The 57671-nt window shown below is 48.7% G+C and carries 42 protein-coding genes (1 of these 42 running past the window's edge); 23 read left to right on the forward strand and 19 right to left on the reverse strand.

Going from position 1 to position 57671, the window contains the following annotated elements; all coding sequences use genetic code 11:
• Positions 1–54: 54 nt before the first annotated feature.
• From AC5SLM_RS07810 to AC5SLM_RS07840, 7 genes are all read left to right on the forward strand, one after another.
• The gene (locus tag AC5SLM_RS07810) at positions 55–1356 is read left to right on the forward strand and encodes an anaerobic C4-dicarboxylate transporter (protein WP_495250384.1); all 1302 of its coding nucleotides are present in this window, start codon (positions 55–57) and stop codon (positions 1354–1356) included.
• Positions 1357–1374: 18 nt separating this feature from the next.
• Entirely contained in the window at positions 1375–2421 is a 1047-nt protein-coding gene (locus AC5SLM_RS07815; protein WP_495250385.1) for a type II asparaginase, read from the forward strand.
• A gap of 55 nt (positions 2422–2476) precedes the next feature.
• Positions 2477–4369 (forward strand): methyl-accepting chemotaxis protein, encoded by a 1893-nt coding sequence (locus AC5SLM_RS07820; RefSeq protein WP_495250386.1) that lies wholly within the window; start codon positions 2477–2479, stop codon positions 4367–4369.
• A 24-nt stretch (positions 4370–4393) separates the two neighbouring features.
• A complete protein-coding gene (locus tag AC5SLM_RS07825; protein ID WP_495250387.1) occupies positions 4394–6250 on the forward strand; it encodes a sensor histidine kinase in 1857 nt (618 codons plus the stop codon).
• Positions 6247–6894, forward strand: coding sequence for a response regulator transcription factor (locus AC5SLM_RS07830; protein WP_495250388.1), 648 nt, complete (start codon positions 6247–6249; stop codon positions 6892–6894). The genes AC5SLM_RS07825 and AC5SLM_RS07830 overlap by 4 nt, the downstream gene beginning before the upstream one ends.
• Before the next feature lie 90 nt (positions 6895–6984).
• Entirely contained in the window at positions 6985–8844 is a 1860-nt protein-coding gene (locus tag AC5SLM_RS07835) for a sensor histidine kinase (protein WP_495250389.1), read from the forward strand.
• The gene (locus tag AC5SLM_RS07840; protein ID WP_495250390.1) at positions 8841–9488 is read left to right on the forward strand and encodes a response regulator transcription factor; all 648 of its coding nucleotides are present in this window, start codon (positions 8841–8843) and stop codon (positions 9486–9488) included. The genes AC5SLM_RS07835 and AC5SLM_RS07840 overlap by 4 nt, the downstream gene beginning before the upstream one ends.
• Positions 9489–9503: 15 nt before the next feature.
• Here the strand turns inward: AC5SLM_RS07840 and AC5SLM_RS07845 are convergent, their stop codons facing one another.
• On the reverse strand, positions 9504–10826 hold the full coding sequence (locus AC5SLM_RS07845; protein WP_495250391.1) for a Na+/H+ antiporter family protein: 1323 nt from the start codon (positions 10824–10826) through the stop codon (positions 9504–9506).
• Between the two features lie 208 nt (positions 10827–11034).
• On the opposite strand from AC5SLM_RS07845, the gene AC5SLM_RS07850 reads away from it, so the two are divergent.
• Entirely contained in the window at positions 11035–13122 is a 2088-nt protein-coding gene (locus AC5SLM_RS07850; protein WP_495250392.1) for a cation:proton antiporter, read from the forward strand.
• 56 nt (positions 13123–13178) lie between these two features.
• Here AC5SLM_RS07850 and AC5SLM_RS07855 read toward each other — a convergent pair whose 3' ends face one another.
• From AC5SLM_RS07855 to phnD, 13 genes are all read right to left on the reverse strand, one after another.
• Positions 13179–14807, reverse strand: a complete 1629-nt coding sequence (locus tag AC5SLM_RS07855; protein ID WP_495250393.1) for a YcaO-like family protein — start codon at positions 14805–14807, stop codon at positions 13179–13181.
• A 136-nt stretch (positions 14808–14943) separates the two neighbouring features.
• Positions 14944–16554: a methyl-accepting chemotaxis protein gene (locus tag AC5SLM_RS07860; RefSeq protein ID WP_495250394.1), complete on the reverse strand. Its 1611-nt coding sequence runs from the start codon at positions 16552–16554 to the stop codon at positions 14944–14946.
• Between the two features lie 137 nt (positions 16555–16691).
• Positions 16692–17333, reverse strand: coding sequence for a dethiobiotin synthase (bioD, locus tag AC5SLM_RS07865; RefSeq protein ID WP_495250395.1), 642 nt, complete (start codon positions 17331–17333; stop codon positions 16692–16694).
• A 31-nt stretch (positions 17334–17364) separates the two neighbouring features.
• Positions 17365–17718, reverse strand: a complete 354-nt coding sequence (locus AC5SLM_RS07870; RefSeq protein ID WP_495250396.1) for a type II toxin-antitoxin system PemK/MazF family toxin — start codon at positions 17716–17718, stop codon at positions 17365–17367.
• Positions 17712–17957: an AbrB/MazE/SpoVT family DNA-binding domain-containing protein gene (locus AC5SLM_RS07875; protein WP_495250397.1), complete on the reverse strand. Its 246-nt coding sequence runs from the start codon at positions 17955–17957 to the stop codon at positions 17712–17714. The genes AC5SLM_RS07870 and AC5SLM_RS07875 overlap by 7 nt, the downstream gene beginning before the upstream one ends.
• Before the next feature lie 94 nt (positions 17958–18051).
• Positions 18052–18801 (reverse strand): malonyl-ACP O-methyltransferase BioC, encoded by a 750-nt coding sequence (gene bioC, locus AC5SLM_RS07880; RefSeq protein ID WP_495250398.1) that lies wholly within the window; start codon positions 18799–18801, stop codon positions 18052–18054.
• Positions 18794–19426: a pimeloyl-ACP methyl esterase BioG family protein gene (locus tag AC5SLM_RS07885; RefSeq protein ID WP_495250399.1), complete on the reverse strand. Its 633-nt coding sequence runs from the start codon at positions 19424–19426 to the stop codon at positions 18794–18796. Before AC5SLM_RS07885 ends, bioC begins: the two co-directional genes overlap by 8 nt.
• Complete coding sequence (locus AC5SLM_RS07890; protein WP_495250400.1) at positions 19426–20547, reverse strand: aminotransferase class I/II-fold pyridoxal phosphate-dependent enzyme; 1122 nt, start codon at positions 20545–20547, stop codon at positions 19426–19428. The genes AC5SLM_RS07885 and AC5SLM_RS07890 overlap by 1 nt, the downstream gene beginning before the upstream one ends.
• 2 nt (positions 20548–20549) lie before the next feature.
• The gene (bioA, locus tag AC5SLM_RS07895; RefSeq protein WP_495250401.1) at positions 20550–21857 is read right to left on the reverse strand and encodes an adenosylmethionine--8-amino-7-oxononanoate transaminase; all 1308 of its coding nucleotides are present in this window, start codon (positions 21855–21857) and stop codon (positions 20550–20552) included.
• 234 nt (positions 21858–22091) lie between these two features.
• The gene (locus tag AC5SLM_RS07900) at positions 22092–23411 is read right to left on the reverse strand and encodes a saccharopine dehydrogenase NADP-binding domain-containing protein (protein ID WP_495250402.1); all 1320 of its coding nucleotides are present in this window, start codon (positions 23409–23411) and stop codon (positions 22092–22094) included.
• Positions 23401–24762 carry a sigma-54-dependent transcriptional regulator gene (locus AC5SLM_RS07905; protein WP_495250403.1) on the reverse strand — a complete coding sequence of 454 codons (1362 nt, stop codon included), beginning with the start codon at positions 24760–24762 and terminating at the stop codon, positions 23401–23403. Before AC5SLM_RS07905 ends, AC5SLM_RS07900 begins: the two co-directional genes overlap by 11 nt.
• Positions 24753–26435 (reverse strand): sensor histidine kinase, encoded by a 1683-nt coding sequence (locus tag AC5SLM_RS07910; protein WP_495250404.1) that lies wholly within the window; start codon positions 26433–26435, stop codon positions 24753–24755. The genes AC5SLM_RS07905 and AC5SLM_RS07910 overlap by 10 nt, the downstream gene beginning before the upstream one ends.
• Positions 26436–26438: 3 nt before the next feature.
• Positions 26439–27305: a phosphate/phosphite/phosphonate ABC transporter substrate-binding protein gene (gene phnD, locus AC5SLM_RS07915; protein WP_495250405.1), complete on the reverse strand. Its 867-nt coding sequence runs from the start codon at positions 27303–27305 to the stop codon at positions 26439–26441.
• A gap of 122 nt (positions 27306–27427) precedes the next feature.
• Between phnD and nrfD the strand changes: the two genes are divergently transcribed.
• From nrfD to AC5SLM_RS07950, 7 genes are all read left to right on the forward strand, one after another.
• Positions 27428–28264 carry an NrfD/PsrC family molybdoenzyme membrane anchor subunit gene (nrfD, locus tag AC5SLM_RS07920; protein ID WP_495250406.1) on the forward strand — a complete coding sequence of 279 codons (837 nt, stop codon included), beginning with the start codon at positions 27428–27430 and terminating at the stop codon, positions 28262–28264.
• Positions 28265–28274: 10 nt separating this feature from the next.
• A complete protein-coding gene (locus AC5SLM_RS07925; protein ID WP_495250407.1) occupies positions 28275–30824 on the forward strand; it encodes a molybdopterin-dependent oxidoreductase in 2550 nt (849 codons plus the stop codon).
• Positions 30825–30837: 13 nt separating this feature from the next.
• A complete protein-coding gene (locus AC5SLM_RS07930) occupies positions 30838–31554 on the forward strand; it encodes a 4Fe-4S dicluster domain-containing protein (protein ID WP_495250408.1) in 717 nt (238 codons plus the stop codon).
• A 98-nt stretch (positions 31555–31652) separates the two neighbouring features.
• The gene (locus AC5SLM_RS07935) at positions 31653–32459 is read left to right on the forward strand and encodes a phosphate ABC transporter substrate-binding protein (RefSeq protein WP_495250409.1); all 807 of its coding nucleotides are present in this window, start codon (positions 31653–31655) and stop codon (positions 32457–32459) included.
• Between the two features lies 1 nt (position 32460).
• Positions 32461–34137 carry a methyl-accepting chemotaxis protein gene (locus tag AC5SLM_RS07940; RefSeq protein WP_495250410.1) on the forward strand — a complete coding sequence of 559 codons (1677 nt, stop codon included), beginning with the start codon at positions 32461–32463 and terminating at the stop codon, positions 34135–34137.
• Between the two features lie 85 nt (positions 34138–34222).
• The gene (locus AC5SLM_RS07945; protein WP_495250411.1) at positions 34223–36217 is read left to right on the forward strand and encodes a BCCT family transporter; all 1995 of its coding nucleotides are present in this window, start codon (positions 34223–34225) and stop codon (positions 36215–36217) included.
• A gap of 73 nt (positions 36218–36290) precedes the next feature.
• Positions 36291–37442, forward strand: coding sequence for a glycosyltransferase (locus AC5SLM_RS07950; protein WP_495250412.1), 1152 nt, complete (start codon positions 36291–36293; stop codon positions 37440–37442).
• On the opposite strand, the gene AC5SLM_RS07955 is transcribed toward AC5SLM_RS07950, so the two are convergent.
• The 3 genes from AC5SLM_RS07955 to AC5SLM_RS07965 all read right to left on the reverse strand — a co-directional run bounded on the left by AC5SLM_RS07955 (position 37439) and on the right by AC5SLM_RS07965 (position 41195).
• The gene (locus AC5SLM_RS07955; RefSeq protein ID WP_495250413.1) at positions 37439–38851 is read right to left on the reverse strand and encodes a DASS family sodium-coupled anion symporter; all 1413 of its coding nucleotides are present in this window, start codon (positions 38849–38851) and stop codon (positions 37439–37441) included. The genes AC5SLM_RS07950 and AC5SLM_RS07955 overlap by 4 nt on opposite strands.
• 133 nt (positions 38852–38984) lie before the next feature.
• Positions 38985–40856 carry a putative bifunctional diguanylate cyclase/phosphodiesterase gene (locus tag AC5SLM_RS07960; protein WP_495250414.1) on the reverse strand — a complete coding sequence of 624 codons (1872 nt, stop codon included), beginning with the start codon at positions 40854–40856 and terminating at the stop codon, positions 38985–38987.
• A gap of 123 nt (positions 40857–40979) precedes the next feature.
• The gene (locus AC5SLM_RS07965; protein WP_495250415.1) at positions 40980–41195 is read right to left on the reverse strand and encodes a hypothetical protein; all 216 of its coding nucleotides are present in this window, start codon (positions 41193–41195) and stop codon (positions 40980–40982) included.
• A gap of 87 nt (positions 41196–41282) precedes the next feature.
• On the opposite strand from AC5SLM_RS07965, the gene AC5SLM_RS07970 reads away from it, so the two are divergent.
• From AC5SLM_RS07970 to AC5SLM_RS07985, 4 genes are all read left to right on the forward strand, one after another.
• The gene (locus AC5SLM_RS07970) at positions 41283–41996 is read left to right on the forward strand and encodes a thioredoxin domain-containing protein (RefSeq protein ID WP_495250416.1); all 714 of its coding nucleotides are present in this window, start codon (positions 41283–41285) and stop codon (positions 41994–41996) included.
• A 560-nt stretch (positions 41997–42556) separates the two neighbouring features.
• Positions 42557–44692, forward strand: a complete 2136-nt coding sequence (locus AC5SLM_RS07975; RefSeq protein ID WP_495250417.1) for a diguanylate cyclase domain-containing protein — start codon at positions 42557–42559, stop codon at positions 44690–44692.
• Between the two features lie 53 nt (positions 44693–44745).
• Positions 44746–45417 (forward strand): response regulator transcription factor, encoded by a 672-nt coding sequence (locus AC5SLM_RS07980; protein WP_495250418.1) that lies wholly within the window; start codon positions 44746–44748, stop codon positions 45415–45417.
• The gene (locus AC5SLM_RS07985) at positions 45414–46652 is read left to right on the forward strand and encodes an ArsS family sensor histidine kinase (protein WP_495250419.1); all 1239 of its coding nucleotides are present in this window, start codon (positions 45414–45416) and stop codon (positions 46650–46652) included. Before AC5SLM_RS07980 ends, AC5SLM_RS07985 begins: the two co-directional genes overlap by 4 nt.
• Here the strand turns inward: AC5SLM_RS07985 and AC5SLM_RS07990 are convergent.
• The gene (locus AC5SLM_RS07990; RefSeq protein WP_495250420.1) at positions 46636–47427 is read right to left on the reverse strand and encodes a TrmH family RNA methyltransferase; all 792 of its coding nucleotides are present in this window, start codon (positions 47425–47427) and stop codon (positions 46636–46638) included. The genes AC5SLM_RS07985 and AC5SLM_RS07990 overlap by 17 nt on opposite strands.
• Positions 47427–49514 carry a helix-hairpin-helix domain-containing protein gene (locus AC5SLM_RS07995; protein ID WP_495250421.1) on the reverse strand — a complete coding sequence of 696 codons (2088 nt, stop codon included), beginning with the start codon at positions 49512–49514 and terminating at the stop codon, positions 47427–47429. Before AC5SLM_RS07995 ends, AC5SLM_RS07990 begins: the two co-directional genes overlap by 1 nt.
• 203 nt (positions 49515–49717) lie before the next feature.
• On the opposite strand from AC5SLM_RS07995, the gene AC5SLM_RS08000 reads away from it, so the two are divergent.
• The 4 genes from AC5SLM_RS08000 to AC5SLM_RS08015 form a co-directional block, all read left to right on the forward strand.
• Positions 49718–50950: a dicarboxylate/amino acid:cation symporter gene (locus tag AC5SLM_RS08000; RefSeq protein WP_495250422.1), complete on the forward strand. Its 1233-nt coding sequence runs from the start codon at positions 49718–49720 to the stop codon at positions 50948–50950.
• A 170-nt stretch (positions 50951–51120) separates the two neighbouring features.
• Entirely contained in the window at positions 51121–52686 is a 1566-nt protein-coding gene (locus AC5SLM_RS08005; RefSeq protein WP_495250423.1) for a hypothetical protein, read from the forward strand.
• A 10-nt stretch (positions 52687–52696) separates the two neighbouring features.
• Positions 52697–54037, forward strand: a complete 1341-nt coding sequence (locus tag AC5SLM_RS08010) for a hypothetical protein (protein WP_495250424.1) — start codon at positions 52697–52699, stop codon at positions 54035–54037.
• A 62-nt stretch (positions 54038–54099) separates the two neighbouring features.
• A protein-coding gene (locus tag AC5SLM_RS08015) for a hypothetical protein (protein WP_495250425.1) crosses the window boundary here: on the forward strand, positions 54100–57671 show its 5' portion. The gene runs 73 nt beyond the window's last position; 3572 of the gene's 3645 nt are visible here — the first part of the coding sequence; it begins with the start codon at positions 54100–54102; its stop codon lies off the right edge, out of view.

The raw sequence follows: 57671 nt of genomic DNA on the forward strand, positions 1-57671 counted from the left end.
GACCTAAACGGGTGCGTAGCAGTGCGCACCTACACTTAAAACAAAGGAGTTTCTATGTTATGGCTTGAAGTCATCGTCGTATTAGCCGCCATCTATTTTGGCGCAAGACTTGGAAGTATCGGCATCGGTTACGCAGGCGGGATTGGCGTGCTTGTGCTCACCCTTGGTATGGGCTTAAAACTTGGCTCTATTCCCATTGATGTTATCCTTATCATTATGTCTGTTATCGCGGCCATCGGTGCCATGCAAGTCGCAGGCGGGTTGGATTACATGGTTAGCATCGCAGAAAAAATCCTGCGCAAAAATCCTAAACAGATTGTTTTTTTAGCGCCTGTTGTAACCTACATCATGACCTTTTTTGCCGGCACTGGCCACACCGCGTTTTCTACCTTGCCCGTCATCGCCGAAGTGGCCAAAGAGCAAGGCATCCGTCCTTCACGGCCTCTTAGTATCGCTGTTGTCGCGTCTCAGATTGCCATCACCGCTTCGCCTATCTCAGCGGCGGTTGTTTTTTTAAGCGGTGTCCTTGAACCTCTAGGCGTTGGGTATTTGGAAATCTTGGCCGTATGTATTCCTTCGTCCTTTTTAGCGTGTATGGTCGCGGCCTTTGTCTCTAGCTTTTTGGGCAAAGAACTCAAAGATGACCCCGTCTATCAAGAGCGTCTTGCTAAGGGCCTTATCAAAATGCGTGGCACAACCAAGCTTGACATCAAGCCAGGCGCGAAGCTTTCTGTGGGCATTTTCTTGTTTGCCATCCTCGCCGTTGTCACCTACGCCACCATGATTAGTGACAAAGTTGGCCTCATCACAAACCCTGTTGTGGGCCGCGATGCTGCCATCATGCTTTTCATGCTTAGTGCCGCTGCGCTCATCGCGTTTTTCACCAAAATCGACTCGGCCCAAGTGCTTAACTCTTCTACTTTTAAATCGGGCATGAGTGCGTGTATCTGTGTGCTTGGGGTTGCATGGCTTGGTTCTACCTTTGTGGTCAACCACATCGATGCCATCAAAGATTTTTCAGGGGACCTACTTAACACCCATCCGTGGATGCTAGCCGTGGTGCTTTTCTTTGCCAGTACCTTGCTCTACTCTCAAGCCGCCACTGCTAAAGCCCTCATCCCTGCGGCCATCGCCCTAGGTGTTGCGCCTGTTTCCATCGTCGCTTCTTTTGCAGCGGTCAGTGCGCTATTTGTCCTTCCTACCTACCCTACGCTCATCGCAGCCGTGGAGATGGACGACACAGGTTCCACGCGCATTGGCAAATTTGTCTTTAACCATCCCTTTATCATCCCTGGTGTTGTCGCTATTGCACTTTCTGTTGCCTTTGCCTTTGTCATTGGCGGGCTTATTCTCTAACACCCTTAAGGAGTTACGATGCATTTTCTCAAATTTTCCCTTGTTGCGTGCGTTGCGAGTGCCTCTTTGTTGATGGCTAAGCCCAACATCACCATCCTTGCCACCGGCGGAACCATTGCTGGGTCTGGCGCTACGGCGGTTTCAAGCAGCTACACCGCAGGTGCGGTGACGGTAGATAAACTCCTCGCCGCGGTGCCCTCCATCAATGAGATGGCACTTATCAAAGGGGAGCAAATTTCAAGCATTGGTTCTCAGGAGATGAACAACCAAGTCTGGCTCAAGCTCTCCAAGCGCGTCAATGCCCTGTTGGCTGACCCAAAGGTAGATGGCGTGGTCATCACCCACGGCACCGACACCATGGAAGAGACCGCTTATTTTCTAACCCTTACGGTTAAAAGCGACAAACCCGTCGTGCTTGTGGGCGCCATGCGTTCAGGCACTTCCATGAGTGCCGATGGCCCGTTGAACTTGCACAACGCCGTGAGTGTGGTCACCCACAAAGAAAGCAAAGGCAAAGGTGTGCTTGTGGTCATGAATGATGAAATCCACAGCGCACGGGAAGTGACCAAAAGCAACACCTCTTCGGTCAACACCTTCACCTCGCCCAATGCAGGGAAAATCGGCACCGTGTATTATGGCAATGTGGAATTTTTCATGCAGCCCTTACGCAAACACACCCTCGCTTCAGAGTTTGATGTGAGCGGACTTGAAGATTTGCCCCGTGTGGACATTCTTTTTGGACATCCACACGGCACCAAAGACCTTGTAGAAGCGGTGGTTAAAGCGGGAACCAAAGGCATCGTGTATGCAGGCATGGGCAATGGTAACCCTTTCCCAAGCACCCAAGACGCCCTTGGTGACGCGGTGAAAAAAGGGGTTATCGTCGCACGCTCTTCGCGCACAGGAAGCGGCAGCACTGTGCAAGAAGGTGAGGTGGATGATGCCACATACGGTTTCATCGCTACCACAAGCCTTAGTCCTCAAAAAGCCCGCGTGCTGTTGATGCTAGGACTTACCAAAACTACCGATAAAGAGGCGCTCCAAAACCTTTTCTTGACGTACTAATGCTTTGGGCTAGGGCAGCGCCCTAGCCTACTCAACTTCATGTAAAGGACTTCTTATGACTCTTGGCTTTAAAACAAAAATCTTTCTTAGCGTTGGCACCCTCTTGGGTATCAGTTTGTTTCTTTTGGCGGTTTTTAACCACCTCCAACACAAGCAAAGCATCACCCTTGCCACCGACACGGAGTACAAGATTTTAGCCACCTCCTTGCAAGAAAAAATCGACACATGGATGGAGACAAAAGCCCTCTCCGTAGAGAGTTTTGTGCAAAAACTTACCCAACACAACCCCCATTTAGAAAAACAAGAAATCTCCACCTTGCTGCTTTTGGCAAAACAAAGCGGCGGGTTTGACCATGTGTTTGCAGGCTTTAGTGATGGCAAGACCATCGACCACGACAACCGCAACCGCGAGGGCTACGACCCCCGCACCAGAGGGTGGTACAAACAAGCCATTCAAAGCCAAGATGTTTTCATTAGCGACCCTTATGTGGGTGCTAGTAGCGGAAAATTGCTCATCACCTTCGCCAAGCGCATCCTTGATGCTTCGGGTAAACCCATCGGCGTTTTAGGAGCGGATGTTTCCCTTGAAACCATCGAACGTTCTGTTTTGAACCTTGCTCTTCCCGAAGGGGGAAGAAGCATGATTTTAAATACCGATTTGCTTGCCATCATCGGCATCAAAGACAAAGAAGAAGCATCCCTTTTTAGTCAAAATAGCCAGTTTAATGCTTCCTCCATCGCCCTTGCACCCCACCACAAGCAGACATTTACCCACCAAGATACGCCCCAAATCTTTTTTTCAGCCCGCCTCAAAAGTCGCCCGTGGATTGTCGCTCTTGTTGTAAGCGAAACGGTAATCTACCAAAGCGCTACCACCGCTTTTCGCTCTAGCATGGGGCTTTTTGCAGTGTTTGTGCTAGTGGCGACTGCGTTGATGTACGCGCTTTTAACAACCCTCATGCGCCCACTAGATGCGCTGTATGAAACCGTGAAAGACCTCGCAGGGGGTGAGGGCGACTTAACCAAACGCCTTAGCATCAAACACCACGATGAGTTTGGGCGCATTAGCCATGAGATTAACCGTTTTATTGAAAAAATCGCCAACCTCATCCGCGAAGCAAGCCTCAGTGGGAGTGAAAACGCGGCCATTGCCGCACAGCTCTCTTCGGCGACGACTTCGGTGATTACCCTTGCCCACCAAGAAGGGGCACTTTTACAAGATGCGACTGCCCTAGGACAAACCATCTCCGCTTCTTTGGATGAAGCTTCCCACACAACCCAAACAAACCAAAAACGGCTCCTTGGCACCAGCGAAGAGCTAAACCGCGTGCGTTCGCGCATGGAAACCCTCAACACCACCTTGCAAGCAACCTCTTCAAAAGAAGCGTCCATCGCCCAAAAGCTCTCAGAAATTAGCGCCAACGCTACGGATGTCAAAGAGGTACTCACCATCATCGGCGACATCGCCGACCAGACCAATCTTTTGGCCCTCAACGCCGCCATCGAAGCGGCGCGCGCGGGAGACCACGGGCGCGGGTTTGCGGTAGTGGCCGATGAAGTGCGTAAACTCGCTGAACGCACCCAAAAAAGCCTCACCGACATCAACGCTACCATCAACGTGGTTGTCCAATCCATCGTCGAAACCAACGAACAGATGCTCCAAGCTTCCCAAAACTTGCACGGACTCTCGGACGAATCTACGCAAATTAACCACACCCTTTCCCAAAGCGTCACCCTGATGGACGAAGCCATCAAAGAGACCCAAACCACCCTTTCAGGCTACCTCGAAACCACCACCAAAGTGACCCAACTCACCCACAACCTAACCGCTATCGCGGACATCGCCCAACGCAACATTCACAGCACCCAAGAAGGAGCCAAAGCCAGTGAACACCTCTTTCACCAATCCGAGCAACTCAAACTTACCCTCGGGCACTTTAAGATATAATCTTACATCCACAGGGAGGTCGTAATGGGACTGAGGGCAATTGCGGCACTGTTTTTTTTAACATGGTGCACCTGTGTGTCGCTTTGGGCGAGTGACACCAAACAAATCTTGGTCATCAACTCTTACCACAAAGGGTTTCAGTGGAGTGATGACATGCTTAGTGGCATTGAAAAAGTGCTTTATGAGCACCCCAACATCACCACCAACATCCTCTACATGGATTCCAAACGCATCAGTTCCGAAGAGTACTACGCCGCGTTACGCGAGCTGTACAAGCTCCAACTTAAAAACCAGCGCTACGACCTCATCGTCGCCATCGATACCTTTGCGTACAATTTTTTACTCAAATACTACCATGAGATTTTTACCGATGAACCTCTCCTTTTTTCAGGGCCCGAACAGTTTTTTTTAGAAGAGGTGCAAGCAGTGGGACTGGAAGACCGCGTGGTGGGACTCCTTGAAAAACGCGCCATTGGCGAGTCGATTCCACTGATTTTAAACATGATGCCCGCCCTTGAAAAACTCACCATCATCAACGATGCAAGCATCAACGGGGATGATTCGGATGTGTTTATTCGTCAAGCCATCCAAGAACACCAAGGCACCTTTGCCATCGAATACATCCGCCATGCCACCCTTGAAGAACTCGAAGCACGTTTTGCCGAACCTAAAAAAAACGAAGCCATCTTTTTTATCCGTTTTTACAACGGCAGCGATGGTGCCTTTTACAAAAACAACCAAATCGCCGCCATGATTGATAAAAGCGCCTTGCCTGTCTTTGTCACAGACACCCTTTTCACAGGAAAAGGTGCCCTTGGCGGGAAAGTCGTCCCCATTCGCACCTTGGGCAAAACAACGGGAGAGTTGATTTTACAAACCCTGCAAGGCGAGATTTCTCCCCTACATGTAAGCACCGATGAAACCTACGAATACCAATTTGACGTGCAAAAACTCTCCCACTTTGGCCTCTCTCCCTACCCTTACGTAAGCTCTTACGTGCGCCTCAACGCACCCCTTGGGTTTTTTGACAAGCATCGGGTGCTTATTGATACCATCTTTGTGGCTTCGCCTTTGTTGGTACTACTCATCCTAGGCCTTGGGCACAACATCTACATGCGTGCGCGTAACGAAGCCAAACAGCGCGCCATCGAACTCCAACAAAACAAACACCAACAATTCATCGTCCAACAAGCCAAACTGGCCGAGATTGGCGAAGTGTTTTCCTCCATCGCCCACCAATGGAAAAGCCCGCTCATCGAGATTGCCGCCATCGCCCAAGAACATGTATACACATGTAAAGACCAACCCCACGAAGAAAACAACCCCTACGTCAACGACATCATGGTCCAAGTGCGCTACATGACCGACACCATCAACGACTTTCAAAAGTTCATCATGCCCTCCGTCGATAAAAGCGTTTTTGACGTCACCCAGACCATCGAAGAGATGCTAAAAATCATCAACCACACCATCAAATACAGCTACATCGACATCAGTGTGCGCAAGCAAGGCACCCAGCGCCTCTTGGTCAATGGCTACAAAAACGAGTTCATGCAAACCCTTTTAAACATCATCAACAACGCCAAAGACCAAATCACCCTCCTGCGAGAACGCGGGGGCATCAAACGCGGGGAGATTAGCATCTCCCTTTCGTGCGACGCGGACAAAATCATCCTTGCCATCTGCGACAACGGCGGGGGCATCCCTGAGGAGAAATTGCCCCAAGTGTTTGATGCGTACTTTACCACCAAAGAAGACGGGCATGGGATTGGTCTGTACATGACGAGGCTGATTATCGAAGAGAAAATGGGAGGCAAGATTTGGGCTTCAAACACCCCTGTGGGGGCATGTTTTACGATTTTACTAGGAAGTGCGGCATGAAAATTTTAGTTCTTGAAGACAACGAACGCTTGGCAAAAGTCATCAAAAGCGCCCTTGAACAGCAAGGGTGGCGGGTGGATCTGTTTGGGGATGGAGACGAGGCGCTGGACGCGCTTAATAACGGGTACCATTTTTTCATCCTCGACATCAACGTCCCTTCCATCGACGGGATTTCGGTGCTTGAAACCCTGCGCATTTACCACAAAGGCACCCCCGCTATCATCATCAGTTCCAACCATGAATTGGAAAAAATCCAACTCTCTTACGAGCTTGGGTGCGATGATTTTCTCAAAAAGCCTTTTTTCATCTACGAGTTGGTGCAAAAAATCAAAAAACTCTCCCAAAGTGACGCGGGCATCGCCACCTTATGGAAAGGGTACACCTACGACTACGCCAACCACCGCTTGGTTGACCCCTTGGGCGCGGAGATAAAACTGGCCAAAAAAGAGATGGAATTTTTAGAGCTTTTTGCCAAAGACCCGCGTCGCGTGGTGAGCTTTGGAGAGCTCGAAGAGTACGTGTGGGAAGGGGAGGAAACCTGTATGCTCAACATCCGCGCATTGGTCAAACGCTTGCGCAAAAAACTCCCCGAAGGCGCCATTAAAACCGTCAACAAAATCGGCTACTGTTTGGGAGAGATTTAAGCCTTACATGTAAAGAAAAAATACCTCTTTTTTTAGCTTAAAATTACACAAGGTGGGTTAGAATGTTTCTTGCTAATTAAAAGGGGTTTAATGAAAATTTGTGGGCTTGCGTTGGGTTTCGTGCTTTTGGCGTCTGCCTTTTTTTCGCCACTTTTTGCCCAAGAGCCCCAGCGTGTGTTGATTTTGAACTCTTACCCCAAAAACTTCCAGTGGAGCACGGAGATTATTTCGGGGATTCAGGAGGTTTTTACCGCTAACCCCCACGTCCAAGCCGATGTCATCTACATGGATGGCAGGCAAGCCGCCTCCCAAGACCACCACCAAAAACTCCGCGACGCCATCACCATCAAACGCAAAAAAACCACCTACGACCTCATCATTCCCATCGACCGCCACGCGTACACGTTCGTGCTTGCTTATTACGACGAACTCTTTTCCCATGAGCGCATCTTATTTTCTGGGATGGAGCATTTTTCCCAACTGCATGCGCGCCGTGCGGGGGTGCTTGATAAAATCTCAGGGGTGCTAAAAATCCGCCCCATCCAAGACAATATCGCCATCATCCACGCCATGATTCCTAACCTCAAAAAGCTCTACATCCTCAACGAAACCTCCACCCAAGACCTGCAAGAGGGGGTTTCCATCCAAGCCATCATCGACACCTTGGGCGTGGACTTTGAGGTGGAATACGTAGGAGACATGGCCCTAGAGGAGCTCGAAGCCAAGTTTTCCGTCCCTGCACCCGATGAAGCCATGCTCTTCATCCCCTTTTACAGCGGCAACTACGACCAGTTTTACCGCAACTACGAAATCGCTTACGCCATCGACTCCTTTGAATTGCCGGTTTTTGCCACCGATTCACTCTTTATCACCAAAGGCATCGTCGGGGGAAAATCTGCCCTCATCAAAGACATCGGCCACACCACGGGCGAACTGGCTATCACCTTGCTTTCCAACCCAAACGCGCCAAATCGCATCATCACCGACGTCAAACACGAGTACATTTTCAACTATGAAAAAATCAAAAAATTTAACCTAGAACCTTTTTTGCTCAACCAATCTTTTCGCTTTGTGAACTCTCCCGTACGTTTTTTGGACAAGCACAAAAAATACGTCGATGCCCTTTTTCTCGTGCTTCCCTTGCTCATTTTGCTCATCTTAGGATTAGTACACAACATTTACATGCGCATCCAAAATGAGAAAAAATGGCGCGAGGCGGAGCTTCAAAAAAACAAACACCAACAATTCATCGTCCAGCAATCCAAGCTCGCGGAAATTGGCGAAGTCTTTTCCTCCATCGCCCACCAGTGGAAAAACCCCCTCGTGGAAATCGCCACCATCGCCCAAGAGCATGTCTTTACATGTAAAGAAACGGAAAAGGACGTGGCCAACCGCTACGTGGATGACATCATGGTGCAAGTCCAGTACATGACCGACACCATCAACGACTTTCAAAATTTCATCATGCCCTCCACCGCCAAGAGCATCTTTGATGTGACCGAAGCCATCGAAACCATGATGAACATCATCCGCCACACCATCAAATACAACTACATCGACGTGACCATCGACAAGCAAGGCTCCAAGCGCCTCATGGTCAATGGCTACAAAAATGAGTTCATGCAAACCCTTTTAAACATCGTCAACAACGCCAAAGACCAGATTGGAAAACGGCGCGAACACGGGGAGATTAAACGCGGGGCCATTCACATCAACCTCTACAATGACGCTTCTAAAATCATCATCGCCATCTCCGACAACGGCGGAGGCATCGCCAAAGACAAACTCCCCCACATCTTTGACCCCTACTACACCACCAAAGAAGAGGGGCATGGCATCGGATTGTACATGACCAAGCTCATCATCGAAGAAAAAATGGGGGGCAAGATTTGGGCCTCCAACACCCCTGCGGGGGCGTGTTTTACCATCATCCTAGGAAGTGCCACATGAAAATTTTACTCCTTGAAGACAACGAACGCTTAGCCAAACTCATCAAAAATACCTTAGAGCAAGAGGGCTACAAAACCGACATCTTCACAGACGGCGAAGAGGCCCTTGAAGCGCTAAACAATGGCTACCAGTGTTTTGTTTTGGACATCAATGTCCCTTCCATCGACGGGATTTCCGTACTAGAAACCCTGCGCCTTTACCACAAAGAAACCCCCGCTATCATCATCAGCTCCAACCATGAACTAGAAAAAATCCGCCTCTCTTACGAACTGGGGTGTGATGATTACCTCAAAAAGCCCTTTTACGTGTACGAATTGGTACACAAAATCAAAAAACTCTCCCGCGTTCCTTCTAAAATGGTCACCTTATGGAAAGGCTACGACTACGACTACGCCAACCACCGCCTCTTCAACCCCTGTGGAGAGGAGATAAAACTGGCTAAAAAAGAGGTGATGTTTTTGGAGCTTTTTGCCAAAGACCCCGGACGCGTCATTGGTTTTAGCGAGTTAGAAGAATACGTCTGGGAAGGCGAAGAGACGTGCATGGACAACATCCGCGCCCTGCTCAAACGCTTGCGCAAAAAACTCCCCGAAGGCGCCATCGAAACCATCGTCAAAATAGGCTACCGTTTAGGGGAGATTTAGGCTTTACATGTAAGGCTATAGCACCATCGCCGCAGCCCATCCAAAGAGGATGAGCGGAATGTTAAAGTGGATAAACGTGGGCACGACGGTGTCCCAGATGTGGTCGTGTTGCCCATCGGCATTGAGTCCTGAGGTTGGCCCAAGCGTGGTGTCAGATGCGGGTGAGCCCGCGTCTCCAAGGGCTGCGGCGGTGCCCACAAGGGCGATGGTCGCTAAAGGTGAAAACCCAAACTCCATACACATGGGTACATAAATGGCCGCAATGATAGGGATGGTTGAGAACGACGAACCGATGCCCATGGTGATGAGCAAGCCCACAATGAGCATCAGCAGTGCCGCCAAGGAGCGGTTTTGGCCGATGGTTTCACTCACAAAACTCACGAGCGTCCCCACACCACCGGTGGCTTTCATGACTTCGGCAAACCCCGAAGCGGCGATCATGATAAACCCAATCATCCCCATCATGGCGATGCCTCTAGCAAACACGTCTTGGGTTTGGTCGGGCTTGACGACACCAAAAGCCACAAACACCGCGAGCCCCGCCAACGCGCCCAAAATGATGGAGTCTGAGTACAGTTGCAACCACAACGCAAGGACGATAGCCCCTACCGCCGCGACGATAAACAACGGCTTGATTTCCACCGACTCAGGCTCAGCAGCCAAGAGTTGCTCCAAAGAATATTCGCGGGGTTTGCGGTAACTCACCAAACCCGCCACCAGTAGACCTAAAAACATCCCAAACACAGGGATAGCCATGCCTACGGGCAGTTGGGCCGTGGTCACGTGCACCCCGTTTTCCACGATGTTTTTGAGCAAAATGTTATTAAGAAAGATGCCCCCAAAGCCCACAGGCAAGAGCATGTACGTAGCGGTCAAACCAAAGGCCAGCGTACACGCCACCAAGCGGCGGTCAAGTTTCAGCGTCGCCATGGTGTGCAAGAGTGGAGGGATGAGGATGGGGATAAACGCGATATGCACAGGGATAAGGTTTTGGGAAGAGACGGCGGCAAGCAAGATGATGCCCAAAAGCACCCCTTTGAAGTACAGTTGTTGCAACGCCGTGGCCTCTTTGCCAAGGCTTTTGATGACTTTTTGCGCCAACACATCGGTGATGCCTGAGCGAGAAATCGCCACGGCAAAGGCACCTAGCATGGCATAACTCAGCGCAATAGTCGCGCCCCCGCCAAGCCCGCCATTAAAGGCTTCGATGCTTCCAAGCACCCCAAGACCCGCCAACATACCCCCCGCCAACGCGCCAATCACAAGCGCGATGACTACATTTATGCGCAACAAACTCAACACCAACATCACCAACACGGCAATTACCACTGGATTCATCTTTGCCCTTTTATAAAAAATCAAAGCCGAAGTTATACCACGTTTGTGCTAAAGGGGTGGTTTACTGCGTTACATGTAAGGGATTTTTACGCCTTTTGGATTGGGTAAAATCCACTGTTCTTCCTTAAAGGGAAGGTTTTTTCTTCTTTGGCTATAATGCCCTGTTTCATTCAAATGCTTTATATTTTTCAACCATCGAGGTAGTAAAATGAGTAAATTATTTATAAGCTTCCCAGTTACTGACCCTATTCTTATTTTCTTTATTATTTTGGCTGTTGTTTTATTGGCAAGATTGGGGCTCAAACGGTTTAATCTCCCCTCTATTGTTGGGCTTATTCTTGCGGGCATTATTTTAGGGCCTAACGGGGTAGGTGTCCTTGCGAGAGACAGCTCCATTATCCTTTTTGGCACCGTAGGGTTGCTTTACATCATGTTTATGGCTGCTATCGAGATTGATTTAATCGATTTTCGCAAAAACAAACACCGCAGCCTTTTGTTTGGCGGGCTCACCTTCTTCTTTCCCATGGCCATCGGCACTGTTGCCGCTTATTATCTTCTCGGATTAGGCTTGGTCTCTTCTGTCTTGCTAGCAAGTATGTTTGCTTCACACACCCTTCTTAGCTACCCCATCGCAGCCCAATTTGGCATCACCAAATCCACGGCAGTATCAACCGCTGTAGGTGGAACAATCATTACCGATACCGCAGCCCTTTTGGTCTTGGCTGTCATCGCCGCAAGTGCTAAGGGTGACATTGGGGTCTTGTTTTGGCTCCACCTTTTAGGAGCAACAACCCTGTTTGGACTGGTGGTTTTCTGGGGTATTCCGCGGGTTGCTCATCTTTTCTTTAAAAAATACGACGAAAGCGTTCCTCAGTATATTTTTGTTCTTGCTATGGTCTTTTTTGCGGCGTTTATAGCCGAACTCGCTTCCCTTGAGCCGATTATTGGTGCTTTTGCAGCGGGCTTGGCACTTAATAAATTTATCCCGCAACACTCTGCTCTTATGAACCGTGTAGAGTTCATTGGCAATGCTATTTTTATTCCTTTTTTCCTTATTGGTGTGGGAATGATTGTGGATATTCGAGTCTTTTTTACTTCATGGGAAACCCTTTGGATTGCCCTAGTCATGACTGTTGTCGCCTTGTTTTCAAAAGGGATAGCAGCGCGCCTCGCACAAGCAGTGCTTCATCTTAATAAGGCCGAAGGAAGGGTTATTTTTGCCCTAAGTGTCTCTCAAGCCGCCGCAACCCTTGCTGCTGTCTTTGTCGGATACAATCTTGGCTTTTTTGATGAGGGCATCCTTAATGGAACCATCATCATGATTTTAGTCACCTGCCTCATTGGTTCCTTGGTAATGAACCGCTGGGGGCAGGTACTCTCCGACCAAGAAGCCAGCATTGCCAAGGAAGATGATGCTAAAGAACAGCGTATCATGCTTGCTGCCCACTCTGCCTCCACCATTAATGGCCTTATGAATCTTGCCTTGGTTATCAAAGCAGAAAACAGCAACCCGCTCATCGCCCTTCATATCATCAAACAAGGCAAACATACCGACGAAGAGTTGGTTTTTGGGAGAAAGATGCTAGAAGAGGCAGTCAAGCTGGGAGTTGCCTCAGAAAATCAAGTTCATATCGTTACGCGCATTTCTTCTTCAAGTAGCATTGGCATTGCCAGAAGTGCTAAAGAGTTTGCCGCCTCAGACGTATTGCTTTATTGGGATGGAGAACTTGGTGAAACAGAAGGGAGTTTTGGTAGTGTTATTGACACCGTCGTAGCAAAAACTCACGCTACGGTCCATCTTGCGCATCTCGTCCAACCTTTTAACACATTCAAAGAAATTGTACTTTACATTCCTCCGCGTGCTGAATTAGAAGAAGGCTTCGTTCATGCGGTGACGCAAATCAAACTTTTAGCTAAGAAATTGGCCATCATTCCCCATATTGAAGCCTCCAATATGAGTTTACGCTATGCACAAGCTGTCATGCGCACTATTCCACCTCTTGCTTGCACCACCAATAAGTTTGACGATTGGCGAAGACTTGATGAGGAATTGCGTAAAAGCCCACCAAACCGCTTGATTATTCTTTTTGGGGCACGGGAAAATACCCTTTCATGGGAAGCCTACATGAGCACCTTACCTGAAATTCTTAGTGTTCACAAAGGAGAGCGCAATATGATTGTGCTCTACCAAAAACAGACCTCTACGGAAGAATTGCAGGTGCAAATTGCCAAAAATCGTTACCGTGAAATCTTTCGCGGTAACAAACGCCGCGTCTCGAAACTTCTTGGGTACTGAGCCCTTCGCAAGGGAGAAATTTCCCCTTGCGCAATCAGGTCTGTTGTAAAAACAGTTTACTCAGCCCTGCATATAAGGTGTTTTTTCGCCCCAAGTTTGTCGTACAGCGCAAGCACGTTGACATAATCCCCATGAAACGTCGTGTCAACGAGATACTCCTTACCTTCAACAATGGCGCGGGCTTTTTCCACCTTTTCTTCGCCAAAAATAGCCTCTAAGCCTTCTTGGTATTCTCCGTACGCGCATCCTGCTTCTTGCATCCTCAAAAGCTCCAAAAGCACGCTAGAAAGAGGGTGTGTGGAGTATTCTAACAATCCTATCGCCTCTGTGCAAGCTCCAAGGGAAAGGTAGATTTGAGCTTTGAATTCCCTCATGGTAAAGCTTGTCTCAAAAATCACCCCGATGAATTTTTCCACATCCAAGGAGTCTTCGAGGGCTTCTACGGCGTCTAGCATCTCTTGGGGGTCGTGCTCTTTAAAGCCTAGCACCAAGGAGCGGATGAGTTTGCCTTGGTTTTTGTTGTTGTACACAAGGTCTTCGATGGGGTAAACCTCGGAGAGCCCAGGCACGAGGATTTGGCACGAATAAAACCCTAGGTAGGTGTATTCGCGCAGGTACATCTCCTTGCCCATCCCCTCAACAATGGCGCAAAGGTAGGCAAGTTCTTCTTGGCTTGACGTGCCTTGGTAGGAGGTGGGCGTGTAGTCAAAGGTTTTATTTTTACGCAAAAATCCAAACCCCAACTTACCGTTTGAGTCGATGAAATGCGACTCCAAATTAAAACTATCCTCCACTAGCGCCATGTCAAAGGTAGGGGTTTCAAAGCCCGCCAACTCGCCTAGATTTCTCCCTTGCATCAACTCCGTCATGGTGCGCTCCAACGACACTTCCAAAAGAGGATGCGCCCCAAAAGAGACAAACAACGTGTTGTGCGCTTGGTCAATCAGCGCAATGGCACTCACGGGAAACTTCCCGCCCAAGGACGCATCAAGCACCAAGACACCATAGCCCAACCCTTGAAGCTCTTTCACATCAGACGCAAGACGCGGAAACCCCTCTAGGACGGACGCAGGGAAGCTTGGCAGCGCGTAGCCGTTTTTGATGACCTCTATCTTTACGTAGCGTTCAAACACTTCGCTTAGGGCTTGCACTTGGGCTTCGGCGGGGGTGTTTCCTGAAGCCAAACCGTTGCTCACGTAGAGATTGGAGAGGATATTAAGAGGAAAATACACCGATGCGCCGCTCATGTGTTCCACAAAAGGAAGGGCAACCACCCTCTCTTCGTAGTCGCTGTTAAAGTCGACAAAATCTTCCTCGCACACGCTGTTGCTGGGGTCATACAGCGCCCTTAGCGCCGCGTTTAGGTACGCACCCCCAAACTCATAAGCTACCTCATCGGGGTAAGAGACGCGCCCAGGCAAGTAAAAATCACTAAAAAAATTGTTGGTTTGAAGCCGTTCGATGTACTCGCCAAGGGCGCTGGCTATGCAGGCTTTGGAGTAGATGCCTTTGCCGTTTGAGTAGAGGTGGCGCGGGGCTTCAGCAGAAGCGAGATTCACCGAATAGCAATGCCCAAGGGGGTGTTTTTCTAGGGAAAAATCCACCTTGCACCCAAGGGCATCAAGGGCGTGTTGCATAGCGGCAATAGAAACATCAAGGGAAACATGTTTAGATAAAAGGTGCATGGGCGGTTCTTTGGGGGAAATTTAGTCACAGTATAGCCGATTCTTCGCCCATACGCTTACATGTAAAGCTTCCAAACGTCACGGCGCGGGGTGCATCAAGGGGTTACATGTAAGGGAAAATCCCTTACATGGTAGACTAATTTTGAAACTGATTGAGCTTGGTATTGAGGTTTTCAGAAAGTCGCGAAAGGTGGTCTGCCGCGGAGGCAATCTCTTCCACACTGCGCGCATTTTGGCTTGTGAGGGTGTTGATGTTGGCCACCATGCCGACGATTTTGTCCGTGTCTTTGGCGATTTTCACCGCGTTGCTCGCACTGCTTGTCACAGACACCACCCCTTCTTCCATGAGTTTTGCTGTTTGCAAGATTGTCGTCTCCACGCCATTTGACACGGCAAGCAACCCTTGCACGCCCTTGGCATTGTGGGTCATCTCACCCGAAGAGTCCACGATGGACTGGACGATGACGTTGATGGTCGCGTTAATCTCACTTAGGCTCGTTTGCGTGCGCTCTGCGAGTTTTCGCACCTCATCCGCCACCACCGCAAACCCACGCCCGTGCTCTCCTGCGCGCGCCGCTTCGATGGCTGCGTTGAGGGCGAGTAAATTGGTCTGGTCGGCGATGTCACTGATGACAGTCAAAATCTGCTTCACCTGCTCCGCATCCACGCTCATTTGCTCCAACTTTGCCGCCAAAGACGTTTGGGCGACACTGGCTTGCTCCATCTCATCGCGCAGGGTCGTAATCTCACCCTTGGCCCCTTCGAGTTGGCGTTGGGCGGTGTTCATGGTCTCTTTACTTTGGGTTGAAAGGGTCGCGCTCTCCTCCACAAAGCGTTTAATCGCCTCGATGTCTTGGATGGTTTTTTCCACAATCACACTGCTTTGTTCCGCATTTTTTCCAATCTGCATGCTCGTGGAGCTCAGCTCATGGGAAACTGACGCGTTTTCATTGGAAGAGTGCTTGGCATCGGTGATGGTATGTTCCAAGGTCTCAATCAAACTGTTGAAGCTCTCCACAATCTGGGAAATCTCATTGTTTTTTGCGTACTTGATGCGAAAACCAAGGTGCTTCTTGGTGACAAACTCCCCAATCCCCGACCGCATGAGCGCCACGCTTCCTAGAATATTTTTGCGAAGCAGCAACCCAAGTGCCGCACAAACAACCATAATACCTAAAGACAAAAGCAACATGATGATTTCAGCATTATCTTTGTCTGTCACAGCAACTTGCGCTTCTGCATTTGCCACTTCTTGGTTGTAGCGCATGTGCGCGTCCAACGCTCTTGTAAACGCTAACAGCACAGGCCTGCTTTCATTTAGCAGGCTTTCTGCCGCACTTTTTTGCCCCGAAGCCGAAAGGGCCATCACCCGCTCAATCGCCGCCGTCGCGTTCACAAGAGCCGCGTTGTTTTGCGCCAAATGCTCCTTGTCTTTGTCACTACTAAGCATCGCCTCGTAAGCTTTTAGGTTCGTGGTTAAACGCCCTTTGACGGTTTCGATGGCTTTTTTTGCCTCTTCTTTTCTTGCAGCTTCCTCAAAAGAAATATGCTCCCACAAGTTAAGGCGCAGGCGGTACCCGTCTTGAAGTGTATCGACTAGTAACATAATACTAGGGATAGAATTCTCATTCGCGTAATCAGTTTGGTGGTACACCTGTTCCAATTTTACATAACTGATACCATAAATAGCGCCAAGGCCGAGGATAGTCACACTAATCATCGCCAACAATTGTTTTGAGAGGTTCATGGAAAGCCCTTTACATAAGATGAAGTTGAAAACTTCTGGAGGCATTATAGAATAGGAGTGTTATATTAGTGTTGCAAATTAATAAACTGAAAGTGGTTATCAAATCCCTAAATTTAGGGATTTGAATGTAAGCGTAGTTACAAAATAGGAAGCGTTATCAATGCACTTTGAGGAAAATGGGTGGCGAGGTAAGTCTGAAAATACGCGTGTGTGGCCTTAGAGATTTCCTTATTTTCTTCTGAATACACGTCGTTAAACACCAACGTGTGTAATTTTAACCCTCTTATATGTAAGGCTTCCAAACTTAAAAGCGTGTGGTTAATGCTCCCAAGGCGCCCTGAAGTCACCAAGATGACCTCATACCCTCGCTGAGCGATGAAATCTATCTGCAAAAAAGTCGGGGTTAAGGGCACCATCAAGCCACCCGCACCCTCAATCAGTAAGCGTTCACAACGCAAAGCAAGGGCGGCCGTAGCCGCGTCAATAGCTTTTATGTCCACTTCCTTGCCCTCTTTTTGCGCCGCAAAATGGGGTGAGGCAGGGTACGCAAAGACTTGGGGTAAGCGCAATGCCGCTTCTTCGCCCACAGGCAAAGGCGTTCCCATGAGCGCGCAATGGGTCGCGATGTCTCCAAGCCCCGCTTCCACCCCCGTTTGCACCGGTTTTTGGGTCAAGGTCACGATGCCCTCATCATTCCACAACCGCGCCAAATACCCCGTGGCATAGGTCTTGCCGATGTCCGTATCAATCCCACTCACAAAAAATAGTCGCGCGCTCATGAACTTCCTTTACATGTAAGGGATTTTTGCCTCACCCTTTTAATGAGACTGGCTCCAAAATACTCCCAACAATCCCCAACACACGCCCCAAAAGTTCTTCGGAAGCTTTTTCAATGAACTTCACGTTTCGTGCGTTGTAATCAATAGATTTTACTTGTTCACTCATGACAAAGCCCGTCAGTTTAGTAGAGCCAATCTCCACATGAAAAGGAAAGTTTCTCTGCGTATTGGTGATGGGGCAGGCAAGCGCAAGCCCCACGTGCTTGTTAAAAACCCCGTTGCTGATAATAAGTGCAGGGCGTCTGCCTTGCTGTTCGTGTCCTGCTTGGGGGTCAAAGGTGAGCGCAACAATATCGCCTTGTTCAGGGATGTAGCCCTTTACCATGCTTCTTTACCTGCTTGAGAGACCATCTCTTCGCCGGCTTGGTACCCTTTGGGGATGCGTGAAACAAGGGTGTTAATGTCATAAACATACTGCTCTTTTTTCACAGGCTCTATCACGACTTTCCCGTTTTCTACAGCTAAAGAGACAACATCTCCTACGGTTAAGTGCAATTGGCTAATAATGTCCTTAGGAAGCCTAAGCCCTTGTGAGTTTCCCCATTTGGAAATAGTTGCCATCATGGGTTTGCCCTCCTTTTTTAATGTATATCCAAAGTATATCTTAAATGTGTTTTGGGTGCAATGGGTTGGCAAAACATGCAGTCATTTTAGTCAACTAACGTGTCGGCTTTCTCCGTGCGATGACATACACCGGATGGTACGTTAAGGGCACCTTCCCTTTTTTTTCAAAGGCTTTAGCGTACGCGGTGCAAAACGCTCCCAGTTCCGCTTTACCCCAGCGCACTTTCGCTACGCCACCCACGCCCGTGGCCTTCACGTGGCGCAACACATCCAAAGGCGAATCAAACCACAAGGTGAGCCGTTCCTCCTCGCACACGAGCACTTCAAAGGTTTCTGGCACCATTCTTGCCCACGTTTTTGGCGTAGGATACGAAAGCCCCACACCGCAAACCGCTTTGATTTCCCCCATATTGCCCTCCCCAAACGCGCAAAAGGCTATCCATGAAAGCTCCGGTTTTGCTAGGCGCGCTAAAAACTCCTCGGGCGCCTCAAACCACTGCAAGGCCGAACACGACACGAGGGCATCATAGGGCAACTCAAAGGCCAAGCTTTCGGCATCGCCTGCCTCAAAACGGGTCTGTTCGTCGCACAAGGGGGCGATTTTTTCTTCCATGGAAGGGCAAATGTCATTGAGTGTCAACGCCCTTGGAGCAAAATGCTCTTTAAAGGGGCGCGAAAACAGCCCCGTCCCGCACCCCACTTCCAAGACCCGCAACCCCTGTGGAAATCCCTTTACATGTAAGCGTTCAAGAAAACGTTTAGCGATGGCTTCTTGGGCTTTTGCGGCCTCTTCGTAAGAGGTAGCCGCCTTGGCAAACCGCTGGACCATGAGGGTTTTAGGCACGGGCAAGCAAGGCCTCCAACACGGTTTTGTCGTAATGGTTTGCGTCCACTTCACAAACCCTAGCCAACCCTTCCCACCCTGCGCGTTGGTTTTGGGGGGTAAAAATGCGGTCTTTTCGCCCCACCATCGCCTCATCCCACGCACAAGGCACGCACTCTTGCGCCCCTATCCACGCCAACTCTTCGCGCACACTCTCTAGCGAACGCTTTGGCGCGTGGGCCTTAAATTCTTCGTAGGCATTCCCGCACATGCGACGGGTAAATTTCTCTAACGTGATTTCATTTAGCCCCGCCAAGGTTCCCTCAAACACGGCTCTTGCAATCCCTTTGGCATCATCCACAGGAGTTGGCGTGCCATTAAACGCCAAGGAACGGACCACGCGCGGGTCATTAAGGATGCCACACGCGCACGCCGCCCACACGCCCATCGACCACCCCACCACGCCGATGCTCTCATAAGGTTCTAGCAAGGTTTTATCAAACGCCAAACGGCGGTAATCAAAACACACCAGTAAGTCTTTTCTCAAAGGGCTAAAGGTTTCAAAAGGGCACTCATCCATCCCCCATCCCGCAAAAAACACCACCACGTGGCTCCCTTGCCCTTGGGCTAAAAACCGTGTTTGCATCAGAGCACGTCCAACATCGCGCGAATGTGCGTTTCTTCCACCAACGAGGTCAGGGAAAAACGGATGCGCGAGGTGCCTTGGGGCACTGTAGGCGGGCGAATGGGCAAGGCGTAAAACCCAAGCGCCCGCAAGGCACGTGCCTTTTCAAGGGTCGGGGTGTTTTCGCCCACCATGAGCGGGATAATATGGCTCGAAGAGGGGTGCGGGTACCCTTTTTGGGTCAACCCTTCGCGAAAAAGTGCACTCGTCCGCGCCAACTGGGCACGTTCTTTTTCAAACCCGCTTAAGCGTTCTAGCACAAAGGCACTCCACAGCAAGTTGATGGGCGGCAAGGCGGTCGTAAAGATGAGGGTGCGCATATGGTTGACCAAAAACTCCCGCATGAGCGCTGAACACGCGATGTACCCGCCCACCGACGCCAAGGCTTTACCAAAGGTTCCCGCCAAGATGTCAATCTCTCCCATGCATCCGCACGCCTGCGCGCATCCTAGCCCACTCTCGCCGCGTACGCCTACGCCATGGGCTTCATCTACATACAGCATCACCTTTTCGTAGCGGCGTTTCAAGGCCACCAACCCTTTCAAATCCGCCTCGTCTCCATCCATGCTAAAGATGCTCTCGGTGACTACAATCACATGCTCGTACGCCTCATGGTGGGCACGCAACAAGGTTTCGAGGTGGTTTAAGTCGTTGTGGGCGTAGCGCAAAAATTTGCCCCTAGAGAGGCGAATGCCATCAATCAAGCTCGCATGGACCAGCTTGTCCGCAAGGATGAGGGTTTTGTCGGTACAAAGAGCGGGCAAAATGCCTACGTTCATGTGGTAGCCGCTGTTAAACACTAGCGCACTTTGGGTGCCAAACAGCCGGGCCAACAGGGTTTCAAGTGCTTCATACGCGGGCACGTTGCCCGTTAAAAGGCGCGAAGAAGAGGCTGAAAAAAGCGGAGGCTGGTCTTCAAGGGTGCGTAAGAATTCTTGTTGCAAGGAAGCATTAGACGCAAGACCCAGGTAATCATTGGAAGCAAGGTTTAGCCCCTGCTTTACATGTAAAGGATTTGGCAAGGTGCGTTTGCCCCCGTTTTTTTCTAACGCGTCAAGACGCTCTTGCAAAAATCTCTCCATGCTTACTCCCCTAAAGCGTGCACGACGCGCACGATGGCACGTGTAAGGTGGAGGAGTTCGCGTTTTTTCATGATAAAAGGGGGCATCACGTAGACCAGTTTCCCAAAAGGACGCACCCAAACGCCCTCGTTTAAAAACAATGCGCACGTCTTTTCCACGTCCACGTTCGTGCGTAGTTCCACCACGCCAATCGCCCCAAGCACCCGCACATCGGCCACATGGGGCAACGCGCTAAGAGGGGAAAGATGCTTGCACAGTACCGCCTCAATGCCTTGCACCCGCTTGGCCCACGGGCTTTCCACCAACAGTTTCACCGACGCAGCGGCCACCGCGCACGCAAGCGGGTTGGCCATGAATGTGGGGCCGTGCATGAACACACCAGGGGATTTGCTTGAAATTCCCTGAGCCACCTTTGTGGTTGAGAGCACCGCGGAGAGGGTCATATACCCGCCTGTCAAGGCTTTGCCAATGCACATAATATCAGGCTCCACACCCGCATGTTCACACGCAAAGAGCTTGCCCGTACGCCCAAACCCCGTGGCAATCTCATCAAAAATGAGCAACACTTCGTACGCCTCGCACAAGGCTTTGGCGCGCTTGAGGTAGGTGGGATGGTAAAAGCGCATCCCGCCCGCCCCTTGGACGATAGGCTCTAAAATAAACGCGGCAAGTTCGCGGTGGTGGGCTTTTAAAAAGGTTTCAAGCGCATGGGCATCTTCTTCGTTCCATTCGCCTCCAAAGAGAGACTGGGGCGCAGGGGCAAACAGCCGTTTGGGAAGTGCGGGCCCAAAGATACGGTGCATCCCTGTTTCGGGGTCACTCACAGACATGGTGTTCCACGTGTCACCGTGGTAACCTTGGCGCAGGGTGAGAAAGTTGTTCTTGTGGGGGCGGTCTTTGGCAAACCAATACTGCACCGCCATTTTTAACGCCACTTCCACCGCCACCGAACCCGAATCCGCGTAAAAAATCTTCTCCAACGAAGGCGGCGTGATGGCAAGGAGCGCTTTGCCTAGTTCAACAGCAGGCCCATGGGTCAACCCTCCAAACATCACGTGTGCCATGGAAGAGAGCTGGGTTTTGATGGCGCGGTTAAGCACAGGGTGGTTGTACCCGTGAATGGCACACCACCACGAGGCCATCCCGTCAATGACGCGACTATCATCACCCAAGACCAAAGAACACCCCTTGGCCCCTTTGATAAACGTGGCAGGAAGAGGCTTGGTCATGGACGTGTACGGGTGCCACAAATGGTCCTTGTCAAAGGCTAAAGCGGCTGAAATTTCGGGTGAAGAAACTAGGGTTTTCATGGGCAAAAGTGTAACCAACGCGGTGTTAAAATGAGGTTAATGCACTGTCCCACTGCGCCTGTGAGCGGATTTTTGAGGCCATAAAGCGCTCAGGAGAGCGCTGGCCGAGAACCCTCGGAGGTTTGTCAGGACGACAAACCGAGAATGAGCGAATAGGCGCAGTGGGACAGTGCTATCCAGTCAGACATTCTTTACATGTAAGTGCTATCTATAAGCCTTACATGTAAAGAATATTCATGAGGCGATGGCGTGAAACAGGTTGAGTTTATAAATGCCAAGTTCGCGTTTGATGGCGTCGCACAAGGCAGGACCAAACAGTGGCGGCAAAGCTTCGGTTGTCAACACGCCCTTAAGGGGGTGGTGGTGCGCGTACATAAGCGTGTGAAACAGCAACACACCCGCCCCGATGCCTGTGGGGTAAGAGATGTACGTCGCCCCCGAATAGGGCGTTTTAATGAGGCTCGTTAGGTCCACAAAGCTCACGCCCACCGACTCGGTGCAGGTTACTTTTTGGGGAGTGTTGGGGTAGCGCACCTCCAAAGTCAAATCCGCCACCGCGCAAAAGTGGGCATGTTTGATGGTCTTGTTGCGAATGTAGTCTTCAATCACTTCGGGAGATTTCATCTTAGGAATGACGTCTTTGATGATAGAACTGATGGAAAATTGTGCGTCTTGGTACCCGTAGCAGTAGCGGTTAGAAAGGAGGTTGAGCTGGTAGAGGTTTTTCATCAACTCGACCTCGTTGCCGCCCACGTGCATGCGGATTTCAGGCACTTGGGGGAAACTTTGGGCGAGGGAAATCACCTCTTCTTGAAACACAGGATACACTTCCACGCTGTTTTGAAAATACGGAAAAGCGTAGGTTTTGGACTTGGAAAAAGGAGTCAAGGTTTTGATTTTGTGGTTTTTGAGGTAAACAGGTTTAAAGGAAATCTCTTCGATGGCCACATGCGGCGCCCATGAAAAAACCAACGCTTTGGAACAAATCTCTTCAAGCAGTTGAATACTGATTTTTTTCACCCGCGTCGCATAGGGAAGGTTGTGAAAATGGGCGATGCGCTCCCCGATGAGAAAATTGCTCACGCCGGGGGAAATCCCCAGATTGATTAGCCCAAAAATCCCCTTGGCCTCAAAGGCCTTGGCGTGGTCTTGTTGGGCAAAACGTTTTGTGTCCAACAAAGTTTGGGTGTAAATATCGCTGGCCAAATCCGCGTAATGGGCCCCATACAAAAGGGCGAGTTCCATGATGGGAAGGTTAAGGGAAGGCACAGAAGCATTCACCAACACGTCGCACGCACCGAGGGTTTTAACATGGGCGTCGGGGGCTTCAAACACCGCACTAAACGCCTCCACCTCCACAAAGGTACTGCGCTCCAAAAGCTCAGGGTTTCTGAAAAAATACCCCATCGCGCGCGCACGTGAACGCACCACAAAGACAAAAGAAGGGCTCTTAAGGGTGTTTTTATGGCACAGTTCAAACAAGGCGCGCGCCATCACCACACCCACGGCCCCCACACCAAAAAAGGCGATGCGTAGAGGAGTATTAGTCTTCATTGTACAATCCTGCTTCTTTGAGGCGTTTGCGCAAGGTCAGTCGCGCCACACCTAAGGCTTCGGCCAATTTGGAGAGGTTTGGGGTTGCCTCATAGGCAACTTTGAGCCAAGTTTGGCCTAACTTCGCGTCAATATCACCATAAGGCAAGCCTTGGTCCAAGCCTTGGCGCAACGCCAGTTCAAGGTGCCCCACCCAATCTTCCACCACGCGCTCTTTTTGGGGAAAATCTTTTTCCTTTAACATCCCCTTTTGACGGTTTAAACACGCGCCAAACACGGCGTTGCGCAGTTCGCGGATGTTGCCACTCCAAGGGCGATTTTTAAGGGTCTCAAGGGCTTGGGACGTAATGCCTGCAATCTCTACATGTAAGCTTATGTTTGCCTTTGCAATAAAATGCGACACAAGGATGGGAATATCTTGCGCACGCTCTTTGAGTGAGGGGGCTTCGATGCTCAGCATTGCCAAACGAAAATACAAATCTTCCCGAAAGAGTTTTGCTTCAATCTTTTCGTGCAAGTTGATGTTCGTGGCGCTCACAATGCGCCCTGAAAACACCTTGTCTTCTTTGCCACCCACCCGCCGAAATTGGCGCGTCTCTAAAAAACGCAGTAATTTGCCCTGCGCCAAGGGTTCCAACTCCCCAATCTCATCCAAAAACAAGGTTCCCTCACCCACTTGCTCTGCGTAGCCAATGTACTGGGCATCGGCACTTGTAAAGGCGCCTTTTTCATGGCCAAAGAGTTGGCTTTCAAAAAGTTCTAGGGGAATCGCCGCGCAGTTGAGTGCCACAAAAGGGTGTTTTGCGCGCGATGAGCTTTGGTGAATGAGTCCCGCGATGAGCTCCTTTCCCGTGCCCGTTTGCCCGTAAATGAGTACGCTAAGGTCGTTATTGGCCGCCAAACCAATGCGCCGATAAATCTCTTTCATGGTTTCATAAGAACCCACAAAACTCTCCCCTGTGTTTAAAGGTTCAGGAGGCACTTCCTCTTGCGTGCGTTGTTCGTAAGGCGTCACAAGCTCCATGAGCGCCTCTTCGTCAAAGGGTTTTTTTAAGATGTTTTGCACCCCAAGCTTAGACGCTTCAATCATGTTTTGCGCCGTGGTGTACGCGGTCATCAAAATGATGGGCATTTGGGAAGTTTTTTTCAGCTCTCTGATGATGTCAATCCCGCTAAGCTCCACGCCAAGTTGCACGTCCACAATCAGCAAATCAATCCCCTGCGAGCTAAGGGTTTCGCACAATTCTGCTTCCGTTCCCTCAAAGGCGATGGCCTCGTGTCCGTGGCGTTTTAAGATTTTGGCAACCGAATAGCGAATATCGGGCTGGTCATCAATGACGGCTATACGCATGCGCACTCCTCTAAGGGTAAGAAAAGATGAAAGGTTATCATGTCGCCTTGCTGTTCCACTTCCATGAAGCCGTGGTTTAAGTAGACGATTTTATACACCGTAAATAACCCCAATCCTGAGCCCTCTTTTTTGGTAGTGAAAAAGGGTTTAAAAAAGTTTTTACGCACGGATTCTGGCACAGGGTCGCCGTGGTTTGAGACACTAATATGCACCCGTTTTCGCCCTTGGCGCTCTAGGGTGACAAGGATGGTCGTCCCCTCAAAGGCCGCTTCGATAGCATTAGAAAGAAGGTTCGCAAAAATCAAATGCAAGGCTTCGGGGTCAAGGGCGACACAAAACGCTTCTTTTGCATCTACCTTTACATGTAAGGCTTTTTGCTTCATCTTTTTAGAAAGCCGTTCGTTCACTTCGCGCACAATAGGATTAATAGAGCTCACCACACCCGAGGCCACCACAGGACGCCCAAGGGAGAGAAAATCGCTCACCTGTCCGTCCATGCGTGCCAAGGTAGTGTGGATGATGGGCAAGTCTTCTTTGTCAGGCAATCCCTCTTTGGGCAGCAAGAGTTTTAAAGGTTGAAGCAGGTTTTTAATCTCATGGGCAAACGAGGCACTAATCTCTCCCACGGCGTTGAGCGAATGCAAAATCCGCGCGTCTTTTTCTTCTTTTTTAAGGGTCGTGATGTCCAAAATAGTCGCCACGTAGTTTTCTTGAATGCGCTCAACGCGCAATAACAAAGAGAGGGGTTTTTTACCTTCATTGTACGCGGAAGGGATGGCAAGGGTTTGGGTCTCTTCTTCCATGATTTCTTTAAGTTTTTCCGCAATCTTTGGAAAAAAAGTGTGCAAGCGCGGGTCTAAAACGCTACTGTGCAAGGGGTGGTGGTTGTGAAACTGAATCCGCATCTGTGCGTCAAAAATGATGATGAGCGTGTCAACTTTTGAGAGCACCGAATGGTAAAACTCTTTGAGTTTTTCCTCGTGCTCCATGGCACTGCGGATGTCGTGCATGAGCTCGGTCGTATTTTCCAGCAAGACGGTGATTTCATCTTTTTCATCCCCCTCGTAGGGCAAGATATTTTCCCACTCTTTTTGGGCAACCGCACGGGTATTGTTGACGACTAAATTCAAGCGGTCGATGGTCTTGATGACAAAATACCGCGCAATCACAAGGGCAACGACCCCAAACCCAATCATCAGCAAAATCTGCACAAAAAACATCTCAACAATGAGTTCAAACAAAGACTGCTTTTTAAGCTTCAGGGCAAAAAACCCTAACATCACCCCGTCTTTATACAACGGAATCATTTCGTATTTTGGCTGGTCAATAAATTCACTCCCCATGCGAAACGTTGCCGTATCGGTGTGGGCGACAATCATTCTATCTGGCTTGGTAAATCCCGCTTCTTCGATGAGTTGAGAACTGGTTAAGCTTTTTAAAAACTTGAAAATCTCCCACCGGTTGTCAGTTAAAATAAAGTCTCCCACGTACGCGGAGTTTGATAAAATGGTCGTTTCAATCAAATCATCAATCAGCCTATCCGCTTGGTTTTTGGCCATGTCCAAGGAGAGCACGATGGCGATGGACGAGATACATCCCACCAAAAAAGTAATCAGCACGGCGAGTTTGATTTTAAGGGAAAAGCTTTGCAAAAACCGAATCAGGCGTTTCATCCCTTAACGTTGCTCCAAATACTCAATCATCACGCGCACTGGCTCATAATCTTGGGTTGAGGGCACATCAAAACGGTCTAGCCCCATCTTGGCCAAAATCTCCCGCCCTTTTTGATTAAGGTGCATGGTGGAGAGGGTCCGTTGAAGCTCTTCAAACACCGCCTCACTCAACCCTTGGCGCACCGCGATAGGTGAGTTGGCAAAGGGGCCTAAAATCTGAATGACCTTAAGTTTCCCTCTAGCCTCGGGGTATTTTTCCATGAAGGTATGGTACACAATGCTGTCCACACTCGCCCCATCCACAAACCCTTCTAGCACCGCTTTAATAGACTCGCCGTGCTCAAAAGTGTAGATAGAACGGTGAAAAAACCCTTCCACACCAAAGCCATTAGTGTACAAATAATATTTAGGGGCGATGGAACCTGAGTTAGAATCAGGGTCTGTGAAGGCAAAAATCTTATCTTTAAAATCGTCAAGTTTGGCAAAGGGCGCCTCTTTTTTTACAATGGTATAGGAGTAGTACTGGTCCACCCCCGCCACAATAGGAATCACCAAGAGTTTTCCTGTCTTGTTTTGTTCTAGTTTGGTGTACGTCGAATTGCACACGTAGGCCACATCGACTGTTTTGTTTTCGATGAGGGAAATCATTTGGGCGTAGGTTTTGGAAAAAATAACCGACACACCAAAGGGGGTCTTTTCCTCCAAGTACTGCTCAAGTTTCATAAAATTTTCCAAATCATCCTTAAACACGGTCCCGGTCAACCCAAGGGTAATATTGGGCGCAGCACTGGCAAGGGCTGGGACAAAAAAGCACAACAATGCCATGGTAATTTTCTGACAGGTGCTGGTAAATTTTTTACCAATTTTCATGGGATTTTCCTTACAAGATAGCTTCAAATCCCCAAATTTAGGGATTTGTATTTTTGGAACACTTTTTGCCTATAGGAGATTGTACATGAGATTGTGTTTATCTTTCTTTAAAGGAGTCCACGATGGAATTATTGTGGGATGTTCGAGTTTCACTCGATGTGTTTTTGGGAGGATTGGGCGTTGGCGCCTTTATCTTTGGTGCGATTTTGTTCTACATGGGATCGCAAACGTACGCTTCTACCATCAAAAAAGCGATGGTGATTGCGCCGGTGCTTGTCATCGCAGGCTTACTGCTTCTGCTCACAGAATTGGGAAGACCTTTTAATATCATCATGACAGCGATTTACGTCAATCCCTCCTCTGTCATGTCTATTGGTATCTTCTTACAAGGTATCTTTACAGCCCTTGCAGTTTGGATTGCTTTCCTTGCACTCACCAAAGGTGTTGAGGCGATTTCAGGCACGCTAATGTACATTGGTGCGACCTTGGCAGGACTCATTGGTTTTTACCACGGTATGTTGCTTGCAGGTATTGGCATTGAGCCTTGGAATGGCGCGATTCCTGTCATGTTTATGGTTTCTTCTATGCTTGGTGGTGCCATGGTCGCCCTTTTGCTTTCCTATGGAAGCGAAGAGTTTGATGCCATTTTGGAAAACCTCAAAGTTCCCGTCATCGGAAACGCACTCATCACCCTTAACCTTGCCATTATCGTGGCATGGATTTACTCCCTTGGGTTGAATGATTTGGCTTCAAAAACCATGTATGCGACCTTGTTTGGAAGCTTTAGCATGGAACTTTTTATCGCCATTGCGGGCTTAATCATCCCTCTTGTGCTCTTCACCATGGCACTGATGAAAAAAGTAACGGTTAAATCCGTGGTCATCCCAGCGAGCGTGTTGTTTCTTGTGGGAAGTTTTGTATTAAAAAATCTAATTGTCTATCTTGGGCAAGCGGTATAAGGAGTCAGCAATGAGTATGAATCGACGTGATTTTATCAAAACCTCTGCAGCAACAGCAGCAGTCGCGGCAACCACTTCTGTCTTCACGCCTAAAGCGGAAGCCAAAACAGGTGAACTCGCTTATGAAGGCGAAGCAGGAAAATGGGTAGGCTCCACCTGTCAAGGCTGTACAAGTTGGTGTGCAGTCCAGGGCTTAGTGGTGGATGGCAAAGTCGTCAAAATGCGCGGCAATCCCCTTTCTGCCAACGGTGGACGCATCTGTCCTCGTCCACACCTTGCATTGCAACAAGTGTATGACCCAGACCGTGTCAAACAACCCATGAAACGCACTAACCCTAAAAAAGGACGTGGCGTTGACCCTCAGTTTGTTCCTATTTCTTGGGATGAAGCTATCAATACCATCGCCGATAAGATTTTAGACCTTGTCAAAACCGACGAGACCCATAAATTCTGCCTCATGCGCGGTCGCTATACCCACATGAACGACATCCTTTATGGAAGCTTTCCTAAGCTTATCGGAAGCCCGAACAACATCTCACACAGCTCCATCTGTGCTGAAGCCGAAAAATTTGGCCGTATGTACACCCGAGGCTACTGGGGATACGCCGATGCGGACTTAGAAAACACCCAATACTTCCTCGCTTGGGGATGGGATGGGGTTGCTTCAAACCGCCAAACCCCTTGGTTTATGAAAAAACTGGGTGAACTCAACAAAAACGGTCGCATGACCGTCATCGACCCACGCTTGTCTGCCACTGCTGCAAAAGCAAGCCGATGGTTACCCATCATCCCAGGAACCGACAGCGCCTTAGCGACGGCCATTGCCCACGTTATCATGAGCGAAGGCTTGTGGAACAAAGGCTTTGTGGGTAACTTTGCCGACAATAAAAACTATTTTATTCCCGGCGCACTCGTCCCTGAGACCGTAGGCGAAGACAACACACCACTCGTGTTTAATGAAATCCACACCCATGGCGTAGTGCAGTGGTGGAATCTTGCCGTGTTTGATCGCACCCCCGAGTGGGCAGAACCCATCACAGGAATCAGTGCAGAAGACATCCGTAAAGTAGCGCGCGAATTTGCCGCCGCAGGAAGCAAAGCTATCTCTTGGGTAAGTCCAGGGGCGTGTATGCAAATCCGAGGGGCCTATGGTTCTTTTGCCGGTGAAGTCCTTAACGGCCTTGTAGGTTCTATCGAAGCAGTGGGTGGTGTTTTGGACGGTTCAGGTGCCCCTTCTAAAGGTGCAGCTAAAGTAGATGGTTACATGTCTGAACAAATCGCTGCAGCCGCTAAACGCAAAAAAATCGACAAACGTGGCACACCGCAATTTGCCGCATTGAATAAAAAAAGTGGGGGCGGAGTTGTCACGGCCCGTGTAGCAAGTTCCATCCTTGAAGAAGACCCCTATGACCTTAAACTGGCCATGGGCTACTGGAACAACTTTGTTTTCTCTATTAATGGTTCGGATGTGTGGGAAAAAGCGATGGAAAAATTGCCTTTTTACATCCACATCACCCCAAACTTTGCTGAGATGACCATGTACGCTGACATCGTACTTCCTACCAAACTTCACATGTTTGAACGCTGGGGCTACACTAAAGGAAGCCAAAACATGCGTGGTTACCTCTCTATGCACCAACCCATGATCAAATCCCATGTGGATGGCCGTACGGACGAGACAGAGATTCCGTTCATGATTGCCCAAGCCTTGGCTAAAAAAGGGTTTACTGACCCCCTTCGTTGGATGCAAGACAACTTTAAAGACCCCGTCACAGGCAAAACACCTGAGACACCTGAAGAGTTTGATATTTTTGCCGTGAAGCGCGCCACACAACCTATTTGGGATGGCAGCAGTAACAGCAAGGGTGACAGCATCAACAGTTGGGAAGAGTTGCTTGAAAAAGGCGTGTGGACGTCCAAACCTTACTCTATTGGTAAAAAAATCGACAATTTCCCAACCGCTACAAAGAAGTTTGAATTCTATAGCGAAACCTTGAAAAAAGTCATGGAAGACCACGCAGCCAAAAACGGCATCACCGTGGATGAAGCCTTTGAAGCGGCTAACTATACATGTAGAGGTGAGCTTGGCTATGTAGCCCACTACGAACCGCCTGTGCGCCACGGGGACGCGGCAACCTATCCGCTCATTTTTGCTGAACACCGCTCACGCCTTAACCGTGAAGGCCGAAGCCAAAACACCCCATGGTACTACGAAATGAAAGACGTAGACCCAGGGGACGTGGCCAACAAAGACGTCACCAAACTTAACCCCATTGATGCCAAAAAATACGGCCTCAAAGATGGCGATAAAATTCGCATCACTTCGGTTCAAGGCAGTATCGAAAGCGAAGTCAAAATCTGGGAAGGCACCCGTCCTGGTGTCATCATCAAATGCTACGGCCAAGGCCACTGGGCTTACGGACGGGTCGGTTCTGAAGTGTTTGGCGCCAAAGCACGCGGTGGCAACAATAACGAACTCCACGCGTACGATTACGAGCGTTTGAGTGGTTCTACGCCACGCCACGGCGGTAATGCGCGTGTTAAAATCGAAAAGATATAGGGAAGGATAAACCATGGCAAAAAAATATGCAATGATTATCGACCTCCACCAATGTGTAGGTTGTGGCGCATGTGACCTTGCTTGCAAAAGCGAAAACAATACCCCTACAGGGATTAACTGGGCACATCACTTTACAGAAATGTCGGGAACCTTCCCTAAAGTCACCTACAAGCACGTCCCAACGCTGTGTAACCACTGCGAAGACGCGCCATGTGTTCGTGTGTGCCCTACGCACGCCATGCATTACGCAAAAGATGGCATGGTAGCGCACGATCCGAGCATTTGTATCGGATGCAAAAGCTGTATGTTGGCAGACCCCTATGGTGTCATCAGCTACAACCGCAAAGACGCCTTTAGCGATTACGTGGGCGACACTAGCGTGGCCATCAAGGGCGGAACGTTCTCCAAGAAAGAGCTCAGCGACCGCACCAACGCGCCATTTCCTAACTTCAACGCGGCGCGTGGCGCAGACGGTTATGAGGCGATTCGTGGCAAAGGGGCCGTTGAAAAATGTACCTTCTGTAACCACCGTGTGGAAAAAGGCCTCGCCCCTGCGTGTGTGGTGGCATGCCCAGCGGATGCGCGTATCTTTGGAGATATGAACGATGCGAGTAGCGAGGTCTCCATGATTCTTGCTGCCAATAAACCTACTGTTTTGCTTCCTGAAAAAGGAACAAAGCCTAAAGTCTTCTACGTTGGCAATTACAGCCAAGGAAGTTACAACCGCTAGTTTTTTCGCCTCCGATGTGTATAAATCGGAGGCATCTTCTTACAATTGTGCTATTATTATTTGGCCTGCCAAGGGCATTCTTTTTAAAGGATTTTACGATGCGCATCCTTCTTTTTGTGGCATGTTTTGTGTTTCCACTCTTGGGCGCCGAGCTCACCTATTCGGGTTCTTCTACCATCGGGCAAACCTTTTTTCCGGTTCTTGCCAAACAGTTTGAACACAAATCATCCCACCGTTTTAGTTCTATTGACAATCCAGGTTCGGGGCGCGGTGTGGCCGCACTCATCGCGGGGCAAACAGACATCGCGGGGATTTCCAGTCCCGTCTCTTCTGCCATGCGCGAGGCAAATTTGCGCTTTTTTATCGTCGGGTATGACGCTATTGCGGTCATCACCCACGGGTCAAACCCCCTTAAATCTCTCACCATGGGCCAACTCGCCGATATCTTTTCAGGCAAGATTACCAACTGGAAAGAGGTGGGTGGAAATGACCAAGCCATCGATGTGGTGGTAGAAATTTTGGCGGACAAGCGGGCAACCCAGATTGTCTTTACGGAAATCGTTTTTCACACCAAAACCCTGGTGGGCACCTACGCGCCTGCCATCACCGAAATCGACATGCCCGCGCAAATGGCTGAATACGTCGCCAAAACTCCTGGTGCTATCGCGCCGGTGAGCATGGTGTTTGCCAAAAACCAAGCAGGACTTTCCTTCGTGGCCATAGACGGATCAGAGCCCACCAACGAAGCCATCGCCAATGGCACCTACCCCATTTCGCGCCCTTTAGTGCTGCTCACCAAGGGCAATCCTCCCTTACATGTAAAAGAATTTTTAAACTACGTCTACACCAAAGAAGCGCAAAGGGAAATCAACAAATCCTTTGTCGCCGCGAGAGAAGGGGAATAACATGGGACTTAAACTCACACTCGTCACTAAAATCTTTTTGCTTGTCTTCTCCTTTTTTCTCATGTTTGGTCTCTATGGCACCGTTGTGACCGTCTCTTTTTTCTTTTCCGAGCGCCAAATCCAAAGCACCTTTAACGCCATCGAATCAGAGGTGGAGAGTCAGATTAAAGAGCTTGAAGACCTCAACGAAGTCCAACGTGCCATCACGTACTACACGGAGCTTAAAGCTGTTTTAGAGCGCATGCAAACCTCCCAACAACACTATGCCTCCTTGCAAGATGGGGCCTATTACCTCGACTTTGAACGCTTACTTGCCCAAGCAAACGGGTTTTCCCAGTGCCTTACATGTAAAGGGCAATTAGAAACCATCGCCAACGATTTTGCTCAAATGGATAGCCTCATTATCCAAAACCAAGACGAGCGGGCGCGCCAGATTTCCCTTGTCACCTTGCGTCCAAAACTTGCTGGGCTTATTGAAGAGGTCACGACAACCATCCTTACCAACGAAGCCAACCGCACCGAGGTGATCGCCAAGGCACTCACCATCCAACGGCACACTTTAAAAGGGGTAGAAACCCTTAAAGAACGCAACGATGCCCTTAGTAAAACCATGACCATTTTAAATGTTATTGCCATGGGTGTGGCCGCCATCATGCTCTTTTTGGCGGTCTTTTTTCCCCGTCTTCTTGTGACCCAACTCAAAGTCTTCTCACGGGCATTTAATGGCATGTCCCAAGGGGATTTTACAGGCAAGCTTGACTTCAAAGGAGGCGATGAAATCTCCAACCTTGGTACCTTGTTTAACACCATCGTCCAAACCTTAAGCTCCAAACTTGGCCTTGTTGTGAACACCTCAGGAGAGGTAAAATCCGTCGCTTCTGTGGTTGATAGCACGGCTAAAGAGCTTGAAAATACGGCAAAATCTATGCTAGAACAAACCCACGCCATCACCACACGCAACCATGCCATCGCGACCATTAGCGAACAAATCGACACGACGACGTCCAAAACCATCCAAGACTCCCAAGCTTTGTTGAAAGAAAATGCCGCTTCCATCGTCAAAGTCACCGAAGCCTTGCAAGATTTGGAACGCGTTTCGGTAGACTCGGCACAGATGCTTGAGCTTGCCCGCTCTTTAGAAAGCGCCACCACCGAGGTAGCGACCATCTTGCTAAGCATCGAAGACATCAGTGACCAAACCAACCTTTTAGCCCTCAACGCCGCCATTGAAGCCGCGCGCGCAGGGGAACACGGACGCGGTTTTGCGGTCGTAGCCGATGAAGTACGCCACTTGGCCGAAATGTCCCAAAAAGCGACCACCAACATCGAACACATCGTTGCTATGATTCGCTCTTCTGCTAAAGATGTTTCTTCTAACATCGAGCAAAATGCTTCGAGCTTGCAACACGTCATCGGCGACACCCAAGCGGCGCTTAAAGCCTTTGAAGTGACCAACAGTGGCGTCCAAGCCGTAGAAAAAGACTTGCTTGGCATCCAATCCCACGCCAAAGACCAACGTACCCAAACCACCGCGATTCTCTCCGTCACCGAGGGACTCTCTAAAGAAGCGGCGTCCATGGAAAGCGTAACGTCTAAAATGCTCTCCCTAGCCTCCAAGCTCAACGGCTCTGCTTCGCACCTTGAGGAAAACCTTCGCGCCTTTAAACTTGCACGGTAACCCTTAAAAAATCCTGAATAACCGGGTTGTGTTATAATGAAAAGGGCGCCCTTTTGGGGCGCTACTTCATTTTTCAGGAGACTTTATGGAACAAGGTTTTAAATCAACCCTGCTAAAACCCGTCTTTCTCCCCTCTGTGCTCATTCTCGGACTCTTGGTACTTTACGCCATTAGCATGCCTACCCACGCAGGGGAAGTATTTAGTGCTACCAAAGAGTTTATTGCCCAAACATTTGGGTGGTTTTACATGCTCAGCGTGGGAATTTTTACCCTCTTTATTATTTTTCTTGCCGTCTCTCCCTATGGTCGGTTCAAACTCGGGCCAGACCAGTCAAAACCAGCATACTCCTACCTCTCGTGGTTTGCTATGTTGTTTTCGGCTGGTATGGGCATTGGCCTCATGTTTTGGGGCGTCGCAGAGCCTGTCATGCACTACGCTTCTCCCCCTGTGGGCGAAGGAAGTACCGTTGAAGCGGCACGTGAAGCCATGCGCATCACCTTTTTTCACTGGGGTTTGCACGCGTGGTCTATTTACGCCGTCGTAGGGTTGGTGTTGGCGTACTTTTCCTTTCGCCACGGGTTGCCTCTTTCCATTCGCTCAGCCTTGTATCCGCTCATTGGAGAGCGTATTTATGGCAACATTGGCCACAGCGTGGATACCATCGCCGTCCTTGGGACTATTCTAGGCGTTGCCACGTCGCTAGGGTTTGGTGTCTTACAAATCAACTCAGGACTAAACTACTTGTTTGACATCCCTGTAGGCATTACCACGCAAGTCATTCTCATTGCCCTCATCACCTCCATCGCCACTGTTTCGGTGGTTCTTGGCCTTGATGGCGGCATCAAGCGCCTTTCAGAACTCAACCTTTACTTAGCAGGTTTGTTGCTTTTGTTTGTCTTGCTCGCTGGCCCTACCTTTTTTCTCTTAAGTGCCTTGGTACAAAACGTTGGAGCATATTTGAGCGGGGTTGTCTTTATGACCTTCAACCAATACGTCTACGACAGCACGCCGTGGCTTGGGTGGTGGACGCTGTTTTACTGGGCATGGTGGATAGCGTGGGCACCCTTTGTGGGCATGTTTATCGCCCGTGTTTCTAGGGGCCGCACCATTCGTGAGTTTATTGCGGGCGTGTTATTTGTGCCTGTGGGGTTCACCTTTGTGTGGATGACCATCTTTGGCAACAGTGCCCTGGATATTATCATGAACAAAGGGGGCGATGCCCTCTCTTCCGCCGTTTCAAGCGATGTTTCCACTGCCTTGTTTCAGTTTTTGGAGCACTTTCCTTTTTCGGGCATCACTTCCGTGCTTGCTGTAGTGCTTGTCATCACCTTTTTTGTTACTTCTTCGGATTCTGGTTCGTTGGTGGTAGATACCATCACCTCAGGGGGCAAAGAGAACAACCCTGTGTGGCAACGCATCTTTTGGGCGGTGCTTGAAGGGGTTGTGGCGGCAGCCTTGCTCATCGCCGGAGGGCTTGGAGCCTTGCAATCCGCGTCCATCGTCATCGCACTTCCTTTTGCGCTCATCATGCTCATTGCATGTTGGGGACTTTTTCGTGCCTTGCATTTGGAAGGGATTCGTTACGAAAGTTTGCAACACCATATGAACGCAGGGCGCCATGGGAAAATCAGCGGCACATGGCAATCCCGCCTTAGCAGGCTCATCGCCTTTTCACCCGTGAGCGAAACCAAGCGTTTCATCCAAGAAGATGTCATCAAAGCCATGCACGCCGTGGAAGTAGAATTGGAGAAATTTCAATGGAACGTGGATGTTTCTTATGACCCCAAAGGCGTAGCCCTTTTGCGCGTGGAACATTCTGGGGATTTGGATTTTTCCTACGAGGTACGTCTTAAATCTCAAGACACGCCTACCTACGCGTTCCCAGAGTCGGTCAACCCGCTCAAAGAACAGAAAAAATACGCCCGTGCGGAAGTCTATTTGCAAGATGGCAACAAGGCGTATGACATCTACGGGTACGATGAAGACGTCATCGCCACGGACATCATCGACCAGTTTGAAAAACACCGCCACTTTCTCCACAATACTTCTAGTCTTAATCCTGCTATTCCTATCGAGTGAGATGTTGGCCCTGTAAAGGGCCAACATCCTTTACATGTAAGGGTTTAGTAACCCTTTTGCGTTACACTTTTTCATGAAGATACTTCTCTTTACCGACACCCTATGCGACACCAACGGCGTGTCGCGCTTTTTGCAAGACCTTGGCACCCACTGCCCTGCCTTTCACCTTGTCACGGCAACGCGCAAATCTTGCAACCTTCCTTTTAAAAACTGGACAAACCTCCCTGTGCGCCTACGCCTTGCCATGCCTTTTTACCCCCAACTTGACCTTAGTTTTCCCTCATACGCCCACGCCAAAACTTTGTTTGAAACCTTTGACCCCGACCTTGTGCATGTCTCCACGCCTGGCCCTGTTGGTTTGCTTGGACGCGCCTTGGCGCTCAAATACCACAAACCCCTTGCAGGGGTGTACCACACCGATTTTCCCGCTTACGTGCACAACAACCTGCCCCTTTGGGGGCTAAAACGCCTCACCCAAATGTCCATGCGTTGGTTTTACAAACCCTTTTCTTTGCTCTTTGCCCGTAGCCAAAGTGAAATCCCCAAACTCCAACCCCTTCTTCATAAAACCCTCACACTCTTTAAAGCCGGGGTGGACACGCAGGTGTTTCACCCTTTGCCTCTCCCTAAAGAAACGCGTTTGACCTTGCTGTACGTGGGGCGCATTAGTCCTGAAAAAAACATAGGATTTTTGTGGGAAGTGTGGGAAATCCTCCAAAACCTCTTAGGTCCTCAGGCGGTGCAGTTGTGGTGCGTAGGGGAATGTACCCATCCACTTTTACGCACCCAAGGAGAGGCGCTTGGGGTGCAATTTTTGGGGAAAAAATCCAAAGAAGCGTTGCCTGCTTTGTATGCCAAAGCCCATTTGTTTGTTTTTCCCTCCCTTACTGAAACCCTAGGGCAAGTGGTGCTTGAGTCGTTGTCCTGCGGCACGCCTGTTGTCGTTTCCGACCAAGGGGGACCGCGCACCCTTTTAGCAAGCACACCCCATCCTTGCGGGTACATCCTCTCCACGCGCTCCGCCCACACGTGGGCACACGCTATCAAAGGGCTTTTAACCTCTCCTGCCAAGCACGCGGCTATGGCAAAAGCAGCACGGGCGCAAAAGTACGAGATACAAGAGAGTATTAAAGATTTTTTAGAGGTACATGTAAGGGTTTCTCAAGAAGGAAAGCGGAAGAAAGAAGGGGTCGAGCCCGAAGGCCCGACACAAGATAAGGATTAGACGAAAATAAATACACCCACCAAAAGAACAGCGATGTAAAGGGCGCCAAATACCCCGCCAAGTAACCAGAAGGTTCCTGTTGGAATAAAGCGTGAACCAAACCAAATCGGTGATGGTCCTGTTGCATACGGAGTAAGAATACCCATGATACCCAAGGTACCGGCCATCAAGATACTAAATGGAACCAATTGCTCAGGTGCAATCATTTGTACAGCAATCGCCATGAAAAGAGGCAAGAGCGCTGTGGTGTGTGCTGTAACAGAAGCAAAGAAGTAGTGAAGCACAAAGAAGATGAGAAGCATAGAAATCATCAAGACGGTGGGTGTCATACCTACCAAGTAACCCTCAAGTCCTGTACCCATCCATTTTAGTACGCCTGTGCGGCTTAAGCCTGACGCCATCGCTACCAAGGTCGCAAACCAAATCAAGATGTTGAAGGCTTCTTTATTAGAAAGCACGTCATCCCATGTAATAACGTTAGTAAGTACCATCACGGCTACAATTGCAATCGCCACGGTTGTACCGTTGATGCCAAGTTCTTTTCCAAAAATCCAGCAGACAAGTGCTACAACAGCAAGTACTGCCATTAAAATCTCTTTACCTTTAATCCCGCCCAAGGTTTTAAGCTCTGCTGCAGCCCACGCTGGTGCTTCAGGAGAGGTTTTTTGGGTTGGTGGGTAAATCACATAAGTAATAAGTGGAACGGCTAGGAAAAGTGGCAACATGAGTGGCACCATGATAGAAGCCCATTGGCCCCATGTAATAGCCGCATGACCTGTCCCTTTAGCAATCAAATCTACCGCCAAGAGGTTAGGGGCAAGTGCTGTAAGGAACATAGAACTTGTCACACACGTAGACGCAAGGGCAACCCATGTAAGGTACGCACCAAGTTTGCGTGGTTCGTTGTCTGGTGTAGAGTTAAAGATAGGAGGAATGTTGCTTGCTACGGGGTAGATAGTACCCGCGCTGCGCGCTGTATTGGAAGGCATAAAAGGCGCAAGAACCAAATCTGCAAAGGCAACCGCGTACCCAAGACCCAAGGAGCTTTTACCAAGGTATTTCACCAAAACCAATGAAATGCGTCGTCCAAGGCCTGTTTTTTTGTAGCCAAGAGCAAACATAAACGCCGCGAAGATAAGCCAGATAACGGTGTTAGAGAAACCTGAAAGCGCCCAACTAATATTTGGACCTGGCTTTGGGTCAATAAGCCCCAATGTAGCAACAAGCGAAATACCGACAAAACCCACAAGTGCAGCAGGAACAGGCTCAATCACAAGCCCTACAACCACACCCATAAAAATAGCGAAAAATTTCCACGCTTCGGGGGTTAGCCCTTCGGGCGTTGGCATAAGCCAAAACACCAGTACAACCGCCACTGGGGCGATCATCTTCCAAATTTTTGGTGACATACGATCTCCTTTAAAGATTTGCATTCTGGCGAACATTATAGGTTAAGATATGGGATATTATTGAGACTTTTTTGGGTTTTTAGTCTCGATAAAAAGCCTAAAACAGCGCATTGGAACAGCTTTCTTAAGCCGACTAAACCGGTATAAATACTTCAGGGGGCATAGGTTCAGCATAAAAGTAACCTTGCACCACACGACAACCTTCTTTTTTTAAGAATACAGCCTGCTCTTGTGTTTCAACTCCTTCCCCAAGCACTTCTAAGTGTAGGTTTTTTGCTAACGTGATAATCGCTTTAATAATCGCACAGTCTTTTTCGCTTTCAGGCGTATCTTTCACAAAAGAACGGTCAATTTTGAGTTTATCAATAGGAAGTTGCTTAAGGTAACTCAACGAAGAGTACCCTGTGCCAAAATCATCCACAGAGAGTTTAAACCCCGCTTCCTTAAGCGCCAAAAGCTTGTTGGCACTTTCACTGGTGTTTTTCATGACAAAACTTTCCGTGACTTCTAGTTCAATGCACGTGGGTGAAACCCCCGCTTCCTCGCACAAACGCCGCATGGTTGCAACAAAAGCCTCTTCTTCAATCTGAACTGTGGAGATGTTGATGGCCAAGGTTCCTTTAAAAGCCCCCGCACGCTGCCAAAGGGCGAGTTGCTTAAGGGCTTTTTGGACAATCCACCACCCCAGAGGCACCATAAACCCGCTCTCCTCGGCCCTAGGGATAAACACATAAGGAGAAAGCAGTCCTCGGAGGGGGTGTTGCCACCGCACCAACACTTCTGCCCCTACGGTCTCCAAACGCTCAAGGTCCACTTGAGGTTGATAGTGCAACACAAAAGCGTCCGTCTCAAGGGCTTCTTGAAGCTCTTTGTCCAAGGTGTCCATGTGGATAATTTGCTCCGTCATGGCCTTGGTGTACAAGACGACTTGGTTTTTACCCAAACGTTTGGCTTCGTGCAACGCCGTATCGGCATTACGAAACAACTCTTCGATACTTTTGGCATCTTTAGGAAAAAGTGAAACCCCAATACTGGCCTTTACATGTACACGTTTTCCTTCTACCTTAAAGGGGGTTTTAAGGCTCTCAAGCCACGCAAGGGCGTGCGCGTAGGCGTGGTCCACTTCGGAGGTTACCACCACAAACTCATCTGCCCCCATGCGCGCAAGAAACCCTGTGTGTTCATTTAGGGTCTGAAACCGCGCCGCAACAGCTTCGATAAGCCGGTCTCCAAAACTGTGCCCGTGCAAGTCGTTGACCCGTTGGAAATGGTCCAAATCCAAAAATAACAACGCCACGCCTTTAGCGTAAAAAGGTTTTTCAAGTTCACGTTTTAGCAAGGTACGGTTAGGAAGTTTGGTAAGGGGGTCATAATGGGCTAAAAACATGACCGCTTCTTGGGCTTTTTTGCGCTCGCTCACATCTTTGTGGGTGCCCGCGATGCGCAAGGGGGCACCTGTTTTTTCATCGCGCTTCACAACAGCGCCCGAGCTTTCAATCCACACCCAATGCCCTTGGCGGTGACGCATCCGAAATTCAACCACGTACGAGGCTTGGTTTACACTCGCCGTGGCAATCGCTTCTTGGATGATTGCTTTATCTTCAGGATGCACCAAGCTCATCCATTCTTCCACCTCGCCCTTAAGGGCTTCGCGTTTTAAGCCCAACATGCTTAGCCACGTGTCGTTTACAACATGCACATTGGTCACGCAATCGCGATCCCAATACCCAAGGCCTGCGCCTTGAATGACGTATTCTAAACGTTGCTTGTGTTCTTTGAGTTGGGCTTGAATATGTTGCAATGAACGAAAATGGGATAAAATCAACCCGTACAGCAACACCGCCGTCACCAACACAAAGGAGAGGCCTTTGTAGGTTTGTATGGTGTTAAGCACGGAAATATCTTTAACAAAAAAACCTAATACCTTGTCGGAAAATAAAATCCAAAGCACTGAAAAAAGGGTATAGACTCCAACAATGCGAAGGGATCCGTGACGCAGGTTCATTGCGGTGCCTTTTGCTTAGTAAACTACGATGGGACTTCTTTGCAAAAGCCCTTGTTAGATTGTAACTAAAAAAGCATCTTTATGACTTATTTGCAAACAAATAAACGTCGTTTTTAAGAGGTTCTAGCCACCATTTTTCCCACATTTTTGAACAAGCTCATCGTACCACGCTTCGTTATTGCGCGTACGTTTTGTGCGTTGCAAGTTATCGCGAATCGCCGCAAGCTCCATCTCTTCCATGACCATCAACACACCATACGCCACAGGTGTCGCGTGCGGATCAGACTCAATCAATTGTGCAATTTCTTCAATAAGTGCTGTTTTTGAGGGGGTTTCCACGCCCATTTCCTTTACTGCAATAAAATTTAGCTTCGGTTTACCCAAGGCCTGTATAATACCACAATTTTAACACACGAAAGGTCCTTCATGAAACACCTCAGCCTCGTTGCTTTGCTTGCAACTTCTTCTTTATTTGCCGCTACTGACGCGCAAGTCATTGCCTATTTTAAAGCCCAAGTACCCGACCATATTAGCGTCACTATTGAAAACCGCAAAGCCGTCGATAAACTCAAAGGCTACGACATCGTCACGACCAAATTAAGTGATGGCACCCAAAGCCAAGTGATTACTCTTTTCACGAAAGATGGCCTCATGTTTCCTGACATTATTGACCTTGATTCTGGCGTTTCTATGAAAGAATCTATCGAACAAGCACAACTGCAACAAAAGATTGGTGCCATCTACAAATCAGAAAAGAAAAACAACATCATCGCCCTTGGCAATGACAAAAACAAGCCTACCATGGTGGTCTTTTCAGACCCCGAATGCCCCTATTGCCGCAACGAACTGGGCACGGTTGAAGAGCGCCTCAAAACCCACAACCTTCGCCTTATCCTCACGCCCGTTCATGACACCAGTGCCCTTCAAAAAAGTTACCTCATCTACCAAGGGGTAGCAAAAGCCAAAGACGATGCGGCTAAAATCGCTATTTTACGCAAGTATTTTGACGAGGCCGCAACAGTGGATGCAACGGTTTCTGAAGATGGGGTAATGCAAATGGACCAATTGCGCCGCAAATACCTTCAAGCAGGCCTTAAAGGCGTTCCTTTTTATATTGAAGAAAAAGAACTCTTACAATAAAACATAAAGGACTAAAGGGCATGCCCTTTAGTCCTTTAGCAGAGGGCTCGCGCACTAAAAGTGCTTTTTTACTTTGATACGCCTTTGAAGCAAAGCTCCACAGGCTACGCTAACGCTGTGTTCTCTTCAGCAGAGGGCTCGCGCACTAAAAGTGCTTTTTTATATCTTTATTTTCACTTTTTTTATTATTGGTGGTATAATGCGGTTTTAACGTCTAGCGCTAAGGATACCCCATTAAACCTGTACCCTCTAACTCCTTTGCTAATCGTTTTATTTTTGGGATTTTCCTTGCATTTGGAGTCCCTTATGCCGCCTTATGGGCGCAGGCTCCTTGGCTAGCCGATGCCTTTGCCTTTGCCGCTTTATGTGTTTGGGGATGGCGTGTTGGTGGGAGTATCTTTGCTGCGTTGTTCCTTTTTACTGCTTTTCCCCACCTTACACTCGAAGCAAGTCTTGCTTCATTAGCCCATCTTAGCGCCCTTATGGGTGGCGCACTCTTTTTTTTCGCCTTTGGGAAAAAGGGGCAATTAACCCGTCTTGAGAAGGGTCTTTTTTTTGGTGTGGCAAGTTTTATCAGCGCCTTTCTTTTAACCATTAGTGCGTCCATGGAAGGTATTTCTTTCGCGGAAACAGACACCTTAAGCCTTTCGCTTTTTTTGTTTCACTTTGCCCAGTTTTTCTTTCTCTCTTCCCTTTTTGTACTCCTCTTCCAACGAAATCTCATCGCCCCATCGGATGCTTCTGCGTCTCTTATCTCTTTTGAGCACCTCTTTCAAAACCTTCCCGTTCCTGTTGCTTACAAAGACATCAAGGGGGCTTACCTTGGGTGCAATCGCGCCTTTGATTTACACATTGGAAGTGCAAAAATGGAGGTCATCAAACACCTCCAAAACCTCCCACCAAAGCACACCAAACACACCCATTTGCCCTACGATAACAACGTCCTTAAAGAAATCCACCTCACTTGTGAAAAAGTAACAAACGCCGCAGGGGAGTTACTAGGTTCGGTGTGCCTTTTGGTGGACATTACCGAATTTGAAACCCTCAAAAAAAGGTTGCAATACTGGAAAGAACGCTATGAACTTGCCCTTGATGGTGCCAATGATGGCTTGTGGGATTGGGATGTTCTCAACGATACAGTCTTTTTTTCACGACGCTGGAAAGAGATTATGGGGTACAAACAGCACGAAAATCCTAACCACGTTGACCATTGGCTAGGCCTCATTCACGACGCAGACACCAAGCACGTCACCACAGAACTTCGTGCCCATCTCAAAGGCAACAGCGCCCTTTTTGAAGTAGAGCACCAATGCGCTCCCCTAGGCGGTGCATTACGGTGGGTAAAGGTTCAAGGCAAGGCACTTTTTGATGCCGCCCACAAACCCATTCGCATGGTAGGGTATGTTTCTGACATCACCCAAACCAAAAAAGCCCAGCACGCCCTCAAAGAGAGCCAAGAACTTTTTTTACGTTTTATGAACGCCCTACCCGCCCTTGCTTTTATCCGAAATACCGAAGGGGTGTTTACCTACATGAACGCTTCTTATGAAAAATTTATTGGTGGCAAAGAGTGGCGCGAGAAAACAGCAAGTGCTATTTTTCCGCCCTCTGTTGCCGCCTTGCTCCAAAACCAAGACCGCCTGACGCTGTACGAGGGGATAGGACAACACGAGCAACGCTTTCCTGATGTGTTGGGCAAAGAGCATATTTTTCAAAGCTTTAACTTTCCTTTTCAAGATGCCAAGGGCGCCCGCATGCTTGGAGGCATTGCCCTTGATATCACCAAAGAACGCTTATTGGAAGAGCGAACCAAGCTCTTTGCTAAAATCTTTGAAACAACCTCTGAGGGCATTGTGGTCACTGATAGTGCTGGAACCATTGTCACCATTAACCGTGCCTTTACCCTACTCACGGGTTTTGCTTCCGCCGAAGTGCTTGGGAAAAACCCCCGCATTCGCAAAAGTGGCCACCATGGCGAGGCATTTTACGAGGCGCTTTGGAAAACCTTGCTCGAAACTGGAACTTGGAAAGGAGAGCTGTACAACTTACACAAAAATGGCGATGTGGTGCCTGAACGCTTTAGCATCAGCACGATTAAAAATGAAACGGGTGCTATTGTCTATTTTGTAGGGATTTTTACCAATATTTCCGAACAAAAAGCCCAAGAAAAACGCTTAGAAGCCCTAGCGCACTACGACACACTCACAGGTATTCCTAGTCGTTTTTTGTTTTTGGACCGGCTAGACCAATGCATCGCCAACACCTTGCGTACCCAAAAAAGAGCGGCGTTGCTTTTCATTGACTTGGATGATTTTAAACCCATTAACGACACCTACGGGCACGAGGCGGGGGATGAAGTGCTTAAAACCATCGCATCACGCCTAAGCGCACAGATTCGCAGAAGCGACACGGCCGCGCGATTAGCAGGGGATGAATTTGTTGTACTCTTAACCAATCTTGGCTCTGGGGCCAATTTGCACACATTGTGTTCCAAAATCCTTGCCACCATCCAAGAACCCATCCCTTTCAAATCCGAAACCTTACGGGTTGGTGCTAGCATTGGGATTTGCGTCTGCCCAGACCATGGCGACACGGTCGAAGCCCTCTTAAGCCACGCCGATGAAGCCATGTATCAGGTTAAAAAACAAGGCAAGAGTGCCATGGGGATGTACAAACCTCCCGCTAAGGCCCATTAACACTCCATCAACCCACCCGTGTTATACTTTCCAAAACCTTTTAGGACCTTGCCATGAAGATTGCGATGATTGAAGATGACACCGAACTTGCCGAACTTTTGTGTGCTTTTTTAGCCCAATACAACCTGCATGTCACCAACTATGAAGACCCTTACCTTGGCATTAGTGCCTTGGCGATAACTCCGTATGATTTGCTGATTCTCGACCTTTCCTTGCCTGGCATGGATGGGTTAGAGATTTGCCGCGAAGTGCGCCAAAAAAGCGACATTCCCATCATCATCTCTTCCGCGCGTAGCGATTTGGACGACAAGGTCATTGGCCTCTCTTTGGGAGCGGATGATTATTTGCCCAAACCCTACGAACCCAAGGAGCTTTACGCGCGCATCCTTAGCGTAGCAAGGCGTTACAAAAAAGGAAACCAAAGCGCGCCCGCTCCTGTTTCTGCCCTTATTCTTGATGAAAAAGCAGGGCTTATCTATTTTCACGAAGCGCCTTTGAAACTCACCCGTGCCGAGTTTGAAGTACTCAGCGCATTGGTGCAACAACACGGGTGTGTGGTGTCACGCGAACAGCTCATAGGTGCGGCGCCAAGCTTGGGAGAAGAGAGCGAAAGCCGCAGTTTAGACGTCCTCATCAGCCGCATTCGCGCCAAGCTTGGGGAAAGTTCCAAAGAACCCAAGCACCTCCATTCGGTACGCGGCATCGGGTACAGGTTGGCTGGATGAAGTGGTACCATAGCCTATTTTTTAAAATCACCCTGATTTTTAGCATTGCTTTTATGGGTCTTGTTGTTGTTGGGACAAGCTTTACGGTACACCAAAAAAAAGAGCAGCTCAACGACGTGCGGCGCTTTGCCCAAAGCCTGTTCCGTAGTGCTTACCTCCCCAAATCTGGCCAACTTGATACGGCCTTACTGGCCCAAGAAGGTTTCTTGAGCATTGATAACACCGGACATTTAGACCCCATCCTCCAAGACCCTCCACCCCCGCCCGTACGCCGCCAAGGGGAAATGGGACGCCGTATGTTTCCTGTAGAAATTGTTGAATTTAAAGGGGAAGTGTACGCCTTGGCTTATTTAAAAGAGCGTCCTGTGCAGGTTTTTCAAGTCCCTTTTCGTCCTTCGCATTTCTTACATGTAAGCTTGTTTGTTCTGATTGGCTTGGCGTTGGTGTTTCTTTATGTGCTCACCTTGCGCAGTATTCGTCCCCTTGCTCCACTAAAAGCACGGATAGAAGCTTTGGCAGAAGGAGACCACACCCTCCCCTCTCGAAGCCAAAGCAAAGATGAGATTGGCGCCCTTACGAATGCCTTTTACGACACAGTCTCAAAAATCAAAGACCTCAAAGAGGCCCGCCAACTGTTTTTACGCAACATCATGCACGAGCTTAAAACCCCCATCACCAAAGGCAAACTAGCCCTTGCGATGCTTGAAGACTCCCCTTACAAAACCAAACTCAACGCGCTTTTTGAGACCCAAGAACACCTCTTAGAAGAGTTTGCGCGCATTGAAAAATTAGGAGCGGGAGAGCTCACCCCTTCATGCAAACCTTACCATTTGGACGACATTGTGGCCCAAGTGCGAGATTTGCTCCCTGATGAGTCCGCGCCGCTAGAGGTCTATGCTAACGGGCAAACCTTACATGTAGACTTTGATTTGTTTTGCGTGGCCCTTAAAAACATCGTAGACAACGCCCTGCGCTACAGCACGGATGGACGCGCGCGCCTTACATGTAAAGGCACAACCTTGTCCATCTCCAACCACGGCGACCCCTTGCCTCATCCCCTTGATTCTTACGCCAAACCCTATTTTCTAGGAGGCTCCAAACAAAAAGAATCCCGCGGCCTTGGCTTTGGGCTTTACATCGCCCTAGCGGTTTTTCGCCTCCATGCTTTGCCTTGCCACTACACCCACGAAGCAGGGGTTAGCACCTTTACTCTTGAGCTTACTCCCGTGCTTTAACCCCGTGCACAAACTGGTACATGAGCACCGAGGCGGCCACGCCCACGTTGAAGCTTTTGATGCCCTCTTCCATCTCGATTTGCACGCACGTATCGCACGCGGCTAATACCTCAGGAGACAATCCTTCGCCCTCATTGCCTAGCACTAGCACCCATCGTTTTGGCACACGAACGCGCGCCAGAGGCGTTGCATTGGGCGTGACTTCCGCGCCAAAAACATGATACCCCAAAGCCTTTAAGGCCAAAATCGTCGCCACGGCATCCTCGTACACGTGAAACTTCAGCTGGCTTACATGCCCCATGGAGACCCGAAGAACGCGCCGTCCGTAAGGGTGCGCACCTTGGGAAGCACACACCAAAGCACCCACGCCAAGGGCGGCCGCGCTGCGTGCCATGACCCCTAGGTTTTCACTCTTGGAGAGCATCGTACTCATGAGCACCCGCTCGCCCAGTGCATTAAGAGGTGAAGGTAACGGGCGAAGGCCATGCATCATGACATGGTGGTGCACCGTGTGGCCCACGATGCCTTCCATCATCTCGCGGCTTGCCACAAAAAACGTTACCCCTTGCAAAGATTCCAAAAGGGCACGCTCTTGCGCGTAAAACGCAGGGGTTGCAAGAAGGCTTAACGCCTGCACCCCTTGCCTCAGGAGCATGCACACGACCTTGGGGCTATCGGCGATAAACTCTCCCTTGGCACTCACTGCTCCATCACGCAAGGTGCGGTACAAGGCGAGTTCGGGTGCCTCTAGGGTGGTGAGCTCTACAAGTTCCATCATCCCTCCTCCACAAGGCTCAAACTCACCTTACCCCGCACAAGGTCGATGCCAATGACACGAATGGAGGGCAAATACTGGTTCAAATGCACCACTTCCAAAGGATGTCCCACTCGCGCGGATGTGAGTTTGGAGAGGTGAATCATCCCGTCATTTTTAAGGCCAATGTCCACAAAAACCCCAAAATCCACGATGTTGCGCACCACGCCTGACACCACACTTCCTTCTTCTAGCATCCCAATGTCTGTGACACCTTCTTTAAACGGCAACGGTGGCAACGCCTCTCTGGGGTCAAAACCGGGTTTTTGTAGCTCAAAAACGATGTCTTTAAGGGTGGCTTCGCCCGCGCCAAAGGTCGCCATAAGCCCTTCGGGCGAGGCATCTGGGTTTTTCAAGAGCGCAAGGGCTAGCGGGTAACTCTCAGGATGCACACCCGTGTTGTCCAACGGACTTTTGCCCTCTTTGATGCGTACAAATCCTGCGGCTTGCTCATAGGCTTTGGCTCCCAAGCCCTTCACTGCTAGCAAATCTGCCTTACATGTAAAGCGTCCGTGGGTTTCGCGGTGGACAACCATGGCTTTGGCAACTTTTGGGCCAATGCCCGCGACGTATCCTAGCAACGCGGCCGAAGCGGAGTTAGCATCCACCCCCACGCGGTTGACCAAATCTTGCGTCACGTCTTGGAGTTTTTTTTCCAACTGTTTTTGATCCACATCGTGCTGATACTGCCCGATACCAAGGGCTTTGGGGTCGATTTTCACCAACGCCGCCATAGGGTCGCGCAACCGCTGGGCAATGGAGATGGCACCCCGAATGCTCACATCAAGCTGTGGGTACTCTTCCGAAGCAATCTTAGACGCCGAATAGACCGACGCGCCCGCTTCTGAAACCACCGTATAAGGCAACACCACCTCGCCTTTGGCGTTGAGCGCGGCAAAAAACTCTTGGGTTTCCCGCGAGGCCGTGCCATTGCCAATAGCCACCGCGGTGATGGCGTAGCGTTTAGCCAGTGCGACGACTTTAGCGGTCGCCCCTTGTGTGTCATTGTGGGGAGGCGTGGGGTAGATGACCTCATGGGCAAGGTAGGTTCCCTCCAAGTCAATCACCGCAAGCTTACACCCCGTGCGAAAGGCGGGGTCAACACCCAAAATCACCCGTTGTTGCACGGGCGGGCTCATGAGCAGTTGGTGGAGGTTTTTGCCAAACACGTCGATGGCAGCAGTGTCGGCGCGCGCCTTTAAAAGGCCGTGCACTTCGCGTTCCAGAGAGGGCAAGAGTAAGCGCTTCAAGCCGTCCTTGTAGGCCTCAAAAAGCAAGGGGCTTTTAGCGTTTTTGGGGAGCTTGTATTGGTAAATGTTTGCTTCGATGCGCGCCACATCCACCACCATTTTTACACTCAGTTGCTTTTCTTTGACCCCGCGCATGAGGGCGAGGTAGCGGTGCGAGGGAACGCTTGCAACCTTTTCACGCGCCTGTGCCAAAGAAACAAAGGGCCCTTTTTCGTCAAAAGTTTTGGTTTTTTTCGCTTCCAACACCCCGTGCTTTAGCATGAGGGTGCGCACCGCTTCGCGTTCCCTTGGGGCATCCGCAAAGCGCTCGGCGAGGATGTCTTGGGCTCCTAAAACTGCCTCTTCTACAGAAGCAACCTTTTCGCCCACGTAGCTTTTTGCCTTTTCGTAAAACGTCACCTCGTCGCCTTTTTCTAACGCGTCTGCCAAGGGTTCAAGGCCTTTTTCAATAGCACTTTGTGCACGGGAATTCTTTTTTTCTTTAAAGGGACGAAAGATGTCTTCCACTTCACTCAAGGTTTGGGCAGCATCTAAGCGCTGTTTGAGCGCACTATCAAGGACGCTTCGCTCACTAATGAGCCTTGCCACATCGGCTTTGCGCTCCAAAAGGTGCTTGGCACTTTCAACGATTTTTTCAAAGTCCCGCAAAGCTTCATCACTCGCCCCGCCTGTCATCTCCTTGCGGTACCGCGCGATAAAAGGCACCGTCGCCCCGCCTTCAAGGAGGGTTAAAATGTTGGTAACCGCGGTGATACTAAGGCCTGTTTGTTTTATAAGGATGTCTGTTAAGGTGTGCATGGTGTCCGTTCTTACATGTAAAAGGTTTTAAAAGGCGCATTATACGTAAATTTTATTCTGGCGACCCAAAAGCCTTTCTTTTTATTCCATCAAAAAAATGTATAATGCCCGTTACTTTAAAAAGAGACTGTGCTGTTTTTATACACAAAAACCCGCTATTCTGGGCTCTTTTTAACTATCACTTTCACAACAAAGGACACATTTTGACCACACCACGAAAAGGCCTCATGCATAACATCGGCGTTCAGATTGTTATCGCTATGGTCATTGGCACAGCCGTTGGCGCCTTCATGGGACAAAGTGCGGCGATGTTCGCACCCCTTGGCACCATCTTTATTCACCTCATTAAGATGCTTGTCATCCCCCTAGTAGCCATCTCCATCATCGCTGGAGCCGCAGGGCTTGGAGATAGCCCCTCAGCGGGAAAAATTGGCGTAACCACCTTTGGATTTTTCCTTGGCACCTCCGCATTAGCCGTAGGGCTTGCGCTGTTTATGGGCGAGGTTTTTGGCCCAGGACGCGGGCTGGATCTAAGCAGTGTTGAGGGGATGTTTTCCACCAAATACGCCGACCAAGGGGCGCTTCCTGGGTTTTTTGACACCCTTACGGGCATGATTCCCACCAACGTGTTTCAATCCCTCACCGATGCGAACATCTTGCAAATTCTTGTCTTTTGTCTCTTTTTTGGCATCGCCATTTCCAAACTGGAAAAAAGCAAAAGTGCGGCGGTACTTTCCCCACTAAATGCCACCATTGATGCGTTTATTTGGATGATTCATGTAGTCATGCGCATCGCGCCTCTGGGGGTTTTTGGCCTCATGGCAGACGCGGTAGGCACCTTTGGCTTTTCCATGCTCACCTTGGTCATGAAACTCTTTCTCGTCTATGTGGCGGCCATCCTCCTCTACGGGTTTGTGTTCTACCCTTTGTTGGTGAAATTTTTCTCCAACACCCCCGTGTTAACCTTCATGAGTGCCATGAAAAAACCCCAAGCCGTGGCCCTTTCCACCGCTTCGTCCATGGCAACCTTACCTGTTACTATTGAGACATGTGAAAAAGAACTCGGTGTTGCCAAATCCACCGCCGCCTTTGTCTTACCTTTGGGTGCGACCATTAATATGAGTGGTAACGCCATTTACTACGGCCTTGTGGCTATCTTTTTTGCCCAAGTCTTTGGGATGGAGCTTGGGATGGGCGAATACATCGCCATCATCCTCACCGCCACCATCGGTGCCATCGGCCAAGCGGGCGTGCCTGGGCCTACATTTTTAGTCGTTGCGGTACTCATCGCCGCGGGAATTCCCATCGAGGGCTTGCCCTTGTTGTTTGCACTGGATCGCATCTTTGACATGATTCGTACCGCCCTAAACATCACAGGCGATGCCGCGTGCGCGGTTATTGTCGATAAATACAACCCCGAATCCACCAAGGCGTAAGCTTCTTTTGTGTCTTACATGTAAAAAAGCTTACATGTAAGACACACTTTTTTTTCTTAAAGTAACTCCTAGAGTTTATTTACAATTTATTTATAAACTGTTTACTTTTTTAATACTTTATTAAGTATGTCGGATATATGATGGCCTTTATCATACTATAAAGGCATATTATGCGTGTTATAAGTCCTTTAATCCCACCCCTCGTGCTCTTAAGCCTTTCTTCCCTTGGTGCCTCCGAAACTGTTTATCGTTTTACAAACGATTTCTACATTCAACACAATGAAATCACGGGCAATAGTCCCTCAAGTTCTATGCTCACCAAGGGATTTGTGTACCAAAATCTTTTTACCCTCTACACTAAAGGTCAGTTTGAAGAGATAGACTATACGTTAAACGCGGGCCTCAAGCTCACCGATGACAAACGCAAAGATGCCAAAACGGCCTCTTTAATTACCCTTGCAGGGCACTTGCAAAAGGGGGCGCACCAGTTGCATTTGGGGGATTTTTTTAAGTCCTATTCCAAATACTCCCTTAACACCTCCCTAAAAGGTGGTGCCTACACGTACACCACAGAACAAAAAGACACCCTTGAATTGGTTTATGGTATAGCCTACCCAAGGTGGGACAACTTTTGGGACAACGAAGTGGATTCCACAAAGCGCGAAGTCTTTGGAGCACGTTTTAACAAAAACCTCAGCGACACCCTCAGCGTTGGCGTTGACGCAGTGGCTACGGACGATTCAAACTCCGTTGTGACAGGCGTTCCCTTATACAAAACAAAACTCTACACCATCAACTCCACCTATCGCCCCATCCCTGGGCTAAAGCTTTACGGGGAGTACTCTTACTCAGACAATGAAACACAAACAACCACCACCACAAAACGCAACGGCACGGCATTTTTTCTCCAAGCCATCGGCAATAAAAATCCTAGCCGCGTACAGTTAGAATACGAGCGCATTTCACCTGATTTTAAAACCGTCACGGGCTCAGCCACCCCTGACCGCGAAAAATTCAAGGCCACATGGCGCTACATGATGACAGACACCATCACCATGAACACAGGGTTTTTATGGTTTCGTGACAACCTTGATGGAGACAAGGCAAACACCACGCACACTTACCGCCCCAATCTTGGCTTCACCTTTAAACAACTCTTTGACAGACGCTATGCGGTAGTGGACGTAAACTATAAGTACAATTACATCGACAAAAAAACTTCTGTGACCAAAGACTCTACTTATGACCTTAATTACCGTGACCGCTTTGGCATGGTTTACTCGGACATGCAACTTTCCTATTCCGACTACAACACCAACAATGCTGGACGCGACCAACAAGAATGGCGTTTTAACTCTACCTTCAACACCCGCCATTCCTATAAAGACCTCGTCCTTAAGCCCTCCATCATCCTTGGCACGTGGGACATGAACGATGAACTAAGCAACGGCGACAATACCTACACCCAAGCTGCCCTAGGGTTTGGTGTTGACATTCCCAAGCACAAGATTGCCACCAACCTTCGCGTCGGTAAAAACCATTCAAAAAGAGATGCGGGAGATAACCTAGACAAGGTTTTTGGCAGTTTTGATGCCCACTGGAATATGGGCGACAGGGGACAATTTAAGCGCATTATGGTCTACCTAAGGGCGCACATTAATGACCTAAGTTATACTACCTCCTCAAGCGATTACCAAGAGCGCAGTGTGACCCTTGGTCTTCGTATGACGTTTTAAAGGATAAGCCATGCAAAAAAAACTCATACTAGTGCTCTTAGGCCTCTTGTTTGCAAGTTCCCTTCACGCCAAATGGTGGATTTTTGGGGGTGGCGAAGAAGAGGTAGGATTTGACTACTTGTACGCCAACTCCCTCTCTTTTGACGATGCGGGGCAAGAAGCCATCTTGATGCGCGATAGTTTAGATAACGGCTATGTACATGTAAGAGGAAAAGCGCGCACAGGCAAAAATCCTGTGGGTGACGTCTCAGTCTCTCTTGATGGGGGAAAAACATGGAATAAGGCCCGTTTTGAAAAAGACGGCGGCTTTAACTTTTCCTTTGAGCCTGACCTTACCCAAACCTACCACATCATCGCCAAAGTCATCGACACCACAGGCAAAGCCAACACCCTAGAAGACGCCCAAATCCGCCTAAGTTTTAGTGACCTTGATGCGTATGGGATGATTCAAGAAACCCTCACACAACTTAAAACCTTCTACGAGCAAGAAAACGATACGGGCTTTATGCAGTACGTGGACAGAAACTTTGAGGGCGATGAGATGACCCTTGAACGGGCCTTGCGCAAGGATTTCTCAGCACTTGATAACATTCAAATCGACTTTTCCATCAGCAGTGTGGCGTTCTCAAACAACCGCTACTACGCCTCCATCCTCTTCAACCGTAGCGTTTTAGCCACCACTGATGGCACCCTCTACCAAGACAAGGGCGTTACAGAGTTTTCCTTTAGTGTGGGCGAAAAAGGAGCGATGTTGCTTTCTATGAAACACCCGCTCATCTTTGGTCTTTCTTACGCGGCAGACGTGGCAAGTGGCACGACGGCCAACGTGCAAAACAGCGAGAATTTTTTAGTAGTCAACGACAGCGGAGGAGTTTCCCAAACCTCTTTAGCAAATCTTGAAGCAGGTGGTGGGGATGATTATATGACGAGTGGAACGTTTGTATTGCAAAAATGTACCATTCCAATTTGCCCGCTTCCCGTAGGTTTCAATTTTACTGAAGATGATGCAGTATATGACTCTTCTCTTTCAGAAATTCATATTGAAGGGAATATTATTTGGGGACGTTTTCTTTCTGGAGTCGCTCTTCAGGATTTTGGCTTAGGAGCATCTTTTTCTGGCATCACTGTACCAGAAGGTGGTTACGATAGTGGCACCGCGCCTAGTGCTGAAGACCCAGGGCGTGTTTTTGGAGTAAAACTTATGAACAACACCTATGCCCTGGTGCGGATCCAATCAAGCATACAAATAAACCCCCTTGCTGATCCAGATGTTGATGATGCTGCCGTTAACGTTTGGAGGGTTACTCTTGAATACAAATACAACCCCAACGGTTCGCGTTATTTTCCCTAAACCATAGCTTTACATGTAAGCCTAAAAAGCTTACATGTAAAGCTCACCAATGAGGTAGATTCATGAAAAAGCAAGTTTCTTTTTTTCTTTCTCTATTTCTCATCAGCACATCCCATCCTCTAGCAGCTGGCTCGCTTTTAACCCAATCGCAAGAGTTCTCCAAGGCTGCTACTTACGGTCTCAACCTCGCTACCTATACTGCTGAAAAACAAGACGCTAAAGAAGTAGCTACCAAGCTTTTAACCTTTGATATTATCTGGGAACTTTTAGGCAAAGGTGAGGAGTTTTTTCTCAACGGCGACCCCAATGCTTTTCCTAATTTCAAAGACGATTTGCTTAAAATCAAAGTCGTTATCGAGAAAGTTGCTGAAGTCTCTTCAAAACTAGGTTCAGGGGATTATGGTGATGCTGTTATAGGAATACTTGATGGGGTTGCAGGGGCTGTCAATCATCCTGTTATCAACGCCGTATGGGAAGCTTCAAAGCTAGTCATCGAATCTGAAAAGCAATTTCGAAGCACCAAAGCTGCCCTGCAAATCGAAACCCTCTATGGCGTCGTCAATCACGACCGAAGGCTTATAGGCTCAAGTTCGGGCAACGCGCCTGCTACGGTCCCCATGGATGGCGACACTATTACCTATTTTTTCAATAAATACCTCATCACCGATGCGGGCACGCGAGAACTGGTCAAAACCTACGTTCAAACCAAGCTAGGCGAAACCTTTCCTGAAATCTCGGTCTCCCTATGGGACCATTTGAGTGGCTCAGCGCAAGCCATCCAAGAAGAACATGAGTTGCGTCAATTGCAAGAGTTTGAAAATGTTTCAAGGCGTTGGATTAAAGAATTGCTTCAAGATTTAAACAAACAGGTTGAAAAAGAGTGGGCACAAACACGCCTTCGACAAGAGAATGAAAAATTTAAAGTGTTTAGCGAAAAGTTTGGAAAAGCCTTTGCGAATGTGGATGAAGTGATTGCCTACTACACAAAACTCAAAACTCTTGAAAAACAAAAAGTGCTCTTCCCTGCAAAGCTAGCAGAGCTAAAGAAAATAAAGTCAGAGGCCGAAGCAGAAGCACAAAATAGCGATTTTGCCCTAAAACAAAAAGCAAGAGCAACACTCTTCTACCTCTCTCAAGAGTCTAATCTGTTTGCGGTCAATGCCATGATCATCAGCGAATACGATTTGGAAAAAGAGTTTACTGCACTTCAAATCCAAGCCCTTGAATTAGTCAGAAAACTTGATAAAGAACTCATAGATAATCAAGAAACGATTGTAGAAAACATGCTTCAAGCCGACAAAGACTCTTCCCCAACACACCAACAATACCAAAATTCTCTCTTGGAACTACGCAAACCCTCTTTAGAGATTGCCCAAGGCATCGCTTTAGAGTATAAAGAAGCCCCTTTTACTGATGTCAAAGGGGCACTACAGTCTAACAACCTAGAAGAAGCCCTGCTCCTTAAAACAAAATGGTCAGATTCTATTGATGCCTTGCTTAAAGAGATGGGTGTGCTTTTTAAGCAAGGCTTAGAGGCAACAGAGTTGTCCAAACCATCGGTTCATGACACCCCTCACATAAGATGGCTTAAAAGTGAAAACAAAAAAGTAGGCGAAGAAGAAATTAGCTATGCACAAAATGAATTAGACAACGAATGGAAAATATCCAAAGAAAAAACACTCAATGCCTATGGCACCCTAAGAAGCATTACTGAACTGCGTTATTCAAACGACAAAAGCCGCCTTCGAGCCATGATAGACTATACGATTAGCGAAATGAAGCGGGTTGGTATGGCAGTGTACCAAAACAGAAAAATCCTAGAATCCTTCCCCATGGTTTCTGGCACGGGCGAAGACCCTGTTATTATGCACTGGATGCCTCAAATAGAACATACAACCACAGGGGCTATCACGTATCTTCAAGAGCACGCATATTCATCTATTGGCAAGATAAACGACGAGGGCGTGTCGTTGCATTCAGTAGGAGCCATCATTGGTGTCCGAAAGGAACAAATTATTGCTCCTGCTTCCGTTCACGATGCTATTATCGCCGACCTTAGCACCCTCGAAAATGATTTGTATGCTATTGAGACCTTGCAGTCTGAATGGAAAAAATTTCCTGTATTGGATAATGAAACATTACAACTTTTTAATGACTTTGCGATGAAAACAGCGGAAGAGGCCGAAATGTTAAGCAGGTCAATGCCCATCTATAATTTAGAAGAAAGTCATGGTATCGGGCTGTTGCACGGAAATATGGACGGGTATAAAGATACGTTAAGCAAAGTTAACAGTGTCATCTCTCGCATCGCCACTGGCACTATTCGTTCCCAAGCAACATACTACTTACAAGCTGCCCAAAGTGAAATAGAGAACCGTCAAAGAGATTACGAATATTTAGAAAAACTTCAAAAACAGTGGGGGGAGTGGTATGCCACACAGCTTTCACAAGAGGTTTTTTCTTTAGATAAGGAATCTGGAAAAATGGTCATTAATGCAGGCTTGAAAAGTGCCAAAGAGGGCAATTATGCCATCATTTTAGAACCTTATGCACGCTACGCCCAAGAAAAAGAACTTAATGAAAATGAAAAAGTCGAAAAGGCCAAAAAAGAGCTTATGGCACTTCATGTTTATGCGTTTATCAAAAACAGCATGCCCAACACAAAAAACCTTCTTGATAGCTACTTTTCAATCCAAGACTTTAAAGCCGCACCCGAAGAAAACTTTCTTCTCCACGGGGAAGTCGTGGTATGGAAAAGTACTTTAGACAAAAGCGAAAAGCTCATTAATGCTATGGATATTGAAGATGAAAGGACTTATTTAGAGCAATTAAAAGAAATTGCGCTTTTGCTTCCCTATACAATCACCTTTCCCGCCCTCGCGGAAGATAAAAAAAGCACCTACGAAGAGACGTACTATGCCAAATATGGAAAATTTAACAGTAGCTTGACAACATACGCCCTTGAAGAATTTCCCCTTGGGAAAAGATATGTCCAACTTAGGCTTCGCGTACAAGAACTTATGGCACTCAAAGGAAAGCTTATCGAACAAAAACGCTTGGAAGACTCCGTGGTTGAGTCTGCCATGCTTAAAGAAGTCAAAATCCTGCATGCCAAAGTGGAAGAGTTGGCCATTGGTGAAACACAAGCTTATATTACTACTTACAACGCGCTTTATACTGAATACGAACAGCATGTTTCTACCGTAGAAGCCGCAAGAGCAAAAGAGGTATTTCTTCCTGATCAACATCTTATTGTCACTCTTTTAGAGCACATAAGAGGCCGCCTAGTCACCCATGCTGATTCTATCAAAACCCAATCAGAGATAGCCCAACAATCCTTTGTTCACGAGCTTTACCAAACCTTTGCCGAGCGTTATTCTAGTAAAAATCTCTCCTCCTTAATGGCCTTACTCTCAGATGACTGGGTGAGCAGTAGCGACGGGACAACCTTGATGGACTTGGAAGATACCCTAAGCAATAGTTTTTCTATTTTTGATGACATCCAATGCGTCATCGATGGCTTAATCATCCACCCCCAAGGAAACAACCGCTTCTTGGTTTCTTACACCATCACCATTGAGGGTCATATGTATGCTAATGACATTCGCCATCTTGAGAAGTCTTCTGTTGTAGA

It is taken from the genome of Sulfurospirillum sp. HTRB-L1 (genome assembly GCF_059415125.1).

Bases quoted from the DNA above. Each gene is read 5' to 3' on its own strand.
- AC5SLM_RS07830 (WP_495250388.1), top strand. From the start codon at position 6,247: ATGAAAATTTTAGTTCTTGAAGACAACGAACGCTTGGCAAAAGTCATC.
- AC5SLM_RS07845 (WP_495250391.1), bottom strand. From the start codon at position 10,826: ATGAATCCAGTGGTAATTGCCGTGTTGGTGATGTTGGTGTTGAGTTTG.
- AC5SLM_RS07875 (WP_495250397.1), bottom strand. From the start codon at position 17,957: ATGATGGCAACTATTTCCAAATGGGGAAACTCACAAGGGCTTAGGCTT.
- AC5SLM_RS07940 (WP_495250410.1), top strand. From the start codon at position 32,461: ATGGGACTTAAACTCACACTCGTCACTAAAATCTTTTTGCTTGTCTTC.
- AC5SLM_RS07970 (WP_495250416.1), top strand. From the start codon at position 41,283: ATGAAACACCTCAGCCTCGTTGCTTTGCTTGCAACTTCTTCTTTATTT.
- AC5SLM_RS07905 (WP_495250403.1), bottom strand. From the start codon at position 24,762: ATGCGTATAGCCGTCATTGATGACCAGCCCGATATTCGCTATTCGGTT.
- AC5SLM_RS08010 (WP_495250424.1), top strand. From the start codon at position 52,697: ATGCAAAAAAAACTCATACTAGTGCTCTTAGGCCTCTTGTTTGCAAGT.
- AC5SLM_RS07995 (WP_495250421.1), bottom strand. From the start codon at position 49,514: ATGCACACCTTAACAGACATCCTTATAAAACAAACAGGCCTTAGTATC.
- AC5SLM_RS07810 (WP_495250384.1), top strand. From the start codon at position 55: ATGTTATGGCTTGAAGTCATCGTCGTATTAGCCGCCATCTATTTTGGC.
- AC5SLM_RS07860 (WP_495250394.1), bottom strand. From the start codon at position 16,554: ATGAACCTCTCAAAACAATTGTTGGCGATGATTAGTGTGACTATCCTC.
- AC5SLM_RS07950 (WP_495250412.1), top strand. From the start codon at position 36,291: ATGAAGATACTTCTCTTTACCGACACCCTATGCGACACCAACGGCGTG.
- AC5SLM_RS07980 (WP_495250418.1), top strand. From the start codon at position 44,746: ATGAAGATTGCGATGATTGAAGATGACACCGAACTTGCCGAACTTTTG.
- bioA (WP_495250401.1), bottom strand. From the start codon at position 21,857: ATGAAAACCCTAGTTTCTTCACCCGAAATTTCAGCCGCTTTAGCCTTT.
- AC5SLM_RS07945 (WP_495250411.1), top strand. From the start codon at position 34,223: ATGGAACAAGGTTTTAAATCAACCCTGCTAAAACCCGTCTTTCTCCCC.
- AC5SLM_RS07840 (WP_495250390.1), top strand. From the start codon at position 8,841: ATGAAAATTTTACTCCTTGAAGACAACGAACGCTTAGCCAAACTCATC.
- AC5SLM_RS07910 (WP_495250404.1), bottom strand. From the start codon at position 26,435: ATGAAACGCCTGATTCGGTTTTTGCAAAGCTTTTCCCTTAAAATCAAA.
- AC5SLM_RS07930 (WP_495250408.1), top strand. From the start codon at position 30,838: ATGGCAAAAAAATATGCAATGATTATCGACCTCCACCAATGTGTAGGT.
- AC5SLM_RS07815 (WP_495250385.1), top strand. From the start codon at position 1,375: ATGCATTTTCTCAAATTTTCCCTTGTTGCGTGCGTTGCGAGTGCCTCT.
- AC5SLM_RS07925 (WP_495250407.1), top strand. From the start codon at position 28,275: ATGAGTATGAATCGACGTGATTTTATCAAAACCTCTGCAGCAACAGCA.
- AC5SLM_RS07985 (WP_495250419.1), top strand. From the start codon at position 45,414: ATGAAGTGGTACCATAGCCTATTTTTTAAAATCACCCTGATTTTTAGC.
- AC5SLM_RS07955 (WP_495250413.1), bottom strand. From the start codon at position 38,851: ATGTCACCAAAAATTTGGAAGATGATCGCCCCAGTGGCGGTTGTACTG.
- AC5SLM_RS07935 (WP_495250409.1), top strand. From the start codon at position 31,653: ATGCGCATCCTTCTTTTTGTGGCATGTTTTGTGTTTCCACTCTTGGGC.
- AC5SLM_RS07870 (WP_495250396.1), bottom strand. From the start codon at position 17,718: ATGGTAAAGGGCTACATCCCTGAACAAGGCGATATTGTTGCGCTCACC.
- phnD (WP_495250405.1), bottom strand. From the start codon at position 27,305: ATGAAAATTGGTAAAAAATTTACCAGCACCTGTCAGAAAATTACCATG.
- AC5SLM_RS07820 (WP_495250386.1), top strand. From the start codon at position 2,477: ATGACTCTTGGCTTTAAAACAAAAATCTTTCTTAGCGTTGGCACCCTC.
- AC5SLM_RS07900 (WP_495250402.1), bottom strand. From the start codon at position 23,411: ATGAAGACTAATACTCCTCTACGCATCGCCTTTTTTGGTGTGGGGGCC.
- AC5SLM_RS08005 (WP_495250423.1), top strand. From the start codon at position 51,121: ATGCGTGTTATAAGTCCTTTAATCCCACCCCTCGTGCTCTTAAGCCTT.
- nrfD (WP_495250406.1), top strand. From the start codon at position 27,428: ATGGAATTATTGTGGGATGTTCGAGTTTCACTCGATGTGTTTTTGGGA.
- AC5SLM_RS07825 (WP_495250387.1), top strand. From the start codon at position 4,394: ATGGGACTGAGGGCAATTGCGGCACTGTTTTTTTTAACATGGTGCACC.
- AC5SLM_RS07885 (WP_495250399.1), bottom strand. From the start codon at position 19,426: ATGCAAACACGGTTTTTAGCCCAAGGGCAAGGGAGCCACGTGGTGGTG.
- AC5SLM_RS07960 (WP_495250414.1), bottom strand. From the start codon at position 40,856: ATGAACCTGCGTCACGGATCCCTTCGCATTGTTGGAGTCTATACCCTT.
- bioD (WP_495250395.1), bottom strand. From the start codon at position 17,333: ATGAGCGCGCGACTATTTTTTGTGAGTGGGATTGATACGGACATCGGC.
- AC5SLM_RS07850 (WP_495250392.1), top strand. From the start codon at position 11,035: ATGAGTAAATTATTTATAAGCTTCCCAGTTACTGACCCTATTCTTATT.
- AC5SLM_RS07835 (WP_495250389.1), top strand. From the start codon at position 6,985: ATGAAAATTTGTGGGCTTGCGTTGGGTTTCGTGCTTTTGGCGTCTGCC.
- AC5SLM_RS07990 (WP_495250420.1), bottom strand. From the start codon at position 47,427: ATGGAACTTGTAGAGCTCACCACCCTAGAGGCACCCGAACTCGCCTTG.
- AC5SLM_RS07855 (WP_495250393.1), bottom strand. From the start codon at position 14,807: ATGCACCTTTTATCTAAACATGTTTCCCTTGATGTTTCTATTGCCGCT.
- AC5SLM_RS07890 (WP_495250400.1), bottom strand. From the start codon at position 20,547: ATGGAGAGATTTTTGCAAGAGCGTCTTGACGCGTTAGAAAAAAACGGG.